We start from the raw sequence: 57,671 nt of genomic DNA on the forward strand, positions 1-57,671 counted from the left end.
GTGGTGTCCCTTTCTTTCCCATTCCTATTCCTCCTTTTTCTCTTATTTTACTACGAAAAAAGTAGACACCCACACTTTTGTGAGTGTCTACTTTCATTTTACAGGTGCATGGACAAAATTTGTCCGCCCTGTTTTTTTATGTGAGAGAGAAATGAAAAGGAAAACGCGTGAGAAATTTATGCGGCGCTGCTTTCAGTCGATTCCTGACCGGACTGGTTCGGTGACTGCTCCTGAAGCGTTACCGTTGCAGTGCCGATTTTTCCGCTTCTTGAGATGGTGAGTTTGACTTGATCGCCGACATTTAATGTGCTGAGCACAGCGGTGAGATCTGCGGTCTCCATGACTTCGGTATCGTTGATCGTCACGATGCGGTCGCCTGCCTGCAGTCCTGCTTTTTCGGCAGCAGAGCCCTCGTTTACACTCAGAATATACACGCCGATGTTATCGACACGGTACATCAGCGCAGTCTGTGCATCGTCGATCTGTACTACACTGATGCCGAGCGATGCGCGGCCGGAAACGTAGCCGTTTTTCATGAGTTCATCTGAAACTTTTTTTGCTGTGTTGGACGGGATTGCAAAGCCGATGCCTTCGACGTCTTCACCGCTTGATTTTGCGTTGATGATGCCAACCAGTTCGCCTTTTGCATTGAATAATCCGCCGCCGGAGTTACCCGGGTTTACGGCTGCGTCAATCTGCAAGAGGTTCATGACCTGACCGTCGATTGTGATTTCACGGTCAAGAGCACTGATGATTCCGCTTGTGACCGAGCCGCCGAGCTGACCGAGCGGGTTGCCAATAACGATTGCCTGTTCGCCGACTTTCAAATCATCGGAGTCACCGAACACCACCGGTGTGAGACCGGTTGCTTCGATTTTAATGACAGCTAAGTCGGTCTGTACATCTGTGCCGATCAGCTTTGCTTCGTGCTGTGTGCCGTCACGGAGTGTAACCGTAATTTTACTGGAGTCCTCAATGACGTGGTTGTTTGTCACGATGTATCCATCAGCAGTGATGACAACGCCGCTGCCTGCACCGGTCAGAATTTGCTGTTGAAAGAAATTGCCGGTTGTGACACTTTCGGTTGTAATCTCAACAACACTGTTTGCTGTTGCATCTGCAACTTCTGTGACAGAAGTCGGTGTTGTGGTGGAATCGTTTGATGTATTCAAGGAACTTCCGCTTGTGCTCGAGGATTCCTCCTGCTGATTAGAAGTCAGATTACTGATCCATTTGCTGTTGAGCAATATGGTTCCTGCGGCGCTTCCTGCAAGGCCCAGAAGGAAACATCCTACGAGCAGCAATGCAATCCATCCGCCTTTTCCGTGTTTCTTTTTGGGCGGTTTCGGCGGTTCCGGCATTCCCCACTGCGGCGCTGCCGGTTCCTGCTGCCAAGTGCTGTAGCTTGTGGATTCCGGCGCCGAATAAAACGGCTGTCCGTCTTGGGTGTATCCGTTTGGTGCGGCTGTGTTCATGTCCGGCTGAGTCTGTGTATAAGCATCGGTGGTTTCTGCAGCGTTTGTTGTCCATGCGGTGGTATCCGGCTGTGAACCGACGGTTGTCTCTTCCGGTTCGTTTGGTTTATATCCAAATTGATTGTTCTCTTCAAAGGTCATTGTTGATACCCTCCTTAACTTTCGATGTGCTTAGTTTACCATCGTTGTTTTACGATTATGTATTGATTTCGTGCGCGCATCGTGAAACAACTGTGCCGTCATCGTGAAACAAATGTAAACAGTTTTTTATCAAAAGCCGTTTACCGATGCAGAAATTCATGTTATTATAAGGAAAAAACAGAGAGAAGGGCTTTTATCTATGGTGATGACCATTACGCTGAATCCATCGCTTGACTATGTGGCGGAAACGGTCGGAAAGGCGACCGGTTCGGTGATTCGGACACAGCATGAAACGATTTATCCGGGCGGAAAGGGAATCAATGTGTCGCTTGTTTTAAAACAGTTCGGTATTCCGTCGAAAGCGCTTGGCTTTTGCGCCGGATTTACCGGAAAAGAGCTTTGCCGGCTGTTAAGCGAAGCCGGCTGCGATGAGGATATGATTGAATTGGCGGACGGGTTTACCAGAATCAATGTAAAGGTATCGGGTGCGCGTGAAACGGAATTAAACGGCAGCGGACCGCACATCAGTCAGGAAGCGTTTTCGGCACTGATTCAAAAACTTTCCGCATTGCAGGCAGGAGATTTTGTCGTGCTTGCAGGCAGTGTACCCGCATCGCTTCCGTCGGATGCATATGAACAGCTGTTGTCCGTGGCTGCTTCGCGTAAAGCAGAGGTGATTGTGGATGTATCGGGTGCATTGCTGATGCGTGCACTGACGTTTTCGCCGTGGCTTGTAAAGCCGAATCATCACGAACTGGGTGAACTGTTCGGTGTCACGATTCAGACGAGAGAAGAAGCTGCGCATTATGCAAAAAAGCTTCAGGAAAACGGTGCGCGGAACGTTTTGGTGTCTATGGCAGAGCAGGGCGCCGTTTTGCTCACAGAGAACGGGGAAACGTGTTTTGCTGATGCACCGCAGGGAACACTTGTCAATTCGGTCGGCGCAGGGGATTCTATGGTTGCCGGATTTTTGGCAGGATGGCTTTTCACCAAATCGTTTGCGGATGCACTGCAGCTTGGTATCTGCACCGGATCTGCAACCGCTTTTTCACCGTGGCTTGCAAAAAAAGAATCCGTTCTCTCGCTGCTTTGTGAATCAGGAAAAACGGATTTTATGAATAAATTTTAAATTTTATCCAATTGGTTGTTTTTTTGTTATGTAAGGACTTTCAGATTCTTGTTATCTCGCACGTGATTCTTGCTTTTCTTTTGTTTCCATCGTTTCATACATTGACATTTGATTAGACAAGTGTATAATGAAGGAGAACAAAATATTTTCTATCTTGCGATCTTCTCTTTTTATATATCCATACCCAAACAAAAGGGCACCGCTTTTTAAGCGGTGCCCTTTTGTTTATTCGTTTTCACCAAATATATGCTGTGCAATATCAACAGACTGTTTGGCGTCTTTTGAGTAATAGTCAGCGCCGATTTTCTGCGCATATTCTTCTGTCAGGACGGCACCGCCGACCATAACGACGCAGTCCGGTTTTTTCTGTTTTAACAGTGCAATGGTTTGTTCCATGCTTTGAAGCGTTGTGGTCATCAACGCACTTAAGCCGACAAGCGGTACATCCATTTCGATCGCTGTTTGCACAATCCGTTCGGGTGCAACGTCGCGGCCAAGGTCAATGACTGTGAATCCGTAGTTTTCAAGGAGTACTTTCACGATGTTTTTGCCGATGTCATGGATGTCGCCTTTGACTGTCGCCAAAATGATTTTTCCTTTGCTCACCGAGGTGTTTCCCTGCGAAGCCATTGTTTCGCGGATGACACCGAACGAAGCCTGTGCAGCCTGTGCACATTGAATGAGCTGCGGCAAAAACAGTTTGCCGGTTTCAAACAATGCACCGGCTTTGTCGAGCGCAGGAATCAGCATGGTATTGACGATCGTCATCGGATCTGTATCGGAAAGGAGCGCTTTGGTGAGCGAGGCAGCCTCCGTGCGAAGTCCATGGAATACAGCGTCATGGAGTGTATGTGTGGAGGAAGCGGCAGGTTCGGCTTTTTTCTGCGGTGTATCTGCGCCGTAATGCGCAACGAATTCGTTTGCGTGCAGATCGTCGCAGGCGAGCATCGCATATGCGCGTACTGCGTCCATCATTTCGGTGTCGTTCGGATTCATGATGGGAAGATTTAAACCCGCACCCATTGCAAGCGTTAAAAACGTGCGGTTGACAAGCGGTCGGTTCGGCAGACCAAATGAAATGTTCGATACACCCAACACCGCATTGACGCCGAGCTGTTCGCGCACCATGCGTACCGCGCGGATGGTTTCCATTGCGGCTTCCTGTTCGGCGGATGCCGTCAATGTCAGACAGTCGATGCAGATATCACGGCGCGGAATGCCGTAAGAAAGCGCGCGGTCCACGATTTTTTTGGCAATCGCAAATCGTTCTTCCGTCGTTTTGCGGATACCGCCTGCATCCAGCGTCAAGCCAACGACCGCCGCACCGTATTGTTTGACAAGCGGAAGCACGGTGTCGAGAACTTCATCATCGCCGTTGACTGAGTTGACGATCGCTTTGCCGTTATAGACGCGCAGTGCACAAGCGATGGCTTCTTTGGAAGAAGAATCGATCTGAAGCGGTGCGTCGACAACGCTCTGAAGCGCCTTGACGACCGTGACCATCATTTCGGTTTCATCGATCTGCGGCAGTCCCACATTCACGTCGAGAATATCGGCACCGGCTTCCACCTGGGAAAGTCCCTGCGACAGAATATAGTCGATTTCGCGGTTTAAAAGTGCTTCTTTGAACCGTTTTTTTCCGGTCGGATTGATGCGTTCACCGATCACACGTACGCGGTCAATCGGTACGGCTTTTGTCGCACTGCACACAAACAGCGCGTCTTTTTTTGCTTGACGTACCGGTTTGATGTTGGCGATTGCCTGTTTGACTGCGCGGATATATGCAGGCGTAGTGCCGCAGCAGCCGCCGATGAACGAAACGCCGTTTGAAGCAGCAGCGGCAATATCGACCGCAAACTGCAATGCGTCCACGTCGTATGCGCCGGTTTCCGGATCAGGCAGTCCGGCGTTTGGTTTTAATATGGTTGGCAGATCGGTCACTTCGTGCATGGTTTGCACGAGCAGTCCGGCCTCTTTTGGTCCAAGTGAGCAGTTGATGCCGACAGCGTCTGCGCCGAGTGCTGTCATCGAGATGGCAGCCGAGCGAATATCCGTGCCGGTGAAGGTACGGCCGTCTGCTTCAAATGTCATGGTACAAAGAACCGGGAGCGTACTGTGCTCTTTTGCGGCGAGCAATGCGGCGCGCATCTCATACAAATCGGTCATTGTTTCAATGACAATCAAATCAGCGCCGGCAGATACACCGGCTTTTACGACCTCAGCAAATACTTCATATGCCTCTTCAAACGAAAGACTGCCGTTTGGTTCTAATAATTTGCCGGTGGGACCGATGTCGAGTGCACACAGCGCACCGTCTGCTGCCCGTTTTGCGATCGAGATGGAAGCAGATACAATCTGCTCGACGGAATATCCCGTTTTTTCGAGTTTTAATCGGTTTGCACCAAACGTGTTGGCATAAAGAATCTCCGAACCGGCAGCGCGGTAAGCGCGGTGAATGTCTTCGATCCATTCGGGTGCGGTGATGCTGAGTGTTTCCATCACCGTTCCGGGTTTTACGCCTTTTTGCTGAAGCATGGTGCCCATTGCGCCGTCAAGCAGAATAAACGGCTGGTCAAACAGTGTTTTAACGTCCACAAAAGTCCCCCTTTTGACGAAATTGACAGTGATCTTTTAAATTGCAGGTTTCACACGAGCGTTTGGCGTGAGAAACCTCGGTTTTCGAAAGGCCGATGATTGCAGTCACCGATTTGCGCGGTGTCAGAATGGAAGAAGCGGTTGCACACAGGCCGATTTTTCGCGGTGCATCCAAAAACGAAAGGAATTCTTCCTGAACAGTGATCGGCACATCGCCGTATCCCGGTGAGTAGCGCATGGTGCGTTTCATATCCGGATATCGGCTTTGCAGTTCTTCTTCAAACAAGTCGCAGACAACTTCCACCGCTGCCGTCGCACAGCTGTCCAAAAACAGCGCGTTTGAAAGATCGGAAAGTTCCGCCTTTCGAATGAATGCGTCGGTTTGTGCAGACAGCGTACAGGCAAGCAGTGCGGCTTGGTCACATCCGTTTAACAGTGCGGAAAGATCGTTTCCGGGAATCAAAAGCGCATCGTCAAACAGACAGCCGTCCGGTGTCTGTGTCACACGGCAGACTTTTGACACAACACGCGGCCGAATGACCGAGGAAAGTGCCTGAATGCTGTCTGCCGCCATTTGTTCTGCGCGTTCATCGTGACCGTGACAGCCGGCATAGCGCATCACTTCAGACAGTGGGATGCGTGTACACACGCGCTCTGCTGTCATACGTTTGTCTGGCGCAGTGCGCCGATGCTTTCGCAGATTTTGCGTGCAATATACGGGTTGTTCATCGTATATAAATGAATGCCGTCCACACCGTTTGCAATCAGATCGACGATCTGATCGACAGCATAGGCAATACCTGCATCGCGCAGTGCTTCCGGATTATGCTCATAGCGGTTGATCATCTTAACGAATTTCTGCGGCAGGCTTGCACCGCACAGAGAAACCATGCGTTCAATCTGCTTTTTGTTGACGACCGGCATAATGCCCGCCTCAATCGGAACGGAGATTCCTGCAATACGCGCGCGCTCCAAAAAGCTGTAGAACAGATCGTTGTCAAAAAACAGCTGAGAAATCAGATGCTCTGCGCCGGCATCCACTTTCTTTTTCAAATGCAGAATATCTTCAATCAGATTTTCGCTTTCGTAATGTCCTTCCGGATAGCACGCACCCGATACGCTGAATCCGCCGCGTTCTTTGATGAACGCAGTCAGATCGCTTGCGTGTGCAAAATCGTATTTTCTCGGCACATTCGGGTTGATATCGCCGCGCAGCGCCAGGATGTTTTCCACACCGTTTTCTTTTAACCGGTCAAGCTCCGCGCTGATCTGTTCTTTATCGGCGCTGACGCATGTAAGGTGTGCAATCGGCAGAATGCCGTATTTATTTTTGATCGCAGAAGCAATGTCACATGTCAGATGGTTGCCGCCGCTGCCGCCGGCGCTGTATGTAACACTGATGAAATCGGGCGAAAGGTCGTGCAGTTCATCGAGTGTTTGATAGATGGTTTCAATCGGGCTTTCTTTTTTCGGAGGGAACACCTCGAAAGATAATACCGGTGATTTTTGTTCAAAGAGTTTGGAAATTTGCATAAAAGCCTCCTTTTTATTCTGCGGGACACAGAAGCGGTGCAGCCGGCGCCGCAGCCGCCAGCAGTTCTGCGATTTTTGATGATTCAATATCTTCTTTTTGGATGACACAAAGGCCCATATCGATTGCACGGCGATAGGTTGCAGGAGAGGATGCGGACAAATCGCACATGGTCACAATCGCGCCTTTTGAAAACATGCCGCCGAACCATTCGGTCAGCGTGTTGATCTCGTTGAGCGCCATCGTCGACGGAACACCCGATTTGCATGACACAAACAGTGACGATACGCCGCGCGTTAAAATCAAATCAATTTCATTGATCGTGTTGACCGGTGCATGAATATCACCGTCCCAGTCAACCACAACACTGATCTGCACATCGTCGAACAGTCCGCTTTCGACAGCCTGTTTGTAGACATACATTTCAAGCCACACACCAATATCGTTTAAACATTGGCGGATGATCCCGTTTTCGAACCGGAACTGTATCCGTCCGTTGCTTGCGTGAAGGTCGTGGATCAGTCCGAAATCGGCAAGACGTGCCAAAAGCTCACCGTCAAAGGAAACGGACTTTCCGCCGGAAACACGCACAGACATTGGTGCACGTACAGAAAGTGCGTTGCCATCTGAATCATGCGAACAGATCGCCTGAAAATACTGAACCATTCGGTTAAAACGGTGCGGATGCGCCAAAAAGAGCGAGAACACCTGCGCTGTTTTTTGCAGAACGGACGGCGTCAAATCACTTGGTGTGATATGCCCGTAGCGGAGCAGTGACCCGCCTGCAAGCGACAGCACTTCCGATACGGTGAATTTCGGTTCACAGGGAAGCGTGCGTGCCTGCGGACAGCCGAATACATCAAACAGTCTGTTTTTTCTTCCGTGATAGGAAAAGACGGGTACCGGGTGTTCCTTGCAGAACATTCCCACCGCAAACAGCATCATGCTTGAGCCGCCGGTAATGTCGATGACCGCATCCGGATACCGAAACAATATTTCTATAAGCATCTGACGAATGGCATCACAATCAAAGGTGTCAACCGTAAAAAACAAGACCTCAGTATCTTTGCATTTCATTTCAAAAAAACGGGTAAGCGACTGCTGTCGGTGCGGATCTTCAAGCAGCTGTCCGCCGAGATAGATCACACGTGCAGGCCGGATGACAGACGGCGCCAATACGTTGCGCATCGGCTCGCGGTCATACAGTTCAATGATTGTTTTCATATAATTCCCTGCTTTCTGTACGGGTTCTTTTTATTATACACGTTTTTTAATAAAAACTCAATCCATGCATTTTTGTCTTGCACCGTCCGATTGTTTGCGTTACAATATCGTTGAAAAGTACAATCGGGAGGGGAACCAAATGCCCATTTCTTTTGATAAGGAACAAAAGCTGTTTCATCTTTCTACCGCAAATACAAGCTATCAGTTTTCGATTTTCGAAGGAAAATATCTGTTCTCGCAGTATTACGGAAAAAAGATTCCGAACACAGATCTTTCGTATCTTTGGCAGGTCTATCCGAGCGGATTTTCGCCGGTTTTTAAGCGCACACCGGATCATACGCTCAGTCAGGATTTGATGCCGCTTGAATATCCGGTATATGGCCACGGCGACTATCGTGCGCCGGCAATTCATGTACAGTTTGAGGACGGCAGCCGCCTTTTAGACCTTGTGTATGAATCTCATACAATTCAAACCGAAAAACCGTCGCTTGACGGACTGCCGTGTGCAGCGCCGGGGGACGAAACGCTGACCGTGACGCTGTGCGACCAGAGCGGCATTCGTGTTCATCTGGATTACACGGTATACGAAGCGCTCGATGTGATTACCCGCAGTGCAAGAATCGAAAACAACACCGGTGCACCGGTCACGATTCTTTCTGCAATGAGTATGAGCATCGATCTGCCGATTGCATCGTTTGACATGATTTCTTTGGACGGTACGCATGTGCGCGAACGGCAGATCACCCGCTCGCCGCTTTCGAGCGGTACGCACTCGGTGGAGAGCCGGCGCGGCGCATCGAGCCACCATCACAATCCGTTTGTTGCGTTTGCTTCAAAGACAACGACGGAGCATGCAGGCGAAGCATACGGCATGATGCTTTCTTACAGCGGAAACTTTGTCTGCTCTGCAGAAACCGACGCGTTTGACTCTGTGCGCATTCAGTGCGGCGTCAATCCGTTCGACTTTTCGTATGAGCTGTGCGACGGTGAAACATTCTGCACACCGGAAGCAATGTTCACCTACACCGATCAGGGGTTAAACCGCATGTCACAGCAGCTGCATGACATGATCCGGAACAATGTCTGCGTGCTTCCGGCGGCAAAACGGGTTCGTCCGATTGTCATCAATAACTGGGAAGCAACCTATTTCGGTTTTGACGAGAAAAAACTCCTCGAATTGATTGAAGGCTGCCGCGGACTCGGCATTGATACGTTTGTGCTCGACGACGGATGGTTCGGTCACCGCGACGATGACACCACATCGCTAGGCGATTGGTTCTGCGATAAACGGAAACTGCCGAACGGCCTTAATCCGATTATTGACGCGTGCGAATCGGTCGGTATGCGGTTTGGTTTGTGGTTTGAGCCGGAGATGATCTCCGAGGACAGCGAACTGTATCGCGCGCATCCGGATTGGCCGATTCGCCATCCGGACCGTCCGTACTGCTTGGGCCGTCAGCAGCTGGTGCTTGATCTTTCCAGAGACGATGTGTTTGAGTATCTGTATGAAACGATTGCGGGCGTGCTGCGTGCGCATCGAATCTCGTATGTCAAATGGGATATGAACCGCCATATCACCGATGCATATTCCGCGTGCCTGCCGCCTGCCCGTCAGCCGGAGCTGATGTTCCGTTATATGAAAAACTTGTACCGGCTGCTCCAGAGGCTGACGAGCGAGTTCCCGGATGTGCTGTTTGAGGGATGCTCGGGCGGCGGCGGACGGTTTGACGCCGGAATGCTTCGTTATCATCCGCAGATCTGGACAAGCGACGATACCGATGCGATTGCACGTCTGCGGATTCAGTACGGTACTTCGCTTGCATATCCGCCAGTCTGCATGACAGCGCATGTGTCTGCTTCGCCGAACCATCAGCTTGGCCGCCGCACACCGTTTGCGACACGCGGACTCGTTGCGATGAGTGCAACATTCGGTTATGAATTGAATCCGCTTTCACTGTCAGACGAAGAGCGTGCAGAGATCGCCGCACAGACTGCCCGTTATCATCAGATTGCGCCGCTTGTTGAGCGCGGAGATTTTTACCGTCTGGTCAGCCCGTTTGAGTCGGATGACTGCGCATGGATGTTTGTATCGAAGGATAAATCGGAAGCGGTCTGCACCTATGTGCGCCAACTCGTTCGTCCGGCAGTCCGCGGACTGCGGGTAAAACTTGCGGGACTCGATGCGGATGCCGTCTATCATATTGACGAGCTGTCCTGCGATCTGTCGGGTGCCGTTTTGATGAATGCCGGATTGCTTGTGCCGCTTCTGCTCGATTTCGAGGGCACCACATTTACACTTCATCGAATTTAAACCAACATAAAAAAGAAAGCAGTACAGAATCGGATGCGGTTCTGTACTGCTTTTTTATGAAATCGAAACGACAGATTCGTTCGTTCGTTTGTTGCGTTTTTAAATGTCGTGTGCTATAGTAACAAATAGTTGCCGTATGAAAACGGAAAATCGGGGCTTTAAACGCTTTATCGTTTGATATAGGAGAAGGGATATGAAAACAGTCAATATCGGAATTGTTGCGCATGTCGATGCGGGAAAAACGACGTTGACCGAACAGCTTTTGTTCCGAAGCGGTCAAATACGTGCAGTCGGCCGCGTGGATGAAGGCACTTCGCAGAGCGATTTTCTGCAGGTGGAGCAAAAGCGCGGCATTTCTGTGCGGACGAGTGTCGTTTCACTCATTCATGAGAATGTGCGGATCAATGTGATTGATACACCGGGGCACGCCGATTTTGCGGCGGATGTAGAACGGTCGCTTGCGGCATTGGATGCGGCGGTCGTGCTGATTTCAGCGGTAGAGGGCATCCAGCCGCAGACCGAACTGCTGATCGAAACACTTTGCCGTACCAATACGCGGATGATTCTTGCAATCAATAAAGTCGACCGTGCGGGAAGCCGGATTGATGAAATTATCAAAGAACTCCACGAACGTTTTTCGCTGCGCACAGTCTGTCTGACCGCCGTTCATAACGAAGGAGAAAAAGACTGTACGCTGTCAAAGCGTGAGATAAGCGATCCGGCGTTTTTGACCGAATCGGTTGAAACATTGTGTGAAACGTCAGATGCGCTGATGGAACGGTATCTTTCCGGTGAGGAGATTTTGCCGAAAGAGGCACAAGCACTGCTTGTGGATGCGTTTTCGTCAGGAACAGTGACACCGGTTGTATGCCTGGCGGCACTTCAGGGCAAAGGCGTGGAGGAATTGCTTTCGCTTCTTGCCGCATGTGATTTTTCGGAGAAAAACAGAACGGATGATGCGCTTTCGGGTATTGTGTATCAGGTGACACACGACAAAACGATGGGACGTGTGGCACATGTGCGGCTGTTCGGCGGTTCGCTGAAAAACCGCGACAGTGTGCAGCTTGCGGACGGCAGTGAACAGAAAATCACGCAGATTCGCCGGTATCAGGGACAAAAATTCACCGATATTCAAACGGTACAGCGCGGAGAGATCGCCGCACTGTGCGGCCTTTCGAATATCCGTGTGGGTGATATCATCGGCGAGCTTTCCGGTGCACCAAACTATGAATTGACAGAGCCGCTGTTTTGCGTGCGTGCGCATCCGCAGACGGATGGCGAGCGGTATGCACTGCTGCAGGCACTGCAGGAACTTTCCGCCGAAGATCCCGGCATGTCCGTGTCTTATGAGCAGGGCGAGCAGGAGATTGACGTAAAAGTGACGGGAAAAATCCAGCTCGAGGTGCTCACCGAACTGCTGCAAATGCGCTATGGCCTTTCCTGTACGTTTTCTGCGCCGTCGGTCATTTATAAGGAAACACCGATCAAGCCGGGCCGCGGACACGAGGCGTATACCATGCCGAAACCGTGCTGGGCGATTGTGACGCTCGATATTACACCGCTGCCGCGCGGAAGCGGCATCACATTTTCGTCGGTTGTGCCGAATAACCAGATGTTCTATCGGTATCAACGTCATGTGGAAACGGCGCTTTACCGTGCGGCACAGCAGGGACTGTATAACTGGGAAGTTGTCGATATGGATGTGGTGCTGTCGGACGGCAATCACCACACGATTCACACCCATCCAATGGACTTTTTCCTCGCAACACCGCTTGCATTGTATGATGCACTGCTGCACACAGGAACGCACCTGCTCGAACCGATGCAGAAAATGCGGGTTGCAGTGCCGGAAGAATATGCAAAAACAGTGCTCGGCGATTTTATTGCATTGCGTGCTGAACCGGATGTGCCGGTGATCAAAAACGGAATGTTTTTGGCAGAAGCGCGTGTGCCGGCATCAACCGTCATGGATTACAGCGTGACGCTTGCCGCGAAAACAAAAGGCAAGGGAAGTCTTTCGCTCCGGTTTGACGGCTATGAGATTTGTCCGCCGGGTGTCGGTGCGGCGACACGTCACCGGGGCCCCGATCCGAGAGACCGCGACCGGTACATTTTAACAATGCGCAGTGCTATGGCGTGAGGACTTGACAAAATGGGAAAACAGGCGTATTCTTTATTGTATACAAATGAAGTAAACTTTCGTTAGGAGCGTATGAATCATGAGCGAATGCAGCCATAACTGTGCATCGTGCAGTGAAAACTGCGGCGAGCGCACAGCGCCGGAGAGCATGCTTGCCCCGGAAAATCCGCACAGCAATGTAAGAAAAGTGATCGGTATCGTCAGCGGCAAAGGCGGCGTGGGAAAATCTCTCGTCACCTCGATGCTTGCAGTACTGATGCGCAGAAAAGGATATGAAACCGCCATTCTGGATGCAGATATCACAGGTCCGTCCATTCCGAAAATTTTTCATCTGACCGAGCGTGCAACCGGCAGTGAAGAAGGCATTTTCCCGGTGCAGAGCAAACTCGGCACCAAAGTGATGTCCATTAACCTTCTTTTGCCGGATGAAACCGAGCCGGTCGTATGGCGCGGTCCGGTCATCGGCAATGCAGTCACCCAGTTCTGGAGCGATGTCATGTGGGGCGATGTGGACTTCATGTTTGTCGATATGCCTCCGGGAACCGGCGACGTTCCGCTGACCGTGTTCCAGTCACTACCGGTGGATGGAATCATCGTTGTGACCTCTCCGCAGGATCTCGTTTCGATGATCGTCGGCAAAGCGGTGAAAATGGCGCAGAAAATGAACGTGCCGATCTTGGGCGTTGTCGAAAACTACAGCTATCTGGCATGTCCGGACTGCGGCAAGCACATTTCCGTGTTCGGTGAGAGCCATGTTGAGGAAGCGGCTGAGAAATACGGCCTTCCGGTGCTTGCGAAACTGCCGATCGATCCGGCGGTTGCAGCAGCATGCGACAGCGGCATGATCGAGCTGTTTGACGGCGACTGGCTGGACGGCACTGTCGAGATGCTCGAAAAATTATAAGTGAAATAAGAAGTTTACACGGCAATCTGTTTTGATGTGAGCGGATTGCCGTGATTTTTTTGCTGTGCGGGTTCGGAAAAATATTCAAATAAATTTGTAAATACCTATTGACAAGGTGCGTGTTTTGTTTTATACTATTACACGGTTAGCAGATGCTAACTTATTTTAAAGCAAATAAGTTAGTTTGGTCTAACGAAAATTTCTCCGCGAAAGAAAAACAGAGGTGAATCGATATGACACTGAAAGAGGCAACCGAAGGATTGGAATATACAATCAAGCAAATTGAAACGGATGATGAAGAGATGAATGCGTTTTTGTTTTCGCTTGGATGTTATACCGGTGAGCCGATTACCGTCATATCCCATTTAAAAGGCGGATGTGTTGTTTCCATTAAAGACGGAAGATATAACATTGACAACCAGCTGGCAGATGCAATTGTCGTGTAAACACGGCAATTTGCAGATGTTTTCTTTTTTTAACGATTGGTTAGTTTAATCTAATCGAGTATAAATTCGCAAAAAAGTAGAGGAGGATCTGTTACGAGAATTGCATTAACAGGAAACCCGAACTCGGGTAAAACTACAATGTATAACGCGCTGACAGGACGAAATGAAAAAGTCGGCAACTGGGCAGGCGTTACGGTGGAGAAAAAAGAGCATCCGATCAAAAAAGGATACTATGCGGGTGCTGAAGAGTTGATCGCTGTCGACTTGCCGGGTGCATATTCCATGTCGCCGTTTACAAGCGAGGAGAGCATCACAAGTTCTTATGTCAAAAAAGAAAATCCGGATGTTATCATCAACATCGTGGATTCTACAAATTTAAGCAGAAGCTTGTTTTTCACAACACAGCTGCTGGAACTGGGGATTCCTGTGGTTGTGGCGCTCAACAAAAGCGATGTGAATAAAAAGAAAGATACAAAAATCAATACGGGAAAACTTTCGGAAGCACTTGGATGCCCGGTGGTGGAAACGGTTTCAATTTCGTCGGATGGACTGCATGCAGTGATCGAGCAGGCTGTGGCGCGGGTGAATACAGCACAGACAGCACCGTATCATCAGGGTGATATCGATCTGACAGACAAAAAAGCAGTAGAAGATGCAGACCGCAAACGATTTGCTTTTGTCAACAATATCGTCAAAGAAGTGGAAACGCGCAAAGTACTTACAAAAGACAAAAATTTCGGCGATAAAATCGACGCAGTCATCACAAACAAATGGCTCGGCATTCCGATTTTTGCAGTTGTGATGTTTTTGGTGTTCCAGATTTCCCAGGTGTGGGTTGGTGCACCGATTGCCGATTGGATGGTCGGCTGGCTTGAAACATTCCAGAAATGGGTCGGTGGTCTTTTAGAAAATGCAAGCCCGATTGTTTCAGCGCTTGTGGTAGACGGCGTCATCGGCGGCGTGATTGCAGTTATTGGATTTTTGCCGCTCGTCATGGTCATGTACTTCCTGATTGCCATTTTGGAAGACTGCGGCTATATGTCGCGCGTGGCAGTGGTGCTTGATCCGATTTTCAAAAAGGTTGGTCTTTCCGGCAAATCGGTGATCCCGTTTGTCATTACCATCGGCTGTGCTGTTCCGGGCATCATGGCGAGCCGTACCATTCGAAACGAACGTGAGCGCAGAGCGACAGCGATGCTTTCACCGTTTATGCCGTGCGGTGCAAAAATTCCGGTTATCTCGCTGTTTGCGGGCGCGTTTTTTGACAATGCCGGCTGGGTGAGTACTGTGATGTATCTCTCCGGTATCGTTTTGATCTTCTTGGGCGCGCTGCTTGTCAATAAAATCGCAGGCTACAAATCGAGAAAATCGTTTTTCATCATCGAGCTGCCGGAATATAAAGTGCCGTCGATCTGAGGCGCGTTTAAATCCATGTGCAGCCGCGGCTGGGCATATATCGTAAAAGCGGCAACGATCATTTTGCTTTGTAACACCGCTGTGCAGATTATGCAGACCTTCACCTGGAGCTTCGGTGTCGCTGAAACATCGGATTCTTCGATTTTGGCTTCGATTGCGGGCCCGTTTGCATATCTGCTCGTACCGATTGTGGGCGTTTTATCCTGGCAGCTGGCAGCCGCAGCAGTAACCGGATTCATTGCGAAGGAAAATGTTGTCGGTACATTGGCAGTATGCTTTGTGGGACTTGAAAATCTCATCAACATGGATGAACTCGCACTTCTGGAAGGTGCAGGTGCAGAGGCAGCAGGTATTATTGCAATCACAAAAGTGGCGGCGCTTGCATATTTGATGTTCAATCTGTACACTCCGCCGTGCTTTGCAGCAATCGGCGCAATGAACTCCGAGATGAAGAGCGCAAAATGGCTGTGGGCAGGCATCGGACTCCAGCTTGGTGTCGGATATACTGTCGGATATTTGGTATACACCATCGGTACACTGATCACAGCACCGGCAACACTTTCTGTTGGCCCGGCACTTGGCGGACTTGCAGCCGTGCTTGTGTTTGCAGGAATCATCATTGCACTCATCGGCCATACCAATAAGAAATTGAAAGCGGAGTATGCACTCAGTAATGCATCAAAGCAGTATGCAGGAAGTAACGTATAATGGAAACAATTATTGCAATCATCATTCTTGTGTGTATCATCGGCGGCATCGTCTTTTATCTGTACCGGGCGAAAAAACGCGGTCAGACATGCATCGGCTGCCCGTACTGCAAACAGTGCGGCAGCAAAGGCGCATGCGGCAGTCATGAAAGCACGCACAAGCATCAGCATGAATAAACCATAACAAAAGCGAGGACAGTTTTTCTGTCCTCGCTTTTGTGATAGACGTGGTATAATGATTAGTCCTCTGTGAATAAAAACAGCTCATTTGGTGTACACTCAAGCAGCTGGCAAAGTACTTCGATGTTGTCATAGCGAATGGATTTTGTTTCGTTTTGCACCATCTTGTTAAAATTCTGATAACTCATGCCGAGCTGTTTATAAAGCCAGTATTTTGTCTTTCCTTTTTTCTCGAGTAATCGCAGTACATCTAATGTAACCATGAGGTGTGCCTCCATCTATTCTCTTGTATATATTATAGTACACAAAGAGGGAAAACTGCAAGAAAACGCGAATAGGAAAGCGCTGCAAGATGCACTGATTGATGATTTCCGTGCAGTGCAGTGAAAAAGGATTTCGCCAATTCACAGCATATTTTGTGCGTTCTGCGCGATCTGTCGTTTCGGCTTGTACTTTTTTTCGCACAGTGGTATGATAAAGAACGAAAAAAGGTTGGAGGCCATTTGATATGAAAATTTTACTGCAGATCGGTATTGTATTTCTCGTTTGTTTGGTTGGCGAATGGATTTCAGCAGTGCTGCCGTTTGCATTTCCGGGCAGTGTGATCGCGATGATTCTGCTGTTTTTATTGCTGCTGTGCAAAGTGCTCAAGGTGGAACATATCGAGCAGAAAGCGTCATTTGTGCTCAATAATATGGCGTTTTTCTTCATTCCCGCAGGTGTCGGCATGATGGAGTATTTTGATGTGCTTGGCACATACCTTGTGCCGTTTTTGGTGATCTGCACAGTATCTACTGTTCTCACATTTGCAGTGACCGCATGGACAGTGACCGGTGTGATGCGGCTTCAGACATGGATTTTGTCAAGAAAGGAGAAACAAAATGGAAAATTGGATTGATATACTCACAAAAACGCCGCTGTTTGGTATCACACTGACCATTTTTGTATACGCTTTTTTTGTATGGCTGCAAAAAAAGCTTCGTTCTCCGCTTCTAAATCCATTGATGTGGACAGTTGCAGCAGTCATTTCCATTTTGCTTTTGTGCCGGGTTCCGCTTGAGAATTATGAGCTTGGCGGCGATATCATCGGCATGTTTTTATCGCCGGCAACGGCAGTGCTTGCTGTTTCTATTTATAATCAGCTTGCCACGCTGAAAAAGAATTTGATTCCCGTTGTTGCAGGATGTCTTGCCGGCGCAGTCACGTCGATCGGAAGCGTGATTGTGATGTCAAAGCTGTTTGGTCTTGATAAAGCGATGCAAAATGCACTCACACCAAAATCTGTTACAACGCCCATTGCAATGGCGGTATCCGAGCAGTTGGGCGGCATTGTGCCGATTACGGTTGCCGCGGTTGTCGTAACCGGTATTATCGGATGCGTGGCGGCGCCGCTGATGATCCGTGTATTTTTTGTCAAAGAACCGGTTGCCGCAGGTGTTGCGATTGGTGCATGCAGCCATGCGCTTGGAACCACAAAAGCAATCGAATTGTCGGAAACACATGGTGCAATGAGCGGCATCGCAATCGGTCTTTCCGGAATCATTACAGTGCTGATTTGCTTGTTTTTGCAGTGAAAACAGAAAAGGATACAACAAAAAATATTTTTTGTGCTGTTTATTATAGAGAAAATTCTTTTATTTGGATTGCAAAAAATGGAGAAGCGTGATAAAATAAAAGCAGTTGAACTTTCTTCAGCGATGTGTGAACAATCATAGAATGGTTGTACGGGGAGATGAACAAAAATATGCAGTGTTATATACAAAAAGGAGGGTTTATTTCGACATGAAAGAAATGCAAAATCAAGTAACTGTGTCGCAAAACAAAAACAGCAAATCATGGCTTCGTATCGTGATCATTGTTTTGGCAGTTTTGTTGGTGTTTAGTGCAGGTGCTTTGGCAGCGCGGTGCATCTATTTAAATACACTGAGTGCAAAACAGTCGACAGCTACTGTTGAAAATAATTTGATTGGAAATCCGGTAAAGGCATCGGCAGATACCTCTGGTCTGAAAGTGAAAACAGTTTCAGTTTCAGATACATCACTTTCTCTGTCTGCGGCAGATTTGATGAGTGAAAAAACTGCTGTGAGAACAACGGCTTCTGGAAATACACAAACTGTGGCACAAAAAACAGAAGTTTTGAAACTGTATCAGGGAAGTCCGAGTGTTAATCAAAAATTTGAAGTGAAAAATATGCTCCCCGGCGACACCATTACAAAATATTTTTCTGTACAGGCAAGCCATAATCAGGACATCACACTGTTTTTTAACACTGAAATTACCTCTGAAAAACAAAATCTCGGTGATGTGCTGCATGTAGTGGTGGAGCATGTGGAAACAGGCAAAATTTTGTGTGATGCGCCGTTTTCGGAGATCGACGGACAGGATTTTGCAGAGGTTTTAAAAGCAAATGCACAGAATCAAACAGTTGCAACGTATAAAATTGATGTGAGTGTAAGTACTTCGATCGGAAATGAATATCAGGGTGCAGGTTTAACCGCTGACTTTAACTGGTATGTTGAAGATGAAGGTGGCTTGACACCGCCGGATACAGGTGATGATCCGACGCTGATTGTGGTATCGGTTGTATTCCTGCTTGCAGCTGTTGGTTTGCTTGTGATGCTGCTGATCAAGCGCAAAAAAGGAGGAAACAAGCATGACGAAGTTTAATCCCAATCAAACAAAAAAGAGAGTATACGGCAGCGTTTCTGCAATTCTCGTTCTTTTTTCCATGCTTGCGCTCACAACATATGCGTTGATTCACTCTATGGTGTCAGTGGATGAAAACCAATTTGAAATGGGAACCGTGAAAATTGAACTCAATGACGGCAAAACGATTTTCGATGGTTCTGATATGAATATTGAACCGGGATATTCCGTGAAAAAGGATTTTACAATCGAGAATCTTGGTACAGTTGATGTATATTATCGTCTGTATCTTGAAAACATCACCGGTGCATTATATTCTGTTTTAACATTTGAGATTTATGACGGTGATGAACTGCTGTTCAGCGGTAGAGCACAGGATCTTAATAAAGAAAATCCTTGTGTCGGCAATGTGCCGCTTGCAGCAGATGAAACACGTACACTGACTGCGGTAGTCAAAATGGATGAGAATGCCGGAAATGATTATCGAAACGGCGGTATCACATTTGATATGACAGCTGAAGCAGTTCAGGCACGTAATAATCCGGATAAATTATTTGAGTGATGCTTTTCATTTGATATCGAATGGGTATATGGTGCTGTTTGTGCATCGGTATCATAGCAAGCGATTCCTTATATTGTGAAAAACAGATTCGATTGAATCATTTTGTACAATCCCTGCTCTCGATTTTCAACACCGGGAGCGGAGATCAAAGGGCATGGATGATTTCGTGCCTTTTGATCCCCGAATAGGCAAAAAAGGAGAGGATACATGCGTGAAGAAAACGTTGAGCATAGTGGGAAAAGTTGTAACCATCATAATATTGTTATTTGCGGTTTTTGTAATGATATTCACAGTAATCTCGGTGAATACGGTTGGAAAAGATGCTGATTTTTTAGGATATAAACCATATATCGTATTATCCGATTCGATGAATGGCACTTTTTCTGTTGGTGATTTGTCAGTCAGCAAAAAGGTTGATCCGCAGACGCTGGAGGTTGGCGACATCATTACATTTGAATCGATTGACCCCGCCAATTACGGTTCAGTGGTCACACATAAAATCCGAGAAATTACAACCTATGAAGGCGAACCGGCATTTGTGACGTATGGTACAGCAACCGGCGTAGATGACAGCTATCCGGTGCCGTTTGAAAATGTAATCGGAAAGTATCAGTTCTGTCTGCCGAAAATGGGTTATTTCTTTGAGTTTTTGAAATCTCCTGCGGGATATATTACAGTTATTTTGATTCCGTTCCTGGTTTTGATTTTGCTGCAGGCAGTCAATTTCTTCCGGCTGGTGCGCCAATATAAAAAGGAACAGCAGCAAGAGCTGAACGAACAGAAAGCGAAGCTTGAAAAAGAACGGATTGAAGCACAGAAAATGCGTGCTGAACTGGAACGATTGAGAGCACAAATGAAAAATACCGAAACGGATGATTCGGCTTTCATAATGTCTGATGATTTTGGAGGTGAACAGTAATGTTGGTGAAAGGAAAAAAACGTTCGGCAAAAAAGGCACCTGGCATATCGCGGAAGGTGATGGTGATTCTCACAGCATTGGTGATTGGTGTTGTGTGCTATTCTGTCACTGTATATGCATGGTTCCAGGCGAACATCGCAAACTCAGGAAACGTTATTACCGCTGCAACATTCGGACTGAATGTGGCGATTGAAGATGAAACATCTGCTGGTGATGGTGTGTATTCATTAGATGCCAATAAAAAATATACCATTACCTTGACACGTACCGGCGAGGCAGATGGATACTGTGTGATTGAAGGAAACAACGACACATGGTATACAGCAGTGATTGAGACCGATGCTCCATTTACGTTCACATTTATTCCGGAAGCAGCTGGAGACTATTCGTTTACAGCATCATGGGGTACACCGCCGGAAGATGCCGATTTAATTAAGGATGGTTCTACTGTTGGGAAACTTGTGACAGATAAACCGTCCGGAACACTTACAAAACCGCAAGGCAGTGCAAGTTCCGAGAAACCTAATACCAATGCAAGTACAGCAGAGTCGTCGGAAGAGAACGTGTCTTCTGAGAGCAGCGTTTCTTCCTCGGAGAAGACGGAAAGCGCTGTGAGCGAAGAGGTTCAAACCAGTGAAGAAACGATGGTTTCTACGGGACAAGAAAGCAGTAATGAAGCTGAATAATTGGTAAAGTTAGCGATTGAAAAATCCTCGCATCGGCGGGGATTTTTCTTTTATCATGCAAATATATATTGACAATCATCTATGTTTTTGATATACTACGAATAGATAATCATCAATGTGAGGTGTGCGAATGGAAATCGATGCAAAGAAAACAGCGACAATCTTCAAAGCCTTTTGCGATGAAAATCGCATCAGAATATTGATGCTGTTATCAACCGGCGAAAAGTGTGCCTGCAAGCTTTTGGAGACGCTTCAAATTACACAGCCGACACTGTCGCATCATATGAAGATTTTGTGCGATTCCGGCATTGTTGTCGGCAGAAAAGACGGCAAATGGATGCACTATTCCATATCCGAAGAAGGCACAGCATATGCCAAAGCTTGCTTTTCTGCTGTTACAAACTGTCATCAGACGGACGAAGAATCACAGTGCTGCATAAAATAAAAGTGATTGTTTCGACAATCATTTTTTTATCAAAATAATATCGATATATTTAAATATAACGATATAAAGAAAGGGCGATGGTATGGAGCACATTAAGACAATTTGGGATTTTTTCCAGAATGAAGTACTCAGTATGGCTTGGTTGAATCGATGGATTGGCAGTGTGCTCGACGGATTTGGCGTCGATATTTCAAGTCGCATTGGCGGAAGCATTCAGTTTTTCTTGTATGATGTCATCAAGATTATGGTGCTGCTTGCGAGCTTGATTTTTATCATCTCGTATATTCAGAGTTATTTTCCGCCTGAGCGCACAAAGAAGATTTTGGGCAGATTTCATGGAATCGGTGCGAATATCATTGCGGCGCTGCTTGGAACGGTGACACCGTTTTGTTCCTGTTCTTCTATTCCGCTGTTTATCGGGTTTACCAGTGCGGGACTGCCGCTTGGTGTGACGTTTTCTTTTTTGATTTCTTCACCCATGGTAGATCTCGGTTCGCTTGTGCTGTTGATGAGTATTTTTGGTTGGAAAGTTGCGGTTGTTTATGTGATTGTCGGGCTTATCATTGCTGTTTTGGGCGGTACATTGATTGAAAAGCTTCATCTTGAACATCAGATTGAGGATTATATCAAAAATGGCCGTGCGATTGATTTGCCGCAGGAACAGCTGCAGGTAAAAGACAGACTCAAATATGCAGCACAGCAGGTGTGGGCAACTGCAAAGAAAGTTGCGCCATACGTTTTGATTGGTGTGATGATTGGTGCAGTAATTCACAACTGGATTCCGCAGGATTTTGTGGTAAGCGTATTAGGAAACGAAAATCCGTTTGGTGTTGTTTTGGCAACGGTTTGCGGTGTTCCGATGTATGCGGACATTTTCGGAACGATTCCGATTGCGGAGGCGTTGCTTGCAAAAGGTGCGATGCTTGGCGTGGTGCTTTCATTTATGATGGCAGTCACAACACTGTCGCTCCCATCGATGATTATGCTTCATAAGGCTGTAAAGCCAAAATTGCTTTTGATATTCATCGCCATTTGTACCATTGGAATTATCATAGTGGGCTATTTGTTTAACGTGTTTCAGTCAGTGTTGCTGTAAAGGGAGGCAGAGCAATGGAAAAATGGTATCCCGTTATTGATATTTTATCTTGTATGGAATGCGGCGGCTGCATTACAGTGTGCACACACGGTGTATATGCAGAAGAATCTGATTTGACTCCCGTGGTGATGCATCCGGATGCGTGCGTGAACCATTGCTATGAATGCGGTGATGCATGTCCAATCGGCGCGATTGCATATATCGGTGAAGATACCGGATGGATTCCCGCCGCAAAAAGAAATATGCCGACAGAATAGCCGCCTGCATGTGCATGTGGCTGCGCATGCGGTCGGTTATCATAAAACAATTTTAGGAGGAATTTTTGATGGCTTTGTTTGGATTTTTGAAGAAGGAAGAGAAAAAAACATGCGGATGTGCGTGCGGCGGAAACTGCGCACCATCTGCACAAACGGAGAAGACTGCACAGCCGTGCTGCTGCGCATCGTCGGAGGATTCGATGAAGATTAAAGTGCTGGGCAGCGGATGCAAAAACTGTCATACGCTTTTTGAGAACACAAAGCAGGCAGTAGCTGACAAGGAAATTGCAGCAGAAGTCGCATATATCACAGATATGAAAGAAATCATGCTGTACGGCGTTATGCAGATGCCGGCGCTCGTGGTGAATGAAACGGTTGTTTCGATGGGAAAAGTGCTTTCTGCCGCAGATATTGCGCAGCTGCTTGAGCGTTACAGCAAATAAGACAAAAACCGTTCAAATGAGGTGTTTGGCAATGATAACAGAAGAGACGATCGAAAAAACAACAGAAGAATCCATTCGCAGCAAGATTGGTTTGACGAGCGATCAAAAACCGAAAGTCGCTTTTTTGTGTGTTCATAATTCCTGCCGCAGTCAGATGGCGGAAGCGCTTGGCAAGCATTTTGCAAGCGATGTATTTGAAAGCTATTCTGCCGGTACGGAATTAAAAGATCACATCAATCCGGATGCAGTGCGTCTGATGAAAGCACAATACGGCATTGATATGGAGCAAACGCAGTACAATAAACTGCTGATCGATATTCCAACACCGGATATCGCCATTTTCATGGGATGCAATGTGAGCTGCCCGAATTTGAAAGCGGCATACAAAGAAAACTGGGGACTGGATGATCCGAGCGGTCAATCGGATGATGTGTTCAAAGAAATCATTCTTCAGATTGAAAAGAATGTGCTTGCATTAAAACAAAAATTACAGTAATACAATGCCGATCTTCGTATCGAAGATCGGCATTGTTTCGTCCCTGACAGCTGGCGCACATTATGTGATCTTCTGCATAGAATGAAACGGAATTTATCAATATAGGAGGAAGACACAATGGGAGTTACAAGCTCAAACAAGCAAATCGATGCGGATCGTATTGACTGTAACGGGACGTTAAGAGTGACGCTTGCGCTTTCTGCTTCGCCGGATATTTCTTCGAATCCAACCGATATTGTCTTGGTGCTGGACCGATCCGGCAGTATGGCAGGCAGTCCGCTCGCAATATGAAAGCGGGCGCCAAAACATTTATCGATATTATTGAACAGGCGACAGACGGCGTATCAGACGGCCAGATTGGCTCCGGCAGCCGTATTGGTGTTGTGAGTTTTGCAACATCGGCAACGACTGATACGCAGCTGATTACGTCGGTTGCTGCACTCAAAAATGCAGTAGACAGCCTGACAGCAGGCGGAACAACGAATCATGCAGATGCATTTGAAAAAGCGATACAACTGTTTGATCCGCTTTCTGCAAATGCAAAGGTGATCGTCATGTTCACCGACGGAAAAACGACAGCAGGTCCGTTGCCAGCGCCGGTAGCAGCTGCAGCAAGAGCATCCGGCATCATTATTTACTGCATTGGACTGATTGGTACTGATGGCATTGATGTGGATGTTTTAAATGACTGGGCGACCGATCCGGATGCTTCGCATGTTGCGGTGACGCCGGATGATGCAGATTTAGAGGAACTGTTTGCCGATTTGGCTGCAAATATCTCGAAAACCGGTGCAACCAACATCGTGATTGATGAGGTGATCAGTCCTGATTTTGTGATTACAAGCGTTTTCCCGCCGACAAAAGGCACTGCAATGATGGTGGACAGCAACACCATTCAGTGGCATATGGACGAACTCGGTGTATCGGCAAATGAGGGTGCATCGCTTGAATTTTATATAGGCACATTGCAGATGACGGCGGAGAGAAACTTGTCAATGCATCGATCACGTATTCCGACAATGAAGGGAACATTGTTGTGTTTCCGACACCGCGTGTCGCGGTTTCCTGCGCGATTGAAGTGACGCCGGAGCCATGTCCGGTACCGGTGGAACTGATGATTGACGGCTGTGAGGACGCGGTGATTTTGGATGCCGGCAGTGTGATGCTTTCTTCACTTGGCCGAATCTTACAGCTGGATGTGACAGTGAAAAACGTGTGCCCAAACAAGCGTGTTGCACTGGCTGTGATTCTGACAGAAGTTGATCAAAACGGAATGGAATATTCACGCGGAATGAAAACCATGACGCTTCCGGCGCATACATCTGATTCTTGCCGTGATGTTCTGGTCAAATGCATTTCGTTTGTGCTGCCGGAGGATTTGGACGTATTGAGCGGCAATAAGGATGCAATCTGCAATCCGAGAAAATTGAAAGTCCGGTTTATTGCGCACAATATCGATACCGATTATCGGTGCTGTGATACCGTGATTACGCTGTCCTGATAAAGAAAAAAGGTTGAATCCCAACGGGATTCAACCTTTTTGTTTGTTTTTTGATGATTACGCGTTGTCGCGTGCACGAATCTCGTTTCGTTTGATTTTTCCGCTGATTGTTTTCGGAAGCTCCGGAACAAATTCGATGATGCGCGGATATTTATACGGCGCAGTTACACGTTTCACATAGTTTTGCAGTTCTTTTTTGAGTTCGTCAGACGGCTGATACTGACTGGTTAAAACGATCGTCGCTTTGACAACCTGACCGCGGATCGGGTCGGGTGCACCGGTAACGGCAACCTCCAAAACGGCGGGATGCTCCATCAAAACGCTTTCAACCTCAAACGGACCGATGCGGTAGCCGGAAGCTTTGATGACGTCATCGGTTCTGCCGACATACCAGAAGTAGCCGTCCTCGTCACAGTAAGCGGTATCACGCGTATGATACATACCGTGTTCCCATACCTCGTTGGTGCGCTGTTCATCCAGATAATAGCCTTTGAACAGGCCGTTCGGCGCACCGTCTTTCGGCGGAAGCACAACGATTTCACCAACAGTACCGGTCGGTACCGGATTGCCGTCCTCGTCAACGATCTGAACGTTATAAAGCGGTGTCGGTTTTCCCATAGCGCCTGATTTCGGTGTTGTACCGCGCAGATTTGCAATCAGAAGAGCGGTTTCTGTCTGACCGAAGCCTTCCATGAGATCAAGACCTGTGACTTCTTTAAAGCGTGTGTAAACCTCTTCGTTGAGCGCTTCGCCAGCTGTTGTGACGTGTTCAAGGGAAGCGAGGCTTTCAGAATCCATTCCTTCTTTGATTAAGAAGCGGAATACGGTCGGCGGTGCGCAGAATGTGGTGATTTTATATTTTTTGATCATCATCAACAGATCATGCGGTACAAACTTGTCAAAGTCATAGACGAAAATGCCTGCACCCAAGAACCATTGTCCATACAGTTTACCCCAAGCCGCTTTGCCCCAGCCGGTCTCCGCCAGCGAAAGATGCAGGCCGTCCGGTCTGACATTATGCCAGTCGTGTGCAGTGATGATGTGATAGATCGAGTAATAATGCGAGTGCATGACCATCTTCGGGTTGCCTGTGGTGCCCGAGGTGAAATACAGAAGCATATCGTCGTTGACATTCGTATCCACACGCTCAAATACAGACGAATATCCTTCGTATTCTGTATCAAAGCATGTCCAGCCTTCTTTTTCACCGCGAACCAGCACTTTGACCGGCAGTGTGCGGTTTAAATACCGTTCTGCTTCTTCAACGTGGTCGCTGATTTCGCAGGTGGCGGTGCAGACGATGCCTTTGACATCGGCCGCCTGAATGCGGTAGATGACGTCTTTTGTAGTGAGAAGATTGGTTGCGGGAATGGTCACCGCGCCAAGCTTGTGAAGCGCCAAAATCGTGAACCAGAATTCATAGTGGCGTTTTAATACGAGCATGACTTTGTCACCTTTTTGAATGCCCTTTGCCCGAAGCATGTTCGCGACACGGTTCGACTCAGCGGAAATGTCAGCAAAGCTGAAAATTCGCTCAGCACCATGCTCGTCGGTCCAGACCATTGCGCGCCGATTTGGTTCCAGCTCAGCAATTCGATCGACCACGTCATAAGCGAAGTTGAAAGAATCCGGGCAGTGGATGTCGAAACGGTTTAATACGCCGTCTGCATCGTAGCCCTCCGTTACATACTTTTGATAAAGGGTGGTTGCGGTTTCCATACTTGTCCTCCATTCTCCGAGGGAATTTCATTCATTAAAAAAATACAATATAGTCCATTATAGGAGAAAAAAATCCGATCGTCAAGTAAAACCGCAGGAAATCTGGAGAAAATGACATGTTTTCTTTTTAGATTTCAGAATCGAGAAGGGAGCAGGGGAATATCATTTCAGAAAAGCAAAAAGCCTCCGAAATTCCGGAGGCTTTTTAAAACACATATGATTATTTCGACTGTTTTGCGGCGATATCAGCCATTGCATCTTTGCGGGAGAGGTTGATGCGTCCCTGTGCATCGATCTCAGTCACTTTGACAAAGATTGTATCGCCAACATTCACAACGTCTTCTACTTTGTTGACGCGGTGCTCTGCCAGTTTCGAGATGTGGACAAGACCTTCTTTGCCCGGTGCGATTTCAACGAACGCACCGAATGCCATCAGGCGGGTAACCTGTCCTTTGTAGATCGCGCCGACTTCCGGATCGTTTGCGATGGAATCGACGATGGACAGCGCACGTTTGACGTTTGCCATATCAACGCCCATGATGACGCAGCTGCCGTCATCCTCGATGTCGATGGTGACGTCACAGTCAGCACAGATTTTCTGAATAACTTTGCCGCCGCTGCCGATGACTTCGCGGATCTTATCGGGTTTGACATAGGTCTGCACAACTTTCGGTGCGTAGACGGAAACTTCCTCGCGCGGCTCGGCGATTGCTTTTGCCATGATTTCATCGAGGATATACAGTCTTGCTTTTCTTGTTTTCTCGAATGCTTCGGAAATGACTTCCATCGAAAGGCCGTCCACTTTGATATCCACCTGAATTGCGGTGATACCGTTGTGTGTGCCGCCGACTTTGAAGTCCATATCGCCGTAGAAGTCCTCAAGGCCCTGGATATCGACCATAGTCTGGAACGAGCCATCCTCTTTGGTGATCAAGCCGCAGGAGATGCCGGCAACCGGTGTGCGGATCGGAACGCCTGCGTCCATGAGTGCCAAAGTAGAAGCACAGATGGAGCCCTGCGAGGTGGAACCGTTCGAAGAGAGCACTTCCGAGACGGAACGGATTGCATACGGGAACACTTCCACGCTCGGCAGAACCGGAACGAGCGCTTTTTCTGCCAGTGCGCCGTGACCAATTTCACGACGACCCGGGCCGCGGCTCGGTTTTGTTTCGCCGACGGAGTAAGACGGGAAGTTATACTGATGCATATAGCGTTTTTCAGTGTTTTCGTCGATGCTGTCGAGCATCTGTGCATCACGGATCGGACCTAAGGTTACAACGTTCAATACCTGTGTCTGACCGCGGGTGAACAGACCCGAACCGTGTACGCGCGGCAGCACGCCTGCCTCAGCAGCGAGCGGACGGATTTCGTTCATGCCGCGTCCGTCGACACGTTTGCCGGTGAACAGCCATTCACGAACGATGTGTTTTTGAAGCTTGTACATGACTTCGCCGAGTGTCGGCATGTATTCTTCAAACTGCTCGCCGAGTGTTTCTTCGATCTCATCAACAATCGGTTTTAAGCGTGCTTCACGGACGTTTTTGTCGTCGGTGTCGAGTGCGTGCTTCACTTTTTCGGTTGCAAGCTCTGCGACTGCCTGATAAAATTCCGGATTTACGCCGACTTTTTCAAATTCGATTTTCGGTTTTCCGATTTCATCCTGCACACCTTTGATGAATGCGACCATTTTTTTGATCTCTTCGTGTGCGGTGCTGATTGCTTCGAGCATTTTGTCATCCGGCACTTCGTTTGCACCGGCTTCGATCATAACGACTTTCTCTGCAGAAGCGGCAACGGTCAAATCGAGATCGGAAACAGCGCGCTGTTCTTTGTTCGGATTCAAAACGATTTCGCCGTCAACCAAACCGACGTTTACGCCGGCAATCGGGCCGTTAAACGGAACATCCGAAATGGAAACAGCAATCGAAGCGGCAATCAGCGCGGTGATCTCCGGTGCGTTGTCCACATCGGAAGCCAGAACAGTGGTGACGATCGAAACGTCGTTGCGCAGGCCTTCCGGGAAGAGCGGACGCATTGGACGGTCGATCATACGGGAAGTAAGAATTGCATTCTCGGTCGGTCGGCCTTCACGTTTTAAGAACGAGCCCGGGATTTTACCGACAGCATACAGTTTTTCTTCGTAGTCAACGGAAAGCGGGAAAAAGTCAACGCCGTCGCGCGGTTTTGCGCTCATGGTGACGTTTGCCATCACAACAGTTTCGCCGTAGGTGACCCAGCACGAGCCGTTTGCAAGTGCGCAGGTTTTTCCGGTTTCCACTTTGAGCGGCCGGCCGGCAAACGTTGTTTCAAAAACGCGATGGTTTTCAAACATGGGGATTCCTCCTTATAATATAAAATAAAAATATCGGAATGCGGCCGCTGCAGGATTAGCACAAAACCCTGTGGTCAAGTGAATTTAACCATACGGTTTAATGCTAAATCTCTGTGTTTTGACCGCATAAATATCTTTTAAGGCAGGCGGCATAAGCCACCTGCCTTAAAGCAGACGAAATTATTTACGGATGCCCAGTTTTGCGATTGTTGCACGGTATCTTTCGATGTCAACCTTTTTGAGGTAGTTCAAAAGATTGCGGCGGTGACCAACCATTTTAAGCAGACCGCGGCGGGAGTGATGGTCTTTTGCATGAACCTTCAGGTGCTCGGTCAAGTCGTTGATTCTTGTGGTCAGAATTGCAATCTGAACCTCCGGCGAACCGGTGTCTTTGTCGTGAAGACGGTTGTTTTCAATAACAGCGGTTTTTTCTTCTTTTCTCAGCATTTGTTTCACCTCTTTATAATGTTGCGGCGTCATAGCAGAGGGTGGGCAAAACTCCCCATTGGGGCTTAATCCCTGAGCCATGGCACGGCACTATGACAGTATATCATACGACAAAAACGTTGTAAAGGGGATTTTTGTGATTTTATAAAAAGTTTCAATAAAAGAGGAAAAGACGGCGATTGTTTTAATTTGGTTTACAAAAAAAGATGCAGATAGTCTTTACAAGAAACGTGCGTTCATGTAAAATATATGGTAAGAAGAATTCGGCGTATCACATCCGTTTTTTGAATAATAGGTAAGAAAGTGAGCGTGTTTTATTTATGGAAATCAAGTATAAACGCATTCTTTTGAAATTGTCCGGCGAGGCGCTTGCCGGTGAGAGAGGATTCGGCCTTGACTATACGGTTATGCGCAACGTGTGCAAGAGCATTCGTGACTGTGCGGCACTCGGCGTACAGATCGGTATCGTGGTCGGCGGCGGCAACTTCTGGCGCGGCCGTTCGAGCGGTGCAATGGATCGTACCCGCGCAGATCACATCGGTATGCTTGCAACCACAATGAACGCACTGGCAGTTGCAGACGTGCTTGAAGAGCTTGGTGTGACAGTTCGTGTACAGACAGCGATTGCAATGCAGCAGTTTGCAGAGCCGTATATCCGCAACCGTGCGGTTCGTCACCTGGAAAAAGGCCGTGTTGTTATTTTCGGCTGCGGCACAGGCAACCCGTTCTTCTCGACTGATACAGCAGCTTCCTTGCGTGCGGCAGAAATCGACGCGGACATCATCTTTAAAGCAACGATGGTAGACGGCGTTTACGACAAAGACCCGAACAAATTTGAGGATGCGAAAAAATACGATCATTTGACTGTCAGCGAAGTCATCGGCAAGAACTTGAAAGTTATGGATTCGACCGCTGCTTCGATGTGCCGTGACAACCACATTCCGCTGCTCGTGTTCAACTTGAACCGTCCGGAAAATATTGTGGATGCGGTTTGCGGAAAAACGGTAGGAACGCTCGTGGAAGGGTAAGCCTTTCTGAATTCTATAGAACAAAAAACAGTATCGGAGGATCATCACAATGGATGCAATTCAGGAAAGACTTTTAAAAACAGAAGAGAAAATGAAAAAATCGGTTGCAGCGCTCGATAACGAATACAAAGCAATTCGTGCAGGCCGTGCAACACCGGCAATCCTTGATAAATTGACAGTGGAATATTACGGCGCGCCGACACGTATCGATCAGATGGCAGTCATCAGCGTTCCGGAAGCACGTCTGATGGTCATTCAGCCGTGGGATCCGACCACGCTCAACGCAATCCAGAAAGCAATCCTTGCTTCGGATCTCGGCTTGAATCCGGCAAACGACGGTAAAGTGCTGCGCATTGCGTTCCCGCCGCTCACCGAGGAACGCCGCCGCGAGATCACAAAAGATGTTTCGAAATATGCCGAAGAGTGCAAAGTGGCAATTCGCTCACTGCGCCGCGATGCAAACGAAAAACTCAAAACACTCAAGAAAAATTCGGAGATCACCGAAGATGAGCTGAAAATCGGCGAAGAGAAAGTTCAGAAACTGACCGATAAATATGTGAAGATCGTGGATGAGCACGCAAAAGAAAAAGAAAAGGAAATCATGGAAATCTGATTTTGCGCGGGAGAATCAATCTTCTCCCGCTTTTTTGTGAGATTTCCCTTGCGGAGGATTTTTATAAAGAATGAAACAAGAACGGATTTTACCGCAGCATATCGGGCTCATTATGGACGGAAACGGCCGCTGGGCAAAAAAACGCGGACTGCCGCGTCAGGCGGGGCACAAAGTCGGCGCCAGCACGTTTCAGAAAATTGTGCGTTACTGCAACAAAATCGGTATCCGCTACTTAACCGTGTATGCGTTTTCGACGGAAAACTGGAAACGGCCGGCTGAAGAAGTGGAAGCGATCATGAACTTGCTCCGAAGCTTTTTAAAAGACGCCAAAAATCACCGCGCAGAGAATGTCAAAACGCATTTCATCGGTGATCGCTCGATGCTCGCACCCGATCTTCAGGAGCTGATGGCCGACTGCGAAAAAGAAAGTGAGTCCTTTACGGGCCTTACATTAAATATCGCAGTGAATTACGGCGGCCGGGATGAAATTGTTCATGCTGCAAAGCAGTTTGCAAAGGATGCTGCGGCAGGCAATATTTCGCCGGATGCGCTCGATGAAACATTGTTTTCTTCGTATCTTTACACAAAGGATCAGCCGGACATTGACTTGATTATCCGTCCGAGCGGCGAGATGCGGCTGTCAAACTTCCTGCTGTGGCAGGCGGCCTATGCGGAATATGTATTCATGGATGTTCTGTGGCCGGACTTTAACGAAAAATATCTCGAACAGGCGCTTTCAGAATTTGCAAACAGAAACCGCCGGTTCGGAGGAGTGTGACGCATGAAGCAACGTTTATTGACTGCGGCGATCGGAATTCCGCTGTTTTTTGTCGTTTTGTTTTTCTATGCAACGCCGGTATTCAACGGCGCACTGTCGCTGATTCTCGGTATCGGCGTGTATGAGCTGCTGCAAACTGCACAGTACGGACGAAAAAAGGTGATTACCGTCACTTGTGTGTTGTTCGGCGTGCTGCTGCCGTGGTTTGAACTGCCGGTATTAAAGCCGTATCGTGTGATTTTGCTGTTTTTGTTTGCGGCTGTTTTGATGGCGGCGCTGTTAAAATGGCACGATGAAATTCGTATGGAACAAATTTCACAGCTGTTTTTCGTGTCGGTTGTTTATCCGATTGCGCTGACAACGCTTGTGTATATCCGCGACAGCTTCGATACCGCACACGGATTGTTCTATACCGTGCTTGTGTTCTCGTGTGCGTGGGCTGCTGATGCGGGCGCATATTTTGCCGGACGCTTTTTCGGCAAGCATAAAATGTCGCCGAAAATCAGTCCGAACAAAACGATCGAAGGCTTGATTGGCGGCGTGATCACCAGCCTTTTGTTTGCTGTGGCGATTTCTGCTGCGTTTTCAGCAATCATGGCAAGTCAGAATGTGGCGGTTTCGATCAACTATCTCTCTCTGCTTGGTGCAACACTGCTCGGTACAATGGTCGGTGTGTTCGGAGATTTGGTTGCATCCGTGATGAAACGGCAAAACGGCATCAAAGATTACGGTACCATCATGCCGGGACACGGCGGCATTGTCGACCGGTTTGACTCCGTATTTTTCGTCGCACCGGCAATTTTTGTATGGCTGCAATTTTTTATGATCTAAATACACGAAAACTTCCCGTTTTGTCTGCGGGAAGTTTTTGTCTATCGTTCGTATTGTTTTGATATCAGCAAGAAAGCGTGAGAATATAACATGAAACAGATTTGTATATTAGGATCAACCGGATCGATCGGTACGCAGGCGATTGAAGTCTGCCGTCATCAGGGATTTCGTGTCTGTGGTCTGGCGGCGAATCGGAATGCCGAACTGCTGGCTGAACAGGCAAAAGCGTTAAAACCGGATATGGTCTGCATTTTTGACGATTCGCAGTATGCGAAACTCAAAGAACTGCTGAGCGGGGAAACGATCGAAATCGTCACGGGAATGGATGGCCTTTGCGCACTGGCATCAATGGAGCAGAGTGACATCGTTTTAAACGCCGTTGTCGGTATGGTTGGATTGGAACCGACACTTGCCGCGATCCGTGCGAAAAAGACGATTGCGCTTGCAAACAAAGAAACGCTCGTGACGGGCGGACAGCTTGTCATCAGCGAAGCCAAAAAGTACGGCGTCCGCATCCTGCCGGTTGACAGCGAGCATTCTGCGATTTTTCAGTCGCTTCAGGGAAACGAGCAAAATCGCGTGAATAAAGTGATTTTAACTGCATCCGGCGGACCGTTTTACGGAAAAACGACAGAAGAATTAGAAAACGTGACAGTGGAGCAGGCACTTCGTCATCCAAATTGGTCGATGGGTGCAAAAATCACCATCGATTCGGCTACACTGATGAATAAGGGACTCGAACTCATCGAAGCATGCTGGCTGTTTTCACTCCCGCCCGAGCAGGTGGAGATCGTTGTGCATCGGGAAAGTGTGATTCATTCGCTTGTCGAATATGAGGATCATGCGGTGATGGCGCAGCTCGGCGTACCGGATATGAAAGTTCCGATTCAATATGCGCTGACTTATCCGGAGCGCAAAAACTGCGAAACTGCGCCGCTTTCCCTGACGAAATACGGCACACTCACTTTCTCCGAGCCGGATGAAGATACATTTGTGTGCCTAAAAGCGTGTAAAGAGGCCATTCGCCGCGGCGGATTATATCCGACGATTGTAAACGGTGCAAATGAGCAGGCAGTGGCGCTCTTTTTGGAGGGGAAAATTCGGTTCCTCGATATCGGCCGGTTGGTCATGGATTCGCTTTCCTTAAAATATGATATGGAGAGCTTTGATGTTTCCGATATTCAGGCGGCGGATCTGCTTGCAAGAGAATTTGTGCGGATTCAGTGCCTGAACGCATCGAAATAAAGGAGGCAGGTTTCATTGCTAGCAATCATTTATACCATTTTGATTTTCGGCGTACTCATTTTTGTTCATGAACTGGGTCATTTTCTGGCGGCCAGACTTTCAGGCGTGACAGTGCTTGAATTTGCAATCGGCATGGGTCCTGCGATTTTTAAAAAGCAGGGAAAAAAGACGCTTTACTCGATTCGTTTGCTCCCGATCGGCGGATATTGTTCGATGGAAGGGGAAACCGAGGAATCGGATGCGCCGGGTGCATTTAAAAAGGCAAGCAAACCGCGCCGTGCGATTATTCTGGCGGCCGGTGTGACGATGAACTTTTTAGTGGGCTTTTTGCTGATGCTCACTACGTTTATCGGAACGGAAGTGTATTCCACCAAAACGGTTGCGGAATTTAACACCGCCGATGCACTGTCGAATCAGACGGGACTCATGGTGAACGATACGGTGCAAAAGGTCAATGGGACGACGATTTTCACTGCAAATGATATTGTGTTTGCACTTCTGCGTGATGATGACGGCATTGTGGAAATGGATGTACTGCGTGACGGAAAAACTGTCCATCTGTCCGGTGTAGAATTCAAGGTTTCCGGTGAGGGCGAAAACCGCACGCTTGATCTTGATTTTAAAGTATACGGCGAAAAAGCAAGCTTTTTGGGCGCATTTTCACAGGCACTGGACGGCACGATTTCGCTGGTGCGCAACACGTGGGTGTCGCTTGGCGATATGGTGACAGGCCGTGTTGGCATTTCGGAACTTTCGGGTCCGGTCGGCGTCGGCGAAGTGGTTTCGCAGGCTGCACAGATCGGATGGCAGAGTGTGATTATGATTGCGGCATTTTTGTCGATCAGCTTGGGTATTTTTAACTCGCTGCCGATTCCCGCGCTCGACGGCGGCCATTTGCTGCTGCTGTTAATCGAAGCGATTCGCGGAAAGCCGCTCAATCAAAAGCTTGAGGGAATTCTCACGGTGATCGGATTTGCGTTTTTTATTTTATTGTTTATTGTTGTCACGATAAGCGACGTGATCAAACTGTTCTGATTTGATAAAGAAGGGATGAGGAAGATGCGGACAGTCAAACAGGTAAAGGTCGGAAATCTTACGTTGGGAGACGGAACCGTTCGGGTGCAGTCGATGCTGTCGGTTCCTGCACATGATATCGAGGGGAATATCCGTCAGGCAAAGGCGCTCGAAGCGGCCGGCTGTGAGATCATTCGCGCAGCTGTGCCGGACATGGAAGCCGTTTCGCTGATCAAAGCGCTGAAAGAAGCGATTTCGATTCCGCTGGTGGCAGATATTCATTTTGACTATCGGCTGGCGATTGCGGCGGTGGAAGCAGGCGTTGATAAAATCCGCATCAATCCCGGAAATATCGGCGAGGACAGCCGCGTCAAAGCGGTAGCTGATGCGTGCAAAGCGCATGGGGTACCGATTCGCATCGGCGTGAACGCCGGTTCGCTTGAGCCGCATATCTTGGAAAAATACGGTGCGCCGACGGCGGATGCACTGGTGGAAAGTGCACAGTATCATATCTCACTGCTTGAGCGGTATGATTTCGATCAGATTGTCGTGTCGATCAAATCGTCGAACGTAAAAACGATGATCGAATCGTACCGGAAGCTTGCCGCTGTCTGTGATTATCCGCTGCACTTAGGCGTGACCGAAGCAGGTACAACGCGTATGGGTATCATCAAAAATGCAATCGGTATCGGCAGTCTGCTCACAGACGGCATCGGCGATACGATTCGCGTGTCACTTACGGCCGATCCGATTGAGGAAATCAAAGCCGGATATGATATTTTGAAAGCGGCAGGTGTGCGCAGCCGCGGGGTGGAAGTCATTTCATGTCCGACCTGCGGACGCACACAGATTGATTTGATCTCGCTTGCAAAACAAGTGGAAGAAGCGCTTTCTGACTGTCAAAAGTCAATCCGTGTGGCAGTGATGGGCTGCGTCGTCAACGGTCCGGGCGAAGCGCGCGAAGCGGATATCGGCATTGCTGGCGGAAAAGGCTGTGCAATGCTCTTTAAAAAGGGCGAGATTTTGCGCAAGGTAGAAGAAAACGAAATTGTTTCCGCACTGCTTGCGGAGATTGAACGAATGGAATAAAGGACAGAGCGATTTTGGAAAAACAGTTTGTATCGGTTTTCGGACCGTATTTAACAAAAGAATATGATCCGGCACTTTTGCACGCGCAGCTTTTGGAATTGGACGTGGGAAAGGAGTCACGCGATCTGATCGTGACAATCCGTCCGCAGACATTGCTTTTAAAGCAGATAATCTTTTCGGCGGAGCAGGAATTGGCGGAAGCGCTTCAGTTAAAACAGTGCCGGGTCAAAACAAAATATACGCCCGATCAATTCACGGAACACTATTTTCCGGAAGTGGTCTGTGCATTGAAACGCTCGGTTTCACTCATCAACGGCTATTTTGATGGTGCAGGATGCACGTTTTCTGACAATATGCTGACGATCACACTGCGTCACGGCGGTGCAGAGCTTTTGGAAAAATGCCATGTCCGCCGAGAAATTGCATCGTTTATTTTCGATGAATTTTCGTTCCGGCCGGAGGTGTCGTTTGACGGTGTGCTCGAAGCGGAGCAGGTGGAACTGCCGGCGAATACGGCGGTGCTGGATGATGATATTCCGTTTCCGATGGATGCGCCGCCTGAAAGTGCATCGCCTGCTTCTTATATGCCGCCTCCTCAGATGGAGCGGCCGCGTTCTGCACCAAAGCGTGAAAAGCGCATGAAGCTCAATTTTTCGAATCTGCCGATTTCGTGCAAGGATGCAAGCGTGCTGATTGGACGGAATATCGCAGAAGAACCGATTTTACTGTCGGAGGTCAATCAGGAGAGTGGACGAGTGGTTGTCTGCGGCGAAATTTTCGCTGTGGATCAGCGGTATAACCGGGACAATACGAAAATTATTATGTCGGTGAGTTTTACAGACTACACCGGTTCGAATACGCTTAAAATTTTTGACGATGTCAAAAACGAAGAAAAATACGCGAAGCTTAAAAAAGGCGCGGCAATTTTGGTGCGCGGCGAGGCGTCGTATGACAAATACGACCGCGAAGTGGCAATTCGTCCGTTTGACATCATGCTGCTTGAAAAAGAGCCGCGTATGGATCACGCCGAAGAAAAGCGTGTTGAACTGCATTTACATACGATCATGTCTGCAATGGACGCGACGACTAAGGTAGATGAGGTCATTAACACCGCATACCGTTGGGGACATAAAGCAGTTGCAATCACCGATCACGGTGTTGTGCAGGCGTTTCCCGATGCAATGAATGCGGTCGATGCCATCCGCAAAGACGGCGGCGAGTTCAAAGTGATCTATGGCGTGGAGGCGTATTTTGTAAATGATGCGGTCGAGATTGTCAAAGGGGAGCAGGACGCACCGCTTGACGGTGAGTTTATTGTGTTTGATACCGAGACAACAGGTTTGAGCGCCGCAACGGAGCGTATGACGGAAATCGGCGCGGTTTTAATCAAAAACGGTGAAGTCGTGGACACATTCAATACGTTTGTGAATCCGAAAAAGGCGATTCCGCCGAAAATCACCGAATTAACCGGCATCACGAACGAAATGGTCAAGGACGCACCGGAGGAAGCAGAGGCGCTTTCATCGTTTCTTGATTTCTGCGGCGACCGGATTCTGATTGCGCATAATGCACCATTTGATATGGCGTTTGTGCAGGCGGCGGCCGCACGGAGCGGGATTTCGCGTCCGTTTACGTCCGTCGATACCGTGCCGCTCTGCCGGAATCTTTTGCCGGAGTTAAAAAAGCACAAATTAAACCTCGTGGCGGAGCATTTAAAGCTCGGCGATTTTAACCATCACCGTGCATCGGACGATGCGAATATGCTGGCGGCGATCTTTTTAAAGCTGTGCGAAAAATTGCGTAATGAACGCGGCGTTACGACGATTCAGCAGATCAATACGGCGTGTGCCGGCGTTGATGTGAAAAAAGCGCAGAGCTATCACCAGATTCTGCTCGTGAAAAACGCGCAGGGACTTAAAAACTTATATAAGCTTGTGTCGTTTGCGCATTTGGACTATTACTATAAACGGCCGCGGATTCCAAAAAGCGAGCTGATGAAGCATCGCGAAGGACTGCTTGTGGGCAGTGCGTGCGAGGCGGGCGAGCTTTACCGTGCAATTTCGGCAGGAAAGCCGTGGGCGGAGCTTTGTTCGATTGCGAAATTTTATGATTACTTGGAAATTCAGCCGACGAAGAACAACTTCTTCATGATTCGAAACGGCATGGTCGAGAGTGAAGAACAGCTTCGTGAGTATAACCGCACGATCATCAACCTCGGCGAAAAACTGGGGATTCCCGTTGTGGCAACGTGCGACGTTCATTTTATGAACGAAAAAGATGCCATTTTCCGTGAGATTCTTTTAACCGGCATGAAATTCTCCGATGCGGCAGAACAGCCGCCGCTGTTCTTTCGGACAACGGACGAAATGCTTGCGGAGTTTTCCTATCTTGGAGAGGAAAAAGCACGGGAAGTGGTCATCACAAACCCGAACAAAATCGCCGATCTCATCGATCCGGAGGTACGGCCGATTCCGCGCGGTACATTCACGCCGAACATCCCCGGCTCTGACGAGGATATCGCACGGATCACCTGGGATCGCGTACACGAAATTTACGGTGATCCTGCGCCGGAGCTCGTGGAAAAACGACTCACCCGCGAACTCGAATCGATTATCAAACACGGATTTGCCGTGCTTTATATGATTGCACAGAAGCTTGTGGCAAACTCGGAGGCAAACGGCTATCATGTCGGTTCGCGTGGATCGGTCGGTTCGTCGTTTGTGGCGATCATGGCAGGTATTTCGGAGGTAAACCCGCTGCCGCCGCACTACGTCTGCCCGAAATGCAAACACAGCGAATTTATCACGGACGGTTCGGTCGGCTCGGGCTTTGACCTGCCGCCGAAAGATTGTCCGAACTGCGGCACAAACATGAACCGCGACGGACACGACATTCCGTTTGAAACGTTCTTAGGCTTTGACGGTGATAAAGCGCCGGATATCGACTTAAACTTCTCCGGCGAATATCAGTCGCGTGCGCATCGCTATACGGAGGAATTGTTCGGCAAGGACCACGTGTTTAAAGCAGGTACCATTTCGACCGTTGCGGATAAAACGGCATACGGTTATGCGATGAAATATCTCGAAGAAACCGGCAAGCATGTCCACCGCGCAGAGGAAAACCGTCTGGCAATCGGATGTGCGGGCGTGAAACGGACGACCGGTCAGCATCCGGGCGGCATGGTCGTTGTGCCGTCTGATTATGAGGTGTATGACTTCACACCGGTACAGCACCCGGCAGATTCAAAGGAATCGGGCGTCATTACAACGCACTTCGATTTCCATTCGCTCCACGATACGATTTTGAAACTCGACGAGCTTGGACACGATGTGCCGACGCTCTACCGCCATTTGGAAGATTTAACAGGCATCATGATCGCAGACGTTCCGCCGATGGACGAAAAGGTCATCAGCCTCTTTACATCGACCGAGGCGCTGGGCGTTACTCCCGAAGAAATCCACAGTGAAACCGGTACGCTTTCGCTGCCGGAGATGGGTACAAACTTTGTGCGCCAGATGCTTATTGACGCGCAGCCGAAGAAGTTTTCCGACCTGCTGCAGATTTCGGGTCTTTCCCACGGAACAGACGTGTGGCTTGGCAATGCACAGGATTTGATCCGCGATAAAGTTTGTACGATTTCCGAAGTGATCGGTACGCGTGACAGCATCATGACATATCTGCTCCATAAAGGGCTCGAGCCGAAAATGGCGTTTAAAATCATGGAGATCACGCGTAAAGGCAAGGCACCGAAGCTTTTAACCGAGGAACATTTTGCCGCGATGAAAGAGCACGGCGTACCGCAGTGGTATGTCGACAGCTGTATGAAAATCAAGTACATGTTCCCGAAAGCGCACGCGGCGGCGTATGTCATTGCAGCGTGCAAGCTCGGTTGGTTTAAAGTGTATCATCCGCTGCCGTATTATGCGTCGTTTTTCACGGTACGCGGCGGCGACTTTGATGCCGAGAGCGCCGTGCAGGGAAAAGAGGTCGTGCAGATGCGGCTTGAGGCATTGCGCTTAAAAGGAAACGACCGCTCCGTCAAGGAAAACGACACATATGTCACCTTGCAGATCATCAACGAGATGCTCTGCCGCGGATATTCGTTTTTGCCGGTTGATCTGTATCGTTCGCATGCAACCGATTATCAGATCGAGGACGGAAAAATCCGCCTGCCGTTTACGGCGCTAAAAGGCGTCGGCGAAGCGGCTGCAAGAGGACTGCAGGAGGCCGGTACACAGGGAACATATATCTCGGTTGATGAGATTCAGGAGCGTTCGGGCGCTTCGAAATCGGTCATTGAGATGCTCGAAGAAGCCGGTGCATTAGAGGGTCTTCCGAAAACGAGTCAGATGACGTTCTTTTGATTGACAGCAGCGCTGTTTTGTGTTATCATGTTATCACGTTACTACGATAAAGCGGAGGCGACGATATGCCAAGATATAATTTAATTACGCCGGAAGGAACGCGCGATTATTTGTTTGAGGAAGCTGCGGCGATCCAAAAGACGGAGCAGACGATTCATCATCTGTTTGAAGCACGCGGATTTTCGCGTGTGATCACACCAGCGATTGAGTTTTTGGATGTCTACAACGAAAACGGACATAGCATTCCGGTGGAATATATGTATAAACTCACCGACTATAAAGGACGATTGATGGTGATTCGTCCCGATTCGACGATGCCGATTGCACGGCTTTGCGCTACCCGCCTGCGGGATGCCGCACTGCCGCTGCGGCTTTACTACAGCCAGTCGGTGTATGCACAAAACCGCGTGCTGGCAGGCAGACGCGATGAAGTTAAGCAAAGCGGTGTGGAACTCATTGGCGCAGAAGGACTTCGTGCCGATCTTGAAATGGTGTCGCTTGCGGCAGATGTGCTCAGTGGGTGCCATTTAAAGCCGTTCCGCATTGAAATCGGACATATCGGCATTTTCAATGCACTTGCCGATGCACTTCATATCGACGAAGTCGAGCGGGAACAGATAAGACTTTATATTGAATCGAAAAACTATCCGGCGCTTGACGATTATCTCGTTCGGTTCGGTGATTCGCACGAGGCGACAGTGCTTCGTCAGCTGCCGCGGCTGTTCGGCACCGCACAGGTGTTTACACAGGCGCAGACACTGCTTGCAGGGACAAAAGCGGAAGAAACGCTTTCCTACTTAAAGAAACTGTATGAGCAGCTTTGCCGGATGGACTGTGGTTCGATGGTGAGCGTTGATCTTGGTATTGTAAACCGTACCGATTATTATACCGGTATTGTATTTAAAGGCTATATCGAAGGACACGGTGAAGAGGTGCTTTCCGGCGGACGATATGACCGGCTGGTCAAGCAAAACGGCGCGTATGTGCCGGCGATCGGATTTGCGGTGAATATTGACGCAGTGGCACACGCGATCAATCAAAAGGAGCCAATCGCGCGCGCACATGCCGATGTGCTGATTGTTGCAAAAGATGAAGAGGCACTTCCGCATGCGTTCGAATTGCTCTCTCGTTATAATGAATGGGGAAAAACGGCGGAATTTTTCTGTGACGATGCAGAGAAAGCACGCGCGTATGCGACACTTCGTGGGATTCCCAAAATTGTGTTTCTCAAAGAGGGTCAAAGTGAAGAAGTCAGTGCAGAGGAGGCGTCAAAATGAAACCGATTCGAATTGCGCTCACAAAAGGACGGCTTGAAAAAGATACCGTCGCATTATTTGAAACGATGGGATTTGACTGCACCGCACTGCATAACAAAGGCCGGCGGCTGATTCTGCCGATTCCCGATGCAAACATTGAGGTGGTGCTTGCAAAAGCCGCCGATGTCATTACCTACATCGAACATGGTGTGTGTGATGTGGGCGTTGTCGGAAAAGACACGATCATGGAATATGGCGGCTCGTTTTTCGAGGTTGCCGATTTGGGATTCGGTGCATGCCGGTTTGCACTGGCAGGAAAAAAAGGCGACGATTTTTATGCGGGATATGCAGAGAAAACGATTGCCACCAAATATCCGAATGTGACGCGCCAGTTTTTTGAAAAGAAAAACATGGATGTGAATATCGTCAAAATCGAGGGCAGTGTGGAGTTGGCGCCACTTTTGGGACTGGCGGACGCGATTGTCGATATCGTGGAAACCGGTTCGACACTTAGAGAAAACGGGCTTGAGGTATTTGAAGAGGTTGCGCCGATTTCAGCGCGCGTAATCGTCAACACCGTCAGCATGAAGCTCGATCAGCAGACAATCGAAACGCTCATTGGCAATATGGAGCGGGCACGTAAGGGGGAAGAAGTACGATGATTTCCATTATCAATGTAAACGGAACAGATGAAGTTACCTTTTTAAACCGGCTTTCCGAGCGAATCGGTTCGGTGAATGAGGAAGTCACTGCCGCAGTCACGCAGATTCTGCGGGATGTGAAAGCCCGCGGCGATGAAGCGGTGGCGGCGTATACGAAAAAATTTGACGGACAGCTGCCGCCGTCGTTTGAAGTCAGCCGCGACGAAATTAACGACGCACTGACAGAGGCCGACCCGGCATTTGTGGATGCAATGCTTAATGCGGTTGCAAACATCACAGAATTCCATAACCGCCAAAAACAGCAGAGCTTTATCGATGCAAAGCCGAACGGTGTGCTGATGGGACAGCGGATTCGCGGATTAAAACGCGTGGGTCTGTATGTGCCGGGCGGTACGGCGGCATATCCGTCGTCGGTGCTGATGAATGCGATTCCGGCAAAAATTGCGGGCGTTGAGGAAATCATCATGGTGACGCCGCCGCGCAAAGACGGCACAGCAAATCCGGATATTCTTGTGGCAGCGGCATTGTGCGGTGTAGACCGTGTCTTTTTGATGGGTGGTGCACAGGCGGTCGCAGCGCTTGCATATGGTACGGAGATGGTGCCGAAGGTGGACAAAATCGTGGGGCCGGGCAATATCTTTGTGGCAACGGCGAAAAAATTGCTGTTCGGCGAAGTCGATATCGATATGATTGCCGGTCCGAGCGAAATTTTGATTCTGGCGGACGAAACGGCAGAGCCTTCGTATCTGGCGGCTGACCTCATGAGCCAGGCAGAGCACGACAAACTCGCTTCTTCGATCCTGGTGACCACTTCGGCGGAGATTGCGCAAAAGACAAAAGAAGAACTTGCCCGTCAGGTGCAGACGCTTTCCCGCCGCGAGATCATCGAAGAATCACTTCAGAGATTCGGCGCGATTTTCGTGTGCGAAACAACCGATCAGGCAGTGGAGCTGGCAAACCGGCTGGCACCAGAGCACTTGGAAGTCATGATGGCTGATCCGGTGTCGTATATCGGAAAGCTTGACAATGCGGGAAGTGTATTCCTCGGGAAATATTCGCCGGAACCGCTCGGTGACTACTATGCAGGCCCGAACCACGTATTGCCGACCAGCGGAACAGCACGCTTTTTCTCGCCGCTTTCCGTTGACGCTTTTATCAAAAAATCAAGCTATATTTACTATACACAGGAAGCACTTGCAAACGCAAAAGACGATATTATCCTACTGGCGGAAAGAGAACGGCTGACGGCGCATGCCAATTCCATCCGTGTCCGCTTTTGACCGTGAAGTTTGAAAGAGGGATCTTATGGCTTATTCGTTAAATCAAAAAATCAAAAATCTGACGCCGTATGCACCGATTGTCGGACACTATGATATCCGGCTCGATGCAAACGAGTCATTTCTGACATTGCCGGATGATGTGAAGAAAAAGGCGATGGAAGAAGCGCTTTCTTCGCCGCTCAACCGCTATCCGGACCCGTATGCAACCGATTTGGTGCGCGGATTTTCGAAATATTACTGTGTAAAACCGGAATATGTGACCGCCGGAAACGGTTCGGATGAACTGATTTCGCTCATTGTGGGCACTTTCTTTGAAGCAGGCGAAGAACTTGTAATGGTTGTGCCGGATTTTTCGATGTATCAGTTTTATGCGGAAGTGTTCGGCGTCAAAACGACTGCGTTTACAAAAGACGAGTCACTTCATATTGATGTGGAACGGCTGTGTCAGTATCTGATTCAGTCTAAGGCACGCGGTGTAATGTTTTCAAATCCGTGCAATCCGACGTCTATTTGCTTGTCAAAACGTCAGGTGCATCGGATGCTCCGGGAAGTGCCGGACTGCCTCTTTATCGTGGACGAGGCCTATATGGATTTTGCGGATGAATCGGTGCTTTCGCTTGTGGACGATTTTGACAATCTGATCGTTTTGCGCACCTGCTCAAAAGCAATCGGGTTAGCGGCTATCCGGATTGGCTTTGCGGTTGCAGGCGAAAAAATCACCCGTGCGATCCGTTCGGTGAAATCGCCGTATAATGTAAACACCGTTTCGCAGAAAATCGGTGAGGCTGTTTTTGCCGATCCGGAGTTTTTGATGCATGCTGCGAAGAAAATCATTTCTTCGCGCGAGCACTTGTACAAAGGACTGCTTGCACTTCATGCGCGGTACCGCGGATTTGACGAGGTGTATGAATCGGCGACAAACTTTGTGTTTATCCGCACAAAATATGCAAAAGAGCTTTACGAAGGACTGCTTGCGCGTTCGATTGCGATTCGGTTTATGGGCGGTTATCTGCGTATTACAGCCGGCACGCAGGAGGAGAACAAAGCGGTTCTTACTGCACTCGAAGAACTGGTAAAGGAGTATTGAGCGATGAGACAGGCAACGATTACACGCAATACAAAAGAAACGCAAATTACAGCATCTCTCACACTGGATGACCGTGCAGACGGCGTTGTTGTACATACCGGCATCGGCTTTTTCGATCATATGCTCACAGCGTTTGCTGTGCACGCAGGTCTTTCGCTGCATCTTGAATGCAAAGGCGATCTTGAGGTGGACTGCCATCATACAATCGAAGACACCGGCATTGTGCTCGGCCAGACGATTGCGGCAGCACTTGGCGGCAGAGGCGGCATCATGCGTTACGGAAGTTTCTTTGTTCCGATGGACGAAGCACTTGCAAGCGCACATGTGGATATCAGCGGACGGCCGTTTTTGTCGTTCCGTGCATCGTTTACCGCACCGATGATCGGTGCGATGGATACGCAGATGATCGAGGAGTTTTTCCGTGCAGTTGCGGCGCATTCCGGTATGACACTTCATTTGGAAGTCTTGTACGGCGAAAACGATCACCACAAAGCGGAAGCGCTGTTTAAAGCATTTGGACATGCACTCGCAGTGGCAGTTACAAGAAACCGCGACGGTGCAACGCTTTCGACAAAAGGCGTGTTGTAAAAAAAGCATGAGGAGGAGTTTGCTTGATCGCAATCATTGACTATGGAGCAGGCAATCTGTTCAGTGTGAAAAATGCGCTCGACTATATTGGGGAACAAAGCGAAATCACGAGCGATCCGGCGGTGCTTTCCCGTGCAGACGGATTGATTTTGCCGGGTGTGGGCGCGTTCCCGGATGCGATGCGGATGCTAAAAAACAGCGGTTTGGTGGATGTTATTCGCACAGAGGCAGCGAAAAAACCGTTTTTGGGCATTTGCCTTGGCATGCAGGTGTTGTTTTCGCGCGGAACGGAATTCACACAAACAGACGGTTTGGATTTGATTCCGGGCAGCGTGGATCGGATTACATGCGACTTTAAAATTCCGCATATGGGCTATAACGAGCTGCACAAACACATCGATTCCCCACTGTTGGCGGGAATCGGTGAGGGTGCATGTGTCTACTTTGTCCATTCGTTTATGGCGAATACCACGCCCGAATATATCGCCGCAGATACAGATTACGGCGTGCGGATTCCGGCGCTTGTGCAGAACAAGATGGTGTTCGGCGCGCAGTTCCATCCGGAAAAAAGCGGCGAAACGGGACTTACGATACTTAGAAACTTTGGAGGACTGACCAGATGATTATCTATCCTGCGATTGACATTCAAAACGGGGAATGCGTACGGCTGACAAAAGGTGATTTTGCGACGAGCGAACGCGTGGCAGCAGATCCGATTGAAACCGCAAAGCAGTTTGAAGCGGCAGGTGCGACATATTTGCACATGGTGGATTTGGACGGTGCAAAAAACGCAATGGCACAAAACCGCGATGTGTTTGTTTCAGTGGCGCGTGAAACCGGATTGAAAATTGAATTGGGCGGCGGCATTCGTGACATGAACACCGCGGCTTACTATTTGGAAAACGGCATTGACCGGATTATTTTAGGGTCTATGGCAGTCAAAAATCCGAAGCTTTTGGCAGAGCTTGTGCGCGAATACGGCGATCGGATTATCGTTGGCATCGACGCAGAGGACGGTATGGTCAAGACGGAAGGCTGGCTCGCTTCCGGTCGTGTGAACTATATCACGCTTGCAAAAGAGATGTTCCATATTGGCGTAAAACACCTGATTTACACCGATATTTCGCGTGACGGAACACTCACCGGCCCAAACCTTGCAGATTTAAAGAAACTGCGTGAAGCGGTGCGTATGAATATCATTGCATCGGGCGGTATTCGCAATGTTGAGGATATCCGTGCGCTTGCAAAAATCAAAATGTACGGTGCAATCTGTGGCAAATCGCTGTATAAAGGCACACTCGATTTAAAAGAAGCAATCGAAGCTGCTGCACAGGTGGAAGCACAGCGTGCACAGCAGCGGCCGCGCCCGGCAGGAGGAAAACGAAAATGCTCTCCAAACGAATAATTCCGTGTCTGGATGTCAAAAACGGACGCGTTGTCAAAGGTATCAATTTCGTCGGATTAAAAGACGTAGGCGATCCGGTGGAATGTGCAAAACTGTATAACGAACAGGGTGCAGACGAGATCGTATTTCTCGATATCACCGCAACGCACGAAAACCGCGACACAATCTTGGATGTGGTGCGCAATACGGCGAAGCAGGTGTTTGTTCCGCTGACCGTGGGCGGCGGTATTCGTACGATCGACGATTTTAAAAAGCTTCTGCGCGCCGGTGCGGATAAAATTTCGGTCAATTCTGCGGCTGTGCGCAATCCGCAGCTTGTTTCGGAGGCGGCCGATAAATTCGGCAGTCAGTGCGTGGTGGTGGCGATTGATGCGCGCCGTGCAGAGGACGGCACATTTCACGTTGTCATTAACGGCGGCCGAATCGATACCGGAATGGACGCTGTCTGGTGGGCGAAAGAAGTGCAGCGGCTTGGTGCCGGCGAAATTCTGCTCACATCAATGGATGCGGACGGAACGAAAGCCGGATTTGATATCGATTTGCTCAATGCCATCTGTGCGGTTTCTCATGTGCCTGTGATCGCATCAGGCGGATGCGGTGCGCTTTCGCATTTTTCGGAGGTGTTCCAAAAAACAGGTGCCGATGCCGCACTGGCTGCATCGCTGTTTCACTATCGGGAACTGACGGTCGGTCAGGTCAAAGAACATCTGCGTGAATGCGGCATTCCGGTTCGGATGGATAAGTGAGGAAAACAAGATGGATGTTTCGATTTATTTTAAAAAATCGCCGCTCATTCCGGCGATTGTGGTTGAAGACAGTACCGGTGAGGTGCTGATGCTTGCCTATATGAACGAAGAAAGTTTAAAAAAGACGTTTGAAACGGGATATACCTGGTTTTATTCCCGTTCGCGTCAAGAGCTTTGGAACAAAGGTGCCACAAGCGGTCACACGCAGCGCGTGATTTCGATTGACGCAGACTGTGACGATGATACCTTGCTCGTGCGTGTGGAGCAGATGGGACCTGCTTGTCATACCGGAAATAAAAGCTGCTTTTTTAAACGGATTTATCAGCGAAAAACAGAAACGAGGGAATAATCGATGGAAGAAAAACTCAAAGCACTCTTAGCGCTTGACGAAACGATTCGTCATCGCCGCGAACACCCACAGGAGGGCTCGTACACCTGCTATCTGTTCGATAAAGGCATCGATAAAATTTTGAAAAAATGCGGCGAGGAAAACGCCGAGATGATCATTGCGGCAAAAAACAACGATCCGGACGAAATCGCAAACGAAGTGAGCGATCTGTTGTTCCACATCCTTGTGATGATGCAGGAGCGCGGTGTTTCTCTTGAAGCAGTGCTGGATATTTTGGCAAGCCGCAGCATGAAAACAGGCAACTTAAAAACATTTCATCAAGTCGATCACAACTCATAATGCAGTGATACTGTGGGAATGAAGATGCCTGCCGGTTCATATGTATGAACGGGCAGGTGTTTTTTCATGCAGAATCCTTTTTCTCTGTTGAGTGTATTTCTGAGCGGACCGGTGATGGTTTGGGGTGTTTCGGTGATTGGACTGTTCATCAGCTTCGGTACACGGTTTGTGCAGATTCGAATGTTTGCGCAGTCGGTAAAAACCGTGTTGTTTGGAATGAAAAAAGGACAAAACGGGCAGATTTCCTCTTTTCAGGCGGTCACTGCCGCGCTTTCGGGCACGATCGGCACCGGCAACATCGCTGGCGTTGCCATTGCGCTTGCTGCGGGGGGCGCAGGTGCAATTTTTTGGATGTGGATCAGCGCGTTTTTAGGAATGGCAGTGAAATTTGCTGAAATTACAATGGCGGTACGCTTTCGCGAGCGAAAAGACGGCAGGTTTGTCGGCGGTCCGATGTATTATCTGACGCACGCCGTTGGCAGATGCACCGGAAAGCTGTTTGCGTGGCTGTGTATTTGTTCGTCCTTTTTCGTCGGGAATATGGTGCAGGCCAACACGGCATTCGGCGCACTGCTGGCAATTACACCGATTGCGCCGCCGGCGCTGATGTGTTTGTTTTTGGTGCTCAGCATTGTGACCGGCATTGTGTTGGCAGGCGGTATGGGAAGGATTGTGTCCGTGACACAGGTGCTGGTACCCGTGATGGCGGCAGTTTATCTGCTTGGCTGTATTGTGGTGATCGTGCTGCATCCTGCATCCTGCTTAAAAGCGCTGTGTTCAATCGTCACCGAAGCGTTTTCGTTTCAAAGCATGGCGGGCGGAATCGGCGGCTCGATGCTCATGCAGGCGATGCGTGTCGGGTGCACAAAAGGTGTTTTTACCAACGAGGCAGGACTTGGATCTGCGCCGATTGCCCACGCCGCCGCTGAATGTGAATCGCCTGCTGTGCAGGGATTGTTCGGTGTTTTTGAGGTGTTTTTTGATACGATCGTGATGTGCACACTGACAGCCGTTGTCATTTTGTCGTCCGGTGTGTCATTTGATGCAGCGGCGAACGGTATTTCCATCACACTGGCGGCGTTTGCGCAGACATTCGGTGAAACGGCGCGCATACTGCTCGGCGTGTCGGTGCTGTTTTTTGCGTTTGCCGCCATTCTCTCTTGGGGCGGATACGGTGACAGCTGCATTCTGTTCTTAAACGGTAAACGGCACGCGCGTCGATTTTATCATGTTTTGTATGCCGCGGCAGTCTTTTTGGGTGCTGTGTTTCCTGTGTTGTCGTTGTGGGAGCTGGCAGATCTCTTTAACGGATTGATGATGATTCCCAATCTGCTGGGACTGATTTTGCTGCTTCCCGTTGTGAAAGAGGAAACCTGTCGGCTGAATCAAACAAAAACAACAGCGCTTTGTCAAAAAAAATAAGCATATTGCATCTTGCGTTTTTTGATGAAACATGTTATATTTGTACTTGTCACAAAAACAAATGTATTTTGGTGGTGAACTCGCGTGAAAGAACAGCAGCTTGTGCTGGTTGATAAAGCGGTGCTGCCGGAAGTATTTTCAAAAGTGCTGACGGCGAAATCGTATCTTTCAAAAAACCAGGCGAAAAATTCATCTGAGGCGTGTAAGATGGCGGAGCTTTCCCGCAGCGCATTTTACAAATATAAAGACAGCGTCTTTTTCTACGAGGATCAGGACAAAAGCAGTGTCGTTACCTATTCGCTGTGGCTGTCTGATGATCCGGGCGTTTTGGCGAAGGTGCTGACGGTATTGACCGCCTTCCGTGTGAATATTTTGACTGTGAATCAGAACATTCCGGTTGATCGTGTTGCATTGGTGACGATTTCGTTTCGGTGTGACGGCGTGCTTTTGGAAGAACAGCAGGCGGCGATCTATCGGGCTGTCGTGGAAATCGGCGGCGTTGTAAAAGCAAAACGGATATGAAAAACAGATTGTTTGGAAATGGGGAAGAAAAATGGCGAAAATAGCAGTGCTTGGACACGGTGTGGTCGGCTCGGGTGTGTGCGAGGTGATCGAGGAAAACAAAGAAAGCATCACCCGCAGAGCAGGTCAGCCGATTGAAGTCAAACGTATCTTGGATTTGCGTGATTTTGACGATCTGCCGTACCGCGATAAATTTACAAAAAACATTGACGATATTTTAAACGACGATGAGATTTCCATTGTTGTGGAAGTGATGGGCGGCGTTTCGCCGGCATTTGAATTTACATCGCGTGCCCTTCAAAAAGGAAAAAGCGTCGTCACATCGAATAAAGAATTGGTGGCATCAAAAGGTGCACAGCTTTTGGCGCTTGCCAAAGAGAATAACTGCAATTACTTTTTCGAAGCGTCGGTGGGCGGCGGCATTCCGATTATCCGGCCGATGCATCTGTGCTTAGCGGCGAATGAGATTGATGAAATCGTGGGCATCTTAAACGGTACCACCAATTTCATTCTTACAAAAATGATCCGCGAGAACATGGAGTTTGATACAGCGCTCAAATTGGCACAGGATCTTGGCTATGCAGAGCGCAATCCGGCAGCAGACGTCGAAGGCCACGATGCATGCCGAAAAATCTGCATCTTGGCTTCTCTGGCGTTCGGCCGTCATGTGTATCCGCAATATGTGCAGACAGAGGGTATTTCGAATATCACGCTCGAAGATGTTGCTTATGCGGAAAACTGGGGCGGCGTGATCAAACTGGTCGGCGAGGCAAAACGTCTCCCGGGAAAAGACACGATCAAATGTCTGGTAAGCCCTGCGCTGATCCATAAGGAAAGCCAGCTTGCGAATATCGACGATGTATTTAACGGCGTTTTGGTGCGGGGCAACGCAACCGGTGACGTTGTGTTTTACGGAAAGGGTGCCGGCAAGCTGCCGACAGCAAGCGCAGTGGTTGCCGACGTCATCCATGAGGCAAAGAGTTTTGGAACGAGCACCTCGCTCACATGGGCAGACAGCAGCGAAAACTTCGTCGAACCGGTGGAAGCGTTGTGCGAAGCGTTTTACGTTCGCTTGTTCGGTGCGTCCCGTGCACAGATTGAAGAAGCATTCGGCGCAGTACAGTTCCTGTCGCGTGCCGGTGCAGAAGCTGATGAAAGCGCATTTGTGATAAAACCGCAGCCGGTGCAGAAAACACTCGATGCACTCAAAACATTGGAAGATGCAGGCGTGCGCGTTTGTACGAAAATCCGTGTTGCAGATTGCTGAGGTGAGCGTATGATTCGAATTCGCGTTCCTGCAACGAGCGCCAATCTCGGCGCAGGATTTGACAGCCTTGGTTTGGCGGTCAATTTATATAATGTAATCGATATGGAGGAATACGATGGTGTTTCGATCTGTTCGACAGACGGCACCTGGGTTCCGACAACGAAAGAAAACTTGATCTATCAGTCGGCAGAGCGGCTGTTTTTGGAGTGCGGCAAACCGTTTTCGGGACTGCGCATTGTACAGCAGAACAACATTCCGATGACAAGGGGACTGGGCTCCAGTTCCGCTTGCATCGTCGGCGGTTTGGTGGGTGCAAACACACTGCTTGGCAATCCGCTGTCGCTTGATGATCTTGTCAATCTTGCATCCGACATTGAAGGACATCCCGACAACACGACACCCGCATTGCTTGGCGGCATTGTCACAGCAGTGCTTGAGGGGAAACGTGTGTATTGGGTCAAGCAGGCGGTGCACAATGCACTGCGGCTTGTGGCAGTTATTCCGGATTTCAAGCTGAGCACAGAGCTTGCGCGAAAAGCGCTGCCGGAGCAGGTGAGTCATCTGGATGCGCGGTATAATCTGTCGCGTGCAGCGCTGTTTTCCGCATCGCTTTTGCAGGGAAAATACGAAAATATCCGCATTGCAGTCGAGGATAAACTGCATCAGCCGTATCGAATGAAGCTGATTGACCATGCGGATGAAGTGTTCAGCCAGGCGTATGCGCAGAATGCGTACGGTGTGTATATCAGCGGTGCCGGTCCTACTTTGATGGCGATTGTCGATGGTGCGGATGACCGGTTTGCGCCGCAGCTGCGTGAGTATCTCGGTACACTGTCGCTCGATGGATGGAAAATCGAAGAACTTGTCATTGACAATGATGGCACAACGGTTCATAATGTGGAAGGAACAGATAACAGGGAGGTCTTGTGAGATGGGTTTAATTGTTCAGAAATTCGGAGGCTCCTCCGTAAAAGATAAAGAGTGCTTGATGCGTGTTGCAAAAACAGTCACGGACACATACAAAGCCGGCAATCAGGTGGTTGTCGTTGTCAGTGCGCAGGGCGATACAACGGATGAACTGATTGAAAAAGCAAACGAAATCAATCCGCGTGCATCCAAACGTGAGATGGATATGCTTCTTTCAACCGGCGAGCAGATTTCGATTGCACTGCTTTCGATGGCGATTGATAAACTTGGCTGCCCGGTGGTGTCGCTGACCGGCTGGCAGGCAGGCTTTGTGACACGTTCCAATCACGGTGCTGCACGCATTCGCCGCATTGAAACCGAACGCTTAAAACGCGAACTGGATAACAACAACATCGTGGTTGTGGCAGGTTTCCAGGGATTAAACCGTTTTGATGATATCACAACGCTTGGCCGCGGCGGCTCTGATACGAGTGCAGTCGCACTTGCCGCAGCACTGCACGCAGATCGCTGCCAGATCTTCACGGACGTAGAGGGTGTCTATACCGCTGATCCGCGCATTGTGAAAAATGCAGTGAAGCTCGATGAAATTACATATGACGAGATGCTGGAGCTTGCGTCTTTGGGTGCAGGCGTGCTGCATAACCGTTCTGTCGAAATGGCGAAAAAATATCACGTGAACTTAGAGGTACTTTCAAGTATTGTAAATAAACCGGGTACGATTGTAAAGGAGGCCGTTAAAATGGAAAAATTATTGATTAAAGGTGTTGCAAAAGACGAGGACGTTGCACGAATTGCAGTGATCGGACTGCCGGACACACCGGGTATTGCATTTAAAATTTTCTCGCTGCTTGCATCGCGCAAAATCAATGTAGACATCATTCTGCAGTCGATTGGCCGCCACAATACAAAAGACATCAGCTTTACAGTGCCGCTGGCAGACAAAGATACAGCGATTGAGCTTTTGCAGGAGAAATTTGATATTCTCGGTGCAGAGCGCATCGAAGCAGAAGACGATATCGTAAAAGTATCGATCGTCGGTGCAGGCATGCAGTCGAATCCGGGTGTTGCAGCAAAAATGTTCGAAGCACTGTATGATGCTAACATCAACATTCAGATGATTTCGACAAGTGAAATCAAAATTTCGGTTCTCATCGCAAGAAAAGATGCAGATCGTGCAGTGATTGCTGTGCATGATGCATTCGATTTTAATGAAAAATAAAAAACAAAAACCGCTCAAAAACAGCATTGTTTTGAGCGGTTTTGTTCTTTTATGAAGGGATAAAGCGTGGATCTGCCGCATAGATATGATGCAGGGGGTGCGTGTATGTTTATTTGTGCGTTTAAACCAAAGAGAAAGCATCTTGTGTTCGGCGGATTGATCATGGCGGCTGCAATTTGTGCTGTATGCTTGTTTTCCTGTAAAGGGGAGAGTGCATCGGTTATGAAAAAAGCAAATCTTTCGGCCGCAACAAACGAAGAGCGGGTGGCTTTTTTGGAGCAGTTCGGCTGGGAGGTCAAAGCGGAAGCCGTGCAGGTCAAGGATGTGGTGATTCCCGCAGAATTTTCGGATGTGTATAAAAAATACAATGAGATTCAAACGGCACAGGGATTTGATCTTTCGGATTATCACGGAAAACAAGTAAAACAGTATGCATATGCTGTGACAAACTATCCCGGATATGAAGGAGAAGTGCGTGCAAATCTTTTGGTGTATGCCGGCAATGTGATCGGCGGCGATATTTGTTCGCTGACACTCGACGGATTTATGCATGGATTTAAAATGCCGTCGCAAAAGTGATTGCATCAAAGGCGAGTTTCGCGTATACTTTTAAGAAAAGGAGTAGATGCTTATGGCAACCATGCGGCTTGATCGCTTCTTTTCTTCACAGGAGATTTTGTCGCGAAAAGAAGTCAAAGAAGCGGTTTTAAAAAAACAAATTACCGTAAACGGCGAAACAGCCAAAAAAATTGATATGCAGATTGATCCGCAAACGGCTCAAGTCTGCTATAAGGGACAAGCTGTCGCATATGAACCGTTTGTGTATCTGATGCTCAATAAGCCGCAGGGTGTGGTGAGCGCGACAGAGGATAAAACGCATCGGACAGTTCTCGATCTTGTGCCGCCTGAGCTTTATCGGTCGGATTTGTTTCCGGCGGGCAGACTTGACAAAGATACGGTTGGATTTGTTCTGTTGACAAACGACGGTGACTTTGCACACCGTATCCTTTCTCCGAAAAGTCATGTCAGCAAACGGTATGAAGTGACGATTGACGGTCCGATTGCAGCGCAGGATGAAGCGCAGCTGCGCAGCGGCATCACATTGGCAGATGGATATATATGCAAACCGTGTACGCTCACACTGCTTTCTGATTGCGAAAATCCTGTATATGAAATCATATTAACAGAAGGAAAATACCACCAAATCAAACGCATGTTTGGTTCTGTGGGACGAGGGGTTGTTTTTTTGAAACGGACGCATATCGGCGGCCTGGAATTAGACAAAACATTACCCGAATGTGGATGCAGGAAAATTATGCACAAAGAAATTCTTGAAATTTTGTGCAAATAGACGATGTATTCCCGATGTGTAAGGATGCATCAGATGTTTGTTGTGCATTATGGATAAACACGGTTTTGAATCTTTGGGCAACCCACCACTGGTTTTTTCGAAAAAAATTTGGTATAGTATATACAACACCTTAAGGTGTATGTTTAGGAGGTATAACAATGGCAAGCTTATCTTTAAAGGGTATTTATAAAAAATATCCGGGCGGCGTCGTCGCAGTATCTGATTTCAATCTTGAAATCGAAGACAAAGAGTTCATCATCCTCGTTGGTCCGTCCGGTTGTGGTAAATCGACAACACTTCGTATGATCGCTGGTTTGGAAGAAATCACGGAAGGCGATCTGTATATCGGTGACCGTCGCGTGAACGACGTTGTTCCGAAAGACCGTGATATCGCAATGGTGTTCCAGAACTACGCTCTGTATCCGCACATGACCGTGTTTGAGAACATGGCATTCGGCTTGAAACTGCGTAAAGTTCCGAAAGACGAGATCAAAGCTCGTGTAGAAGAAGCAGCAAGAATTCTCGATATTTCGCACTTGCTCGACAGAAAACCGAAAGCACTTTCCGGTGGTCAGCGTCAGCGTGTTGCTCTGGGCCGTGCAATCGTCCGTGAGCCGCAGGTCTTCCTTCTGGACGAACCGCTGTCCAACCTCGATGCAAAACTGCGTGCACAGATGCGTACCGAGATCACAAAACTGCATCACCGTTTGGGCACAACCTTTATCTACGTTACCCACGACCAGACAGAGGCTATGACCATGGGTACCAGAATCGTCGTTATGAAAGACGGTTTCATTCAGCAGGTTGACACACCGCAGAACCTCTATGACAAACCGTGCAACCTCTTCGTTGCTGGCTTCATTGGCTCTCCGCAGATGAACTTCATCAATGCAAAACTGGAAGCAGAAAACGGCGGTTTGGTTCTGATCATCGGTGAAGGCGATCAGACATTCAAAGTTCCGGTTCCGGAATCGAAAGTGACACCGGCTGTCAAAGCAAAAATTGGTCAGGAAGTCATCATGGGCATCCGTCCGGAAGATATGCACGACGACGAAATGCACCTGTCGACTGCGAAAGCAATCGTTGAGTGCGAAGTTGAGGTTACCGAGCTGATGGGTCACGAAACATATCTGTACCTGTCTCTGGCTGGCACACCGATCGTTGCAAGAGTAAATACTCGTTCGGCTGCAAAAGTTGGCGATGTTGTGAAAGTTGCACTGAGCGTCAACAAACTCCACATCTTCGACAAAGAAACAGAGCAGACTCTTAGCCTGTAATTTTAAAAAAAGCAATACATATCCCCGTCCTTTTGGACGGGGATTTTGTTATTGACAATTTCATTTGGAATGCTATAATGTGCTTACAAATGTCAGTACATAAAAAGAAGGGGATATTATGACGAAACGGGAAAACTTGCTGGCAATGCTCCGTGGTGAACCATTTGAAGAAGTTCCGGTGGAATTTTCGCTTTGTCCGGCACTGGAGGAAACGTATCGTGAGAAAACAGGTGGTACAGTTCCTTATGCGGAATATTTTGGAATGCCGTGGGGACACATCGGTGATATCAAGATTCCGTTTGATGAATCGAAATATGCACCGTACCATCCGAATTTGAAGAAGGGCGGCACGATTGATCTTTGGGGTGTTGCGCATGAACCCGGAAGCCGTGAGGCGATGCATATGACTTACATGCGCTGTCCGTTAAAAAATGCCGAAACACTTGAGGAACTGGAAGCGTATCCGTATCCGGATTTTTCAGTAGGTGATGCTTCTCATCAGAAACGCGAAGTCGAAGAAATTCATGCGCGGGGACTTGCAGCTGTTGGAAACATGCAGTGTACCGTTTGGGAAACTTCGTGGTATCTGCGCGGTATGGAGAATCTGATGGCAGACATGATGTGTGATCCGGAAATGGCAGCATACGTATTCGATAAAGTGACAGAACAGGCGATCATTCGTGCGCAGTCATTTGCCAAAGCCGGCGCAGATATTCTGTATCTTGGCGATGATATCGGCATGCAGCATACACCGATGATGAGCATGGAACTGTATCGGGAATGGCTGTTTCCGCGGCTTAAGAAAGTGATCGATGCGGCACGTGCAGTCAAATCGGATATTGTTGTATTTTATCACAGCTGTGGTTTTGTGACGCCGTTTATCCCGTCGCTGATTGAGGCGGGTGTCGATGTTTTAAACCCGATTCAAAGCGAATGCATGGATTTCAAAGAGATTTATGAACAGTACGGTCAGCAGATTGCATTTCATGGCACGATCGGCACCCAGACTACTATGCCGTTTGCTTCGCCGGAAGAAGTCATGCAGACAGTGCATCGGAATCTGGATATTGCCGTGCAGGGAAAAGGCAAAGGGCTGATGGTTGCACCGACGCATCTGCTCGAACCGGAAGTTCCGTGGGAAAATATTCTGGCATATGTAGAAGCTTGTCGGAGTTATCGTCCGAAATTTTAATGAGTAGATGAAAATAAAAATCACCTCTGGATTTCCAGAGGTGATTTTTGCGTTTTAACAGGGAGCGCCGAG

Annotated in this window: 59 protein-coding genes (1 of these 59 running past the window's edge); 49 read left to right on the plus strand and 10 right to left on the minus strand. The window is 48.7% G+C overall.

Features of this window, described 5'->3' with window-relative positions; translation table 11 throughout:
• Window positions 1-176: 176 nt before the first annotated feature.
• Window positions 177-1,616 (minus strand): S1C family serine protease, encoded by a 1,440-nt coding sequence (locus H6A12_RS08255; protein ID WP_243415402.1) that lies wholly within the window; start codon window positions 1,614-1,616, stop codon window positions 177-179.
• Window positions 1,617-1,815: 199 nt separating this feature from the next.
• Here H6A12_RS08255 and pfkB point away from each other — a divergent pair, with 199 nt between their 5' ends.
• Complete coding sequence (gene pfkB / locus H6A12_RS08260) at window positions 1,816-2,745, plus strand: 1-phosphofructokinase (RefSeq protein ID WP_204446755.1); 930 nt, start codon at window positions 1,816-1,818, stop codon at window positions 2,743-2,745.
• Between the two features lie 225 nt (window positions 2,746-2,970).
• On the opposite strand, the gene H6A12_RS08265 is transcribed toward pfkB, so the two are convergent.
• Genes H6A12_RS08265 through H6A12_RS08280 form a run of 4 tightly spaced genes read right to left on the minus strand, consistent with a single transcriptional unit; the run spans window position 2,971 to window position 8,095 of the window.
• Window positions 2,971-5,340, minus strand: a complete 2,370-nt coding sequence (locus H6A12_RS08265) for a homocysteine S-methyltransferase family protein (protein ID WP_345941235.1) — start codon at window positions 5,338-5,340, stop codon at window positions 2,971-2,973.
• Window positions 5,330-6,004: a methionine synthase gene (locus tag H6A12_RS08270; protein WP_204446757.1), complete on the minus strand. Its 675-nt coding sequence runs from the start codon at window positions 6,002-6,004 to the stop codon at window positions 5,330-5,332. The genes H6A12_RS08265 and H6A12_RS08270 overlap by 11 nt, the downstream gene beginning before the upstream one ends.
• Window positions 6,001-6,873, minus strand: a complete 873-nt coding sequence (metF, locus tag H6A12_RS08275; RefSeq protein WP_204446759.1) for a methylenetetrahydrofolate reductase [NAD(P)H] — start codon at window positions 6,871-6,873, stop codon at window positions 6,001-6,003. The genes H6A12_RS08270 and metF overlap by 4 nt, the downstream gene beginning before the upstream one ends.
• Before the next feature lie 13 nt (window positions 6,874-6,886).
• Window positions 6,887-8,095, minus strand: a complete 1,209-nt coding sequence (locus tag H6A12_RS08280) for a Card1-like endonuclease domain-containing protein (protein ID WP_204446762.1) — start codon at window positions 8,093-8,095, stop codon at window positions 6,887-6,889.
• A 139-nt stretch (window positions 8,096-8,234) separates the two neighbouring features.
• Between H6A12_RS08280 and H6A12_RS08285 the strand changes: the two genes are divergently transcribed.
• The 7 genes from H6A12_RS08285 (at window position 8,235) to H6A12_RS08310 (ending at window position 16,196) form a co-directional block, all read left to right on the plus strand.
• Entirely contained in the window at window positions 8,235-10,406 is a 2,172-nt protein-coding gene (locus H6A12_RS08285; protein ID WP_204446765.1) for an alpha-galactosidase, read from the plus strand.
• Between the two features lie 193 nt (window positions 10,407-10,599).
• Complete coding sequence (locus tag H6A12_RS08290; RefSeq protein WP_204446767.1) at window positions 10,600-12,546, plus strand: elongation factor G; 1,947 nt, start codon at window positions 10,600-10,602, stop codon at window positions 12,544-12,546.
• Window positions 12,547-12,625: 79 nt separating this feature from the next.
• Complete coding sequence (locus H6A12_RS08295) at window positions 12,626-13,450, plus strand: Mrp/NBP35 family ATP-binding protein (RefSeq protein WP_204446770.1); 825 nt, start codon at window positions 12,626-12,628, stop codon at window positions 13,448-13,450.
• Window positions 13,451-13,683: 233 nt separating this feature from the next.
• Window positions 13,684-13,896: a FeoA family protein gene (locus tag H6A12_RS08300; RefSeq protein WP_204446771.1), complete on the plus strand. Its 213-nt coding sequence runs from the start codon at window positions 13,684-13,686 to the stop codon at window positions 13,894-13,896.
• Between the two features lie 99 nt (window positions 13,897-13,995).
• Window positions 13,996-15,312 (plus strand): ferrous iron transporter B, encoded by a 1,317-nt coding sequence (feoB, locus tag H6A12_RS13805; RefSeq protein WP_430623637.1) that lies wholly within the window; start codon window positions 13,996-13,998, stop codon window positions 15,310-15,312.
• A 15-nt stretch (window positions 15,313-15,327) separates the two neighbouring features.
• Window positions 15,328-16,020, plus strand: a complete 693-nt coding sequence (locus H6A12_RS13810) for a nucleoside recognition domain-containing protein (protein WP_430623635.1) — start codon at window positions 15,328-15,330, stop codon at window positions 16,018-16,020.
• Window positions 16,020-16,196, plus strand: coding sequence for a FeoB-associated Cys-rich membrane protein (locus H6A12_RS08310; RefSeq protein WP_204446773.1), 177 nt, complete (start codon window positions 16,020-16,022; stop codon window positions 16,194-16,196). The genes H6A12_RS13810 and H6A12_RS08310 overlap by 1 nt, the downstream gene beginning before the upstream one ends.
• Window positions 16,197-16,258: 62 nt before the next feature.
• Here the strand turns inward: H6A12_RS08310 and H6A12_RS08315 are convergent, their stop codons facing one another.
• Window positions 16,259-16,462 (minus strand): helix-turn-helix domain-containing protein, encoded by a 204-nt coding sequence (locus H6A12_RS08315; protein WP_204446775.1) that lies wholly within the window; start codon window positions 16,460-16,462, stop codon window positions 16,259-16,261.
• A 245-nt stretch (window positions 16,463-16,707) separates the two neighbouring features.
• Between H6A12_RS08315 and H6A12_RS08320 the strand changes: the two genes are divergently transcribed.
• From H6A12_RS08320 to H6A12_RS13445, 14 genes are all read left to right on the plus strand, one after another.
• On the plus strand, window positions 16,708-17,097 hold the full coding sequence (locus H6A12_RS08320) for a CidA/LrgA family protein (protein WP_204446777.1): 390 nt from the start codon (window positions 16,708-16,710) through the stop codon (window positions 17,095-17,097).
• Window positions 17,081-17,773, plus strand: coding sequence for an LrgB family protein (locus H6A12_RS08325; protein WP_204446779.1), 693 nt, complete (start codon window positions 17,081-17,083; stop codon window positions 17,771-17,773). Before H6A12_RS08320 ends, H6A12_RS08325 begins: the two co-directional genes overlap by 17 nt.
• 208 nt (window positions 17,774-17,981) lie before the next feature.
• Window positions 17,982-18,866, plus strand: a complete 885-nt coding sequence (locus tag H6A12_RS08330) for a hypothetical protein (RefSeq protein WP_204446781.1) — start codon at window positions 17,982-17,984, stop codon at window positions 18,864-18,866.
• On the plus strand, window positions 18,853-19,407 hold the full coding sequence (locus H6A12_RS08335; RefSeq protein WP_204446783.1) for a TasA family protein: 555 nt from the start codon (window positions 18,853-18,855) through the stop codon (window positions 19,405-19,407). Before H6A12_RS08330 ends, H6A12_RS08335 begins: the two co-directional genes overlap by 14 nt.
• Window positions 19,408-19,561: 154 nt before the next feature.
• Window positions 19,562-20,326: a signal peptidase I gene (locus H6A12_RS08340; protein ID WP_275955298.1), complete on the plus strand. Its 765-nt coding sequence runs from the start codon at window positions 19,562-19,564 to the stop codon at window positions 20,324-20,326.
• Window positions 20,326-21,012, plus strand: coding sequence for a hypothetical protein (locus tag H6A12_RS08345; protein WP_204446788.1), 687 nt, complete (start codon window positions 20,326-20,328; stop codon window positions 21,010-21,012). Before H6A12_RS08340 ends, H6A12_RS08345 begins: the two co-directional genes overlap by 1 nt.
• A 130-nt stretch (window positions 21,013-21,142) precedes the next feature.
• Window positions 21,143-21,457, plus strand: coding sequence for an ArsR/SmtB family transcription factor (locus H6A12_RS08350; protein WP_204446791.1), 315 nt, complete (start codon window positions 21,143-21,145; stop codon window positions 21,455-21,457).
• 82 nt (window positions 21,458-21,539) lie between these two features.
• Window positions 21,540-22,553, plus strand: a complete 1,014-nt coding sequence (locus tag H6A12_RS08355; RefSeq protein ID WP_204446793.1) for a permease — start codon at window positions 21,540-21,542, stop codon at window positions 22,551-22,553.
• Window positions 22,554-22,567: 14 nt separating this feature from the next.
• Window positions 22,568-22,810, plus strand: a complete 243-nt coding sequence (locus H6A12_RS08360; RefSeq protein WP_204446795.1) for a 4Fe-4S dicluster domain-containing protein — start codon at window positions 22,568-22,570, stop codon at window positions 22,808-22,810.
• Between the two features lie 68 nt (window positions 22,811-22,878).
• The gene (locus H6A12_RS08365) at window positions 22,879-23,253 is read left to right on the plus strand and encodes a thioredoxin family protein (protein ID WP_204446798.1); all 375 of its coding nucleotides are present in this window, start codon (window positions 22,879-22,881) and stop codon (window positions 23,251-23,253) included.
• 31 nt (window positions 23,254-23,284) lie between these two features.
• Window positions 23,285-23,749 (plus strand): arsenate reductase ArsC, encoded by a 465-nt coding sequence (locus H6A12_RS08370; protein WP_204446800.1) that lies wholly within the window; start codon window positions 23,285-23,287, stop codon window positions 23,747-23,749.
• Window positions 23,750-23,866: 117 nt separating this feature from the next.
• Complete coding sequence (locus H6A12_RS13435) at window positions 23,867-24,040, plus strand: VWA domain-containing protein (RefSeq protein WP_243415404.1); 174 nt, start codon at window positions 23,867-23,869, stop codon at window positions 24,038-24,040.
• Window positions 24,037-24,831, plus strand: coding sequence for a vWA domain-containing protein (locus H6A12_RS13440; RefSeq protein WP_243415406.1), 795 nt, complete (start codon window positions 24,037-24,039; stop codon window positions 24,829-24,831). The genes H6A12_RS13435 and H6A12_RS13440 overlap by 4 nt, the downstream gene beginning before the upstream one ends.
• Window positions 24,786-25,250, plus strand: coding sequence for a hypothetical protein (locus H6A12_RS13445; protein WP_243415407.1), 465 nt, complete (start codon window positions 24,786-24,788; stop codon window positions 25,248-25,250). The genes H6A12_RS13440 and H6A12_RS13445 overlap by 46 nt, the downstream gene beginning before the upstream one ends.
• Window positions 25,251-25,307: 57 nt before the next feature.
• On the opposite strand, the gene H6A12_RS08380 is transcribed toward H6A12_RS13445, so the two are convergent.
• From H6A12_RS08380 to rpsO, 3 genes are all read right to left on the minus strand, one after another.
• Window positions 25,308-26,969: an AMP-binding protein gene (locus tag H6A12_RS08380; RefSeq protein WP_204446802.1), complete on the minus strand. Its 1,662-nt coding sequence runs from the start codon at window positions 26,967-26,969 to the stop codon at window positions 25,308-25,310.
• 220 nt (window positions 26,970-27,189) lie between these two features.
• Window positions 27,190-29,301, minus strand: coding sequence for a polyribonucleotide nucleotidyltransferase (locus tag H6A12_RS08385; RefSeq protein WP_204446804.1), 2,112 nt, complete (start codon window positions 29,299-29,301; stop codon window positions 27,190-27,192).
• 180 nt (window positions 29,302-29,481) lie between these two features.
• Complete coding sequence (rpsO, locus tag H6A12_RS08390; protein ID WP_204446805.1) at window positions 29,482-29,748, minus strand: 30S ribosomal protein S15; 267 nt, start codon at window positions 29,746-29,748, stop codon at window positions 29,482-29,484.
• Window positions 29,749-30,068: 320 nt separating this feature from the next.
• On the opposite strand from rpsO, the gene pyrH reads away from it, so the two are divergent.
• The 27 genes from pyrH to H6A12_RS08525 all read left to right on the plus strand — a co-directional run bounded on the left by pyrH (window position 30,069) and on the right by H6A12_RS08525 (window position 57,599).
• Window positions 30,069-30,776, plus strand: coding sequence for a UMP kinase (gene pyrH, locus H6A12_RS08395; protein ID WP_204446806.1), 708 nt, complete (start codon window positions 30,069-30,071; stop codon window positions 30,774-30,776).
• A gap of 49 nt (window positions 30,777-30,825) precedes the next feature.
• Window positions 30,826-31,389: a ribosome recycling factor gene (gene frr, locus H6A12_RS08400; protein ID WP_207753209.1), complete on the plus strand. Its 564-nt coding sequence runs from the start codon at window positions 30,826-30,828 to the stop codon at window positions 31,387-31,389.
• Between the two features lie 70 nt (window positions 31,390-31,459).
• Entirely contained in the window at window positions 31,460-32,167 is a 708-nt protein-coding gene (locus H6A12_RS08405; RefSeq protein WP_204446807.1) for an isoprenyl transferase, read from the plus strand.
• Window positions 32,168-32,170: 3 nt separating this feature from the next.
• Entirely contained in the window at window positions 32,171-32,998 is an 828-nt protein-coding gene (locus H6A12_RS08410) for a phosphatidate cytidylyltransferase (protein ID WP_204446808.1), read from the plus strand.
• Window positions 32,999-33,088: 90 nt separating this feature from the next.
• On the plus strand, window positions 33,089-34,243 hold the full coding sequence (gene dxr / locus H6A12_RS08415) for a 1-deoxy-D-xylulose-5-phosphate reductoisomerase (RefSeq protein WP_204446809.1): 1,155 nt from the start codon (window positions 33,089-33,091) through the stop codon (window positions 34,241-34,243).
• Between the two features lie 15 nt (window positions 34,244-34,258).
• Window positions 34,259-35,278 carry a M50 family metallopeptidase gene (locus H6A12_RS08420; RefSeq protein WP_204446811.1) on the plus strand — a complete coding sequence of 340 codons (1,020 nt, stop codon included), beginning with the start codon at window positions 34,259-34,261 and terminating at the stop codon, window positions 35,276-35,278.
• A 24-nt stretch (window positions 35,279-35,302) separates the two neighbouring features.
• A complete protein-coding gene (ispG, locus tag H6A12_RS08425; RefSeq protein ID WP_204446813.1) occupies window positions 35,303-36,346 on the plus strand; it encodes a flavodoxin-dependent (E)-4-hydroxy-3-methylbut-2-enyl-diphosphate synthase in 1,044 nt (347 codons plus the stop codon).
• Window positions 36,347-36,360: 14 nt separating this feature from the next.
• The gene (locus H6A12_RS08430; RefSeq protein WP_243415416.1) at window positions 36,361-40,710 is read left to right on the plus strand and encodes a PolC-type DNA polymerase III; all 4,350 of its coding nucleotides are present in this window, start codon (window positions 36,361-36,363) and stop codon (window positions 40,708-40,710) included.
• A 65-nt stretch (window positions 40,711-40,775) separates the two neighbouring features.
• Complete coding sequence (gene hisZ / locus H6A12_RS08435) at window positions 40,776-41,987, plus strand: ATP phosphoribosyltransferase regulatory subunit (protein WP_204446815.1); 1,212 nt, start codon at window positions 40,776-40,778, stop codon at window positions 41,985-41,987.
• The gene (gene hisG / locus H6A12_RS08440) at window positions 41,984-42,628 is read left to right on the plus strand and encodes an ATP phosphoribosyltransferase (RefSeq protein WP_204446817.1); all 645 of its coding nucleotides are present in this window, start codon (window positions 41,984-41,986) and stop codon (window positions 42,626-42,628) included. The genes hisZ and hisG overlap by 4 nt, the downstream gene beginning before the upstream one ends.
• A complete protein-coding gene (gene hisD / locus H6A12_RS08445; RefSeq protein WP_204446819.1) occupies window positions 42,625-43,908 on the plus strand; it encodes a histidinol dehydrogenase in 1,284 nt (427 codons plus the stop codon). Before hisG ends, hisD begins: the two co-directional genes overlap by 4 nt.
• Window positions 43,909-43,933: 25 nt before the next feature.
• Window positions 43,934-44,995 carry a histidinol-phosphate transaminase gene (hisC, locus tag H6A12_RS08450; RefSeq protein ID WP_204446821.1) on the plus strand — a complete coding sequence of 354 codons (1,062 nt, stop codon included), beginning with the start codon at window positions 43,934-43,936 and terminating at the stop codon, window positions 44,993-44,995.
• A gap of 3 nt (window positions 44,996-44,998) precedes the next feature.
• The gene (gene hisB / locus H6A12_RS08455; protein WP_204446824.1) at window positions 44,999-45,583 is read left to right on the plus strand and encodes an imidazoleglycerol-phosphate dehydratase HisB; all 585 of its coding nucleotides are present in this window, start codon (window positions 44,999-45,001) and stop codon (window positions 45,581-45,583) included.
• Between the two features lie 23 nt (window positions 45,584-45,606).
• Window positions 45,607-46,206, plus strand: coding sequence for an imidazole glycerol phosphate synthase subunit HisH (gene hisH, locus H6A12_RS08460; protein ID WP_204446827.1), 600 nt, complete (start codon window positions 45,607-45,609; stop codon window positions 46,204-46,206).
• Window positions 46,203-46,988, plus strand: a complete 786-nt coding sequence (gene hisA, locus H6A12_RS08465) for a 1-(5-phosphoribosyl)-5-[(5-phosphoribosylamino)methylideneamino]imidazole-4-carboxamide isomerase (protein ID WP_204446830.1) — start codon at window positions 46,203-46,205, stop codon at window positions 46,986-46,988. The genes hisH and hisA overlap by 4 nt, the downstream gene beginning before the upstream one ends.
• Window positions 46,970-47,734: an imidazole glycerol phosphate synthase subunit HisF gene (gene hisF, locus H6A12_RS08470; protein WP_204446833.1), complete on the plus strand. Its 765-nt coding sequence runs from the start codon at window positions 46,970-46,972 to the stop codon at window positions 47,732-47,734. Before hisA ends, hisF begins: the two co-directional genes overlap by 19 nt.
• Before the next feature lie 10 nt (window positions 47,735-47,744).
• Window positions 47,745-48,083 carry a phosphoribosyl-AMP cyclohydrolase gene (gene hisI, locus H6A12_RS08475; protein WP_204446835.1) on the plus strand — a complete coding sequence of 113 codons (339 nt, stop codon included), beginning with the start codon at window positions 47,745-47,747 and terminating at the stop codon, window positions 48,081-48,083.
• Between the two features lie 3 nt (window positions 48,084-48,086).
• The gene (hisE, locus tag H6A12_RS08480) at window positions 48,087-48,422 is read left to right on the plus strand and encodes a phosphoribosyl-ATP diphosphatase (protein WP_204446839.1); all 336 of its coding nucleotides are present in this window, start codon (window positions 48,087-48,089) and stop codon (window positions 48,420-48,422) included.
• 66 nt (window positions 48,423-48,488) lie between these two features.
• Complete coding sequence (locus H6A12_RS08485; protein ID WP_204446843.1) at window positions 48,489-49,844, plus strand: alanine/glycine:cation symporter family protein; 1,356 nt, start codon at window positions 48,489-48,491, stop codon at window positions 49,842-49,844.
• An 84-nt stretch (window positions 49,845-49,928) separates the two neighbouring features.
• A complete protein-coding gene (locus H6A12_RS08490) occupies window positions 49,929-50,366 on the plus strand; it encodes an ACT domain-containing protein (RefSeq protein WP_204446844.1) in 438 nt (145 codons plus the stop codon).
• A gap of 31 nt (window positions 50,367-50,397) precedes the next feature.
• The gene (locus H6A12_RS08495; protein WP_204446845.1) at window positions 50,398-51,633 is read left to right on the plus strand and encodes a homoserine dehydrogenase; all 1,236 of its coding nucleotides are present in this window, start codon (window positions 50,398-50,400) and stop codon (window positions 51,631-51,633) included.
• 9 nt (window positions 51,634-51,642) lie between these two features.
• Window positions 51,643-52,563 carry a homoserine kinase gene (thrB, locus tag H6A12_RS08500; RefSeq protein ID WP_204446851.1) on the plus strand — a complete coding sequence of 307 codons (921 nt, stop codon included), beginning with the start codon at window positions 51,643-51,645 and terminating at the stop codon, window positions 52,561-52,563.
• Between the two features lies 1 nt (window position 52,564).
• On the plus strand, window positions 52,565-53,779 hold the full coding sequence (locus H6A12_RS08505; protein WP_204446855.1) for an aspartate kinase: 1,215 nt from the start codon (window positions 52,565-52,567) through the stop codon (window positions 53,777-53,779).
• Window positions 53,780-53,884: 105 nt separating this feature from the next.
• On the plus strand, window positions 53,885-54,358 hold the full coding sequence (locus tag H6A12_RS08510; protein ID WP_204446859.1) for a DUF4830 domain-containing protein: 474 nt from the start codon (window positions 53,885-53,887) through the stop codon (window positions 54,356-54,358).
• Between the two features lie 52 nt (window positions 54,359-54,410).
• Window positions 54,411-55,130, plus strand: coding sequence for a pseudouridine synthase (locus H6A12_RS08515; RefSeq protein WP_204446861.1), 720 nt, complete (start codon window positions 54,411-54,413; stop codon window positions 55,128-55,130).
• 158 nt (window positions 55,131-55,288) lie between these two features.
• Entirely contained in the window at window positions 55,289-56,407 is a 1,119-nt protein-coding gene (locus H6A12_RS08520) for an ABC transporter ATP-binding protein (RefSeq protein ID WP_204446863.1), read from the plus strand.
• A gap of 118 nt (window positions 56,408-56,525) precedes the next feature.
• Window positions 56,526-57,599 (plus strand): uroporphyrinogen decarboxylase family protein, encoded by a 1,074-nt coding sequence (locus H6A12_RS08525; protein WP_204446865.1) that lies wholly within the window; start codon window positions 56,526-56,528, stop codon window positions 57,597-57,599.
• A gap of 54 nt (window positions 57,600-57,653) precedes the next feature.
• On the opposite strand, the gene H6A12_RS08530 is transcribed toward H6A12_RS08525, so the two are convergent.
• On the minus strand, window positions 57,654-57,671 hold the 3' portion of the coding sequence (locus H6A12_RS08530) for a PHP domain-containing protein (RefSeq protein WP_207753210.1). 675 nt of this gene lie beyond the right edge of the window; only the last 18 of its 693 coding nucleotides appear in the window; its start codon lies off the right edge, out of view; it ends in the stop codon at window positions 57,654-57,656.

Origin of the sequence: Merdimmobilis hominis, assembly GCF_016901855.1 — a bacterium.
In the GTDB taxonomy this organism is placed as follows: Bacteria; Bacillota; Clostridia; order Oscillospirales; family Ruminococcaceae; genus Paludihabitans.

Excerpts from the sequence above, each read along its gene's own strand:
- H6A12_RS08485 (WP_204446843.1), top strand. The coding sequence starts at position 48,489 with ATGCAGAATCCTTTTTCTCTGTTGAGTGTATTTCTGAGCGGACCGGTG.
- H6A12_RS13435 (WP_243415404.1), top strand. The coding sequence starts at position 23,867 with ATGGGAGTTACAAGCTCAAACAAGCAAATCGATGCGGATCGTATTGAC.
- H6A12_RS08255 (WP_243415402.1), bottom strand. The coding sequence starts at position 1,616 with ATGACCTTTGAAGAGAACAATCAATTTGGATATAAACCAAACGAACCG.
- H6A12_RS08525 (WP_204446865.1), top strand. The coding sequence starts at position 56,526 with ATGACGAAACGGGAAAACTTGCTGGCAATGCTCCGTGGTGAACCATTT.
- frr (WP_207753209.1), top strand. The coding sequence starts at position 30,826 with ATGGATGCAATTCAGGAAAGACTTTTAAAAACAGAAGAGAAAATGAAA.
- H6A12_RS08520 (WP_204446863.1), top strand. The coding sequence starts at position 55,289 with ATGGCAAGCTTATCTTTAAAGGGTATTTATAAAAAATATCCGGGCGGC.
- H6A12_RS08295 (WP_204446770.1), top strand. The coding sequence starts at position 12,626 with ATGAGCGAATGCAGCCATAACTGTGCATCGTGCAGTGAAAACTGCGGC.
- H6A12_RS08320 (WP_204446777.1), top strand. The coding sequence starts at position 16,708 with ATGAAAATTTTACTGCAGATCGGTATTGTATTTCTCGTTTGTTTGGTT.
- H6A12_RS08335 (WP_204446783.1), top strand. The coding sequence starts at position 18,853 with ATGACGAAGTTTAATCCCAATCAAACAAAAAAGAGAGTATACGGCAGC.
- hisB (WP_204446824.1), top strand. The coding sequence starts at position 44,999 with ATGAGACAGGCAACGATTACACGCAATACAAAAGAAACGCAAATTACA.
- H6A12_RS13810 (WP_430623635.1), top strand. The coding sequence starts at position 15,328 with ATGTGCAGCCGCGGCTGGGCATATATCGTAAAAGCGGCAACGATCATT.
- H6A12_RS08330 (WP_204446781.1), top strand. The coding sequence starts at position 17,982 with ATGAAAGAAATGCAAAATCAAGTAACTGTGTCGCAAAACAAAAACAGC.
- H6A12_RS08505 (WP_204446855.1), top strand. The coding sequence starts at position 52,565 with ATGGGTTTAATTGTTCAGAAATTCGGAGGCTCCTCCGTAAAAGATAAA.
- H6A12_RS08515 (WP_204446861.1), top strand. The coding sequence starts at position 54,411 with ATGGCAACCATGCGGCTTGATCGCTTCTTTTCTTCACAGGAGATTTTG.
- H6A12_RS08285 (WP_204446765.1), top strand. The coding sequence starts at position 8,235 with ATGCCCATTTCTTTTGATAAGGAACAAAAGCTGTTTCATCTTTCTACC.
- H6A12_RS08510 (WP_204446859.1), top strand. The coding sequence starts at position 53,885 with ATGTTTATTTGTGCGTTTAAACCAAAGAGAAAGCATCTTGTGTTCGGC.
- hisD (WP_204446819.1), top strand. The coding sequence starts at position 42,625 with ATGATTTCCATTATCAATGTAAACGGAACAGATGAAGTTACCTTTTTA.
- H6A12_RS08345 (WP_204446788.1), top strand. The coding sequence starts at position 20,326 with ATGTTGGTGAAAGGAAAAAAACGTTCGGCAAAAAAGGCACCTGGCATA.
- H6A12_RS08355 (WP_204446793.1), top strand. The coding sequence starts at position 21,540 with ATGGAGCACATTAAGACAATTTGGGATTTTTTCCAGAATGAAGTACTC.
- hisI (WP_204446835.1), top strand. The coding sequence starts at position 47,745 with ATGGATGTTTCGATTTATTTTAAAAAATCGCCGCTCATTCCGGCGATT.
- hisG (WP_204446817.1), top strand. The coding sequence starts at position 41,984 with ATGAAACCGATTCGAATTGCGCTCACAAAAGGACGGCTTGAAAAAGAT.
- hisA (WP_204446830.1), top strand. The coding sequence starts at position 46,203 with ATGATTATCTATCCTGCGATTGACATTCAAAACGGGGAATGCGTACGG.
- hisZ (WP_204446815.1), top strand. The coding sequence starts at position 40,776 with ATGCCAAGATATAATTTAATTACGCCGGAAGGAACGCGCGATTATTTG.
- H6A12_RS13440 (WP_243415406.1), top strand. The coding sequence starts at position 24,037 with ATGAAAGCGGGCGCCAAAACATTTATCGATATTATTGAACAGGCGACA.
- H6A12_RS08360 (WP_204446795.1), top strand. The coding sequence starts at position 22,568 with ATGGAAAAATGGTATCCCGTTATTGATATTTTATCTTGTATGGAATGC.
- H6A12_RS08300 (WP_204446771.1), top strand. The coding sequence starts at position 13,684 with ATGACACTGAAAGAGGCAACCGAAGGATTGGAATATACAATCAAGCAA.
- H6A12_RS08325 (WP_204446779.1), top strand. The coding sequence starts at position 17,081 with ATGGAAAATTGGATTGATATACTCACAAAAACGCCGCTGTTTGGTATC.
- pyrH (WP_204446806.1), top strand. The coding sequence starts at position 30,069 with ATGGAAATCAAGTATAAACGCATTCTTTTGAAATTGTCCGGCGAGGCG.
- ispG (WP_204446813.1), top strand. The coding sequence starts at position 35,303 with ATGCGGACAGTCAAACAGGTAAAGGTCGGAAATCTTACGTTGGGAGAC.
- hisC (WP_204446821.1), top strand. The coding sequence starts at position 43,934 with ATGGCTTATTCGTTAAATCAAAAAATCAAAAATCTGACGCCGTATGCA.
- H6A12_RS08310 (WP_204446773.1), top strand. The coding sequence starts at position 16,020 with ATGGAAACAATTATTGCAATCATCATTCTTGTGTGTATCATCGGCGGC.
- H6A12_RS08315 (WP_204446775.1), bottom strand. The coding sequence starts at position 16,462 with ATGGTTACATTAGATGTACTGCGATTACTCGAGAAAAAAGGAAAGACA.
- H6A12_RS08380 (WP_204446802.1), bottom strand. The coding sequence starts at position 26,969 with ATGGAAACCGCAACCACCCTTTATCAAAAGTATGTAACGGAGGGCTAC.
- thrB (WP_204446851.1), top strand. The coding sequence starts at position 51,643 with ATGATTCGAATTCGCGTTCCTGCAACGAGCGCCAATCTCGGCGCAGGA.
- H6A12_RS08495 (WP_204446845.1), top strand. The coding sequence starts at position 50,398 with ATGGCGAAAATAGCAGTGCTTGGACACGGTGTGGTCGGCTCGGGTGTG.
- H6A12_RS08370 (WP_204446800.1), top strand. The coding sequence starts at position 23,285 with ATGATAACAGAAGAGACGATCGAAAAAACAACAGAAGAATCCATTCGC.
- rpsO (WP_204446805.1), bottom strand. The coding sequence starts at position 29,748 with ATGCTGAGAAAAGAAGAAAAAACCGCTGTTATTGAAAACAACCGTCTT.
- hisE (WP_204446839.1), top strand. The coding sequence starts at position 48,087 with ATGGAAGAAAAACTCAAAGCACTCTTAGCGCTTGACGAAACGATTCGT.
- H6A12_RS08385 (WP_204446804.1), bottom strand. The coding sequence starts at position 29,301 with ATGTTTGAAAACCATCGCGTTTTTGAAACAACGTTTGCCGGCCGGCCG.
- pfkB (WP_204446755.1), top strand. The coding sequence starts at position 1,816 with ATGGTGATGACCATTACGCTGAATCCATCGCTTGACTATGTGGCGGAA.
- H6A12_RS08270 (WP_204446757.1), bottom strand. The coding sequence starts at position 6,004 with ATGACAGCAGAGCGCGTGTGTACACGCATCCCACTGTCTGAAGTGATG.
- H6A12_RS08365 (WP_204446798.1), top strand. The coding sequence starts at position 22,879 with ATGGCTTTGTTTGGATTTTTGAAGAAGGAAGAGAAAAAAACATGCGGA.
- H6A12_RS08405 (WP_204446807.1), top strand. The coding sequence starts at position 31,460 with ATGAAACAAGAACGGATTTTACCGCAGCATATCGGGCTCATTATGGAC.
- dxr (WP_204446809.1), top strand. The coding sequence starts at position 33,089 with ATGAAACAGATTTGTATATTAGGATCAACCGGATCGATCGGTACGCAG.
- metF (WP_204446759.1), bottom strand. The coding sequence starts at position 6,873 with ATGCAAATTTCCAAACTCTTTGAACAAAAATCACCGGTATTATCTTTC.
- H6A12_RS08290 (WP_204446767.1), top strand. The coding sequence starts at position 10,600 with ATGAAAACAGTCAATATCGGAATTGTTGCGCATGTCGATGCGGGAAAA.
- H6A12_RS08280 (WP_204446762.1), bottom strand. The coding sequence starts at position 8,095 with ATGAAAACAATCATTGAACTGTATGACCGCGAGCCGATGCGCAACGTA.
- hisF (WP_204446833.1), top strand. The coding sequence starts at position 46,970 with ATGCTCTCCAAACGAATAATTCCGTGTCTGGATGTCAAAAACGGACGC.
- H6A12_RS08350 (WP_204446791.1), top strand. The coding sequence starts at position 21,143 with ATGGAAATCGATGCAAAGAAAACAGCGACAATCTTCAAAGCCTTTTGC.
- H6A12_RS08410 (WP_204446808.1), top strand. The coding sequence starts at position 32,171 with ATGAAGCAACGTTTATTGACTGCGGCGATCGGAATTCCGCTGTTTTTT.
- H6A12_RS08340 (WP_275955298.1), top strand. The coding sequence starts at position 19,562 with ATGGATGATTTCGTGCCTTTTGATCCCCGAATAGGCAAAAAAGGAGAG.